This window comes from Roseovarius sp. MBR-51, assembly GCF_053628575.1.
This window is the reverse complement of the sequence record NZ_JBRJGQ010000003.1, coordinates 1-54377: the sequence shown is the minus strand read 5'-3', so window position 1 is coordinate 54377 and position 54377 is coordinate 1. Positions and strand designations below refer to the sequence as shown.

Annotated in this window: 60 protein-coding genes and 1 tRNA gene (1 of these 61 running past the window's edge); 27 read left to right on the top strand and 34 right to left on the bottom strand. The window is 60.2% G+C overall.

Features of this window, described 5'->3' with window-relative positions; genetic code table 11:
• Nucleotides 1-173: the 5' end (the start) of a pyridoxal phosphate-dependent aminotransferase gene (locus ACSSVY_RS04790; RefSeq protein ID WP_454268289.1), read on the bottom strand. The gene continues 1030 nt to the left of window position 1, outside the view; 173 of the gene's 1203 nt are visible here — the first part of the coding sequence; it begins with the start codon at nt 171-173; its stop codon lies off the left edge, out of view.
• Nucleotides 174-258: 85 nt separating this feature from the next.
• Between ACSSVY_RS04790 and ACSSVY_RS04785 the strand changes: the two genes are divergently transcribed.
• From ACSSVY_RS04785 to ACSSVY_RS04775, 3 genes are all read left to right on the top strand, one after another.
• Nucleotides 259-660: a helix-turn-helix domain-containing protein gene (locus ACSSVY_RS04785; RefSeq protein ID WP_454268288.1), complete on the top strand. Its 402-nt coding sequence runs from the start codon at nt 259-261 to the stop codon at nt 658-660.
• Nucleotides 653-949, top strand: a complete 297-nt coding sequence (locus ACSSVY_RS04780; protein WP_454268287.1) for an FAD assembly factor SdhE — start codon at nt 653-655, stop codon at nt 947-949. Before ACSSVY_RS04785 ends, ACSSVY_RS04780 begins: the two co-directional genes overlap by 8 nt.
• Nucleotides 950-1039: 90 nt before the next feature.
• Nucleotides 1040-1540: a MarR family winged helix-turn-helix transcriptional regulator gene (locus ACSSVY_RS04775; protein WP_040651518.1), complete on the top strand. Its 501-nt coding sequence runs from the start codon at nt 1040-1042 to the stop codon at nt 1538-1540.
• On the opposite strand, the gene ACSSVY_RS04770 is transcribed toward ACSSVY_RS04775, so the two are convergent.
• Entirely contained in the window at nt 1534-2259 is a 726-nt protein-coding gene (locus ACSSVY_RS04770) for a DUF1194 domain-containing protein (protein WP_454268286.1), read from the bottom strand. The two genes, ACSSVY_RS04775 and ACSSVY_RS04770, sit on opposite strands and share 7 nt — an antisense overlap.
• Entirely contained in the window at nt 2226-2654 is a 429-nt protein-coding gene (locus tag ACSSVY_RS04765; protein ID WP_454268589.1) for a VOC family protein, read from the bottom strand. Before ACSSVY_RS04765 ends, ACSSVY_RS04770 begins: the two co-directional genes overlap by 34 nt.
• Nucleotides 2655-3139: 485 nt before the next feature.
• Here ACSSVY_RS04765 and thyX point away from each other — a divergent pair, with 485 nt between their 5' ends.
• A complete protein-coding gene (gene thyX / locus ACSSVY_RS04760; protein WP_454268285.1) occupies nt 3140-4054 on the top strand; it encodes an FAD-dependent thymidylate synthase in 915 nt (304 codons plus the stop codon).
• Nucleotides 4055-4233: 179 nt separating this feature from the next.
• Here thyX and ACSSVY_RS04755 read toward each other — a convergent pair whose 3' ends face one another.
• Entirely contained in the window at nt 4234-4710 is a 477-nt protein-coding gene (locus ACSSVY_RS04755) for an REP-associated tyrosine transposase (RefSeq protein ID WP_454268284.1), read from the bottom strand.
• A gap of 120 nt (nt 4711-4830) precedes the next feature.
• Here ACSSVY_RS04755 and ACSSVY_RS04750 point away from each other — a divergent pair, with 120 nt between their 5' ends.
• Nucleotides 4831-5229, top strand: coding sequence for a DUF2177 family protein (locus tag ACSSVY_RS04750; protein ID WP_454268283.1), 399 nt, complete (start codon nt 4831-4833; stop codon nt 5227-5229).
• A 6-nt stretch (nt 5230-5235) separates the two neighbouring features.
• Here the strand turns inward: ACSSVY_RS04750 and ACSSVY_RS04745 are convergent, their stop codons facing one another.
• From ACSSVY_RS04745 to trpA, 3 genes are all read right to left on the bottom strand, one after another.
• Nucleotides 5236-6588, bottom strand: a complete 1353-nt coding sequence (locus tag ACSSVY_RS04745; protein WP_454268282.1) for a DNA-packaging protein — start codon at nt 6586-6588, stop codon at nt 5236-5238.
• The gene (locus ACSSVY_RS04740; RefSeq protein WP_454268281.1) at nt 6506-6856 is read right to left on the bottom strand and encodes a hypothetical protein; all 351 of its coding nucleotides are present in this window, start codon (nt 6854-6856) and stop codon (nt 6506-6508) included. The genes ACSSVY_RS04745 and ACSSVY_RS04740 overlap by 83 nt, the downstream gene beginning before the upstream one ends.
• Nucleotides 6857-7132: 276 nt before the next feature.
• Nucleotides 7133-7924, bottom strand: a complete 792-nt coding sequence (gene trpA / locus ACSSVY_RS04735; RefSeq protein WP_454268280.1) for a tryptophan synthase subunit alpha — start codon at nt 7922-7924, stop codon at nt 7133-7135.
• 126 nt (nt 7925-8050) lie between these two features.
• On the opposite strand from trpA, the gene ychF reads away from it, so the two are divergent.
• Nucleotides 8051-9148: a redox-regulated ATPase YchF gene (gene ychF, locus ACSSVY_RS04730; RefSeq protein WP_454268279.1), complete on the top strand. Its 1098-nt coding sequence runs from the start codon at nt 8051-8053 to the stop codon at nt 9146-9148.
• Between the two features lie 28 nt (nt 9149-9176).
• On the opposite strand, the gene mnmA is transcribed toward ychF, so the two are convergent.
• Entirely contained in the window at nt 9177-10328 is a 1152-nt protein-coding gene (gene mnmA / locus ACSSVY_RS04725) for a tRNA 2-thiouridine(34) synthase MnmA (protein ID WP_454268278.1), read from the bottom strand.
• A 122-nt stretch (nt 10329-10450) separates the two neighbouring features.
• Here mnmA and sciP point away from each other — a divergent pair, with 122 nt between their 5' ends.
• The 5 genes from sciP (at nt 10451) to ACSSVY_RS04700 (ending at nt 16072) form a co-directional block, all read left to right on the top strand.
• A complete protein-coding gene (gene sciP, locus ACSSVY_RS04720) occupies nt 10451-10723 on the top strand; it encodes a CtrA inhibitor SciP (RefSeq protein ID WP_454268277.1) in 273 nt (90 codons plus the stop codon).
• Nucleotides 10724-10823: 100 nt separating this feature from the next.
• Nucleotides 10824-11540, top strand: a complete 717-nt coding sequence (gene ctrA, locus ACSSVY_RS04715; RefSeq protein WP_454268276.1) for a response regulator transcription factor CtrA — start codon at nt 10824-10826, stop codon at nt 11538-11540.
• A gap of 104 nt (nt 11541-11644) precedes the next feature.
• Nucleotides 11645-13765 carry an NAD-dependent DNA ligase LigA gene (ligA, locus tag ACSSVY_RS04710; protein ID WP_454268275.1) on the top strand — a complete coding sequence of 707 codons (2121 nt, stop codon included), beginning with the start codon at nt 11645-11647 and terminating at the stop codon, nt 13763-13765.
• On the top strand, nt 13762-15852 hold the full coding sequence (recG, locus tag ACSSVY_RS04705) for an ATP-dependent DNA helicase RecG (protein WP_454268274.1): 2091 nt from the start codon (nt 13762-13764) through the stop codon (nt 15850-15852). Before ligA ends, recG begins: the two co-directional genes overlap by 4 nt.
• Nucleotides 15853-15949: 97 nt before the next feature.
• Entirely contained in the window at nt 15950-16072 is a 123-nt protein-coding gene (locus tag ACSSVY_RS04700; protein WP_009818525.1) for a hypothetical protein, read from the top strand.
• Nucleotides 16073-16280: 208 nt separating this feature from the next.
• On the opposite strand, the gene ACSSVY_RS04695 is transcribed toward ACSSVY_RS04700, so the two are convergent.
• The gene (locus tag ACSSVY_RS04695) at nt 16281-17501 is read right to left on the bottom strand and encodes a HAMP domain-containing protein (protein ID WP_454268273.1); all 1221 of its coding nucleotides are present in this window, start codon (nt 17499-17501) and stop codon (nt 16281-16283) included.
• A gap of 99 nt (nt 17502-17600) precedes the next feature.
• The gene (locus ACSSVY_RS04690) at nt 17601-18056 is read right to left on the bottom strand and encodes an iron-sulfur cluster assembly scaffold protein (RefSeq protein WP_040651524.1); all 456 of its coding nucleotides are present in this window, start codon (nt 18054-18056) and stop codon (nt 17601-17603) included.
• A gap of 67 nt (nt 18057-18123) precedes the next feature.
• On the opposite strand from ACSSVY_RS04690, the gene hisI reads away from it, so the two are divergent.
• Nucleotides 18124-18492: a phosphoribosyl-AMP cyclohydrolase gene (hisI, locus tag ACSSVY_RS04685; RefSeq protein ID WP_454268272.1), complete on the top strand. Its 369-nt coding sequence runs from the start codon at nt 18124-18126 to the stop codon at nt 18490-18492.
• A 22-nt stretch (nt 18493-18514) separates the two neighbouring features.
• On the opposite strand, the gene gluQRS is transcribed toward hisI, so the two are convergent.
• The 3 genes from gluQRS to ACSSVY_RS04670 are packed head-to-tail and all read right to left on the bottom strand — an operon-like array spanning nt 18515 to nt 21547.
• Nucleotides 18515-19348, bottom strand: coding sequence for a tRNA glutamyl-Q(34) synthetase GluQRS (gene gluQRS, locus ACSSVY_RS04680; RefSeq protein ID WP_454268271.1), 834 nt, complete (start codon nt 19346-19348; stop codon nt 18515-18517).
• Between the two features lie 12 nt (nt 19349-19360).
• A complete protein-coding gene (trmFO, locus tag ACSSVY_RS04675; protein WP_454268270.1) occupies nt 19361-20719 on the bottom strand; it encodes a methylenetetrahydrofolate--tRNA-(uracil(54)-C(5))-methyltransferase (FADH(2)-oxidizing) TrmFO in 1359 nt (452 codons plus the stop codon).
• Nucleotides 20720-20761: 42 nt separating this feature from the next.
• Entirely contained in the window at nt 20762-21547 is a 786-nt protein-coding gene (locus ACSSVY_RS04670; RefSeq protein WP_454268269.1) for an enoyl-CoA hydratase, read from the bottom strand.
• A gap of 57 nt (nt 21548-21604) precedes the next feature.
• Here ACSSVY_RS04670 and ACSSVY_RS04665 point away from each other — a divergent pair, with 57 nt between their 5' ends.
• The 3 genes from ACSSVY_RS04665 (at nt 21605) to rpsI (ending at nt 23227) form a co-directional block, all read left to right on the top strand.
• Nucleotides 21605-22024 (top strand): PaaI family thioesterase, encoded by a 420-nt coding sequence (locus tag ACSSVY_RS04665; RefSeq protein ID WP_454268268.1) that lies wholly within the window; start codon nt 21605-21607, stop codon nt 22022-22024.
• Between the two features lie 247 nt (nt 22025-22271).
• Complete coding sequence (rplM, locus tag ACSSVY_RS04660) at nt 22272-22736, top strand: 50S ribosomal protein L13 (protein ID WP_454268267.1); 465 nt, start codon at nt 22272-22274, stop codon at nt 22734-22736.
• A complete protein-coding gene (gene rpsI / locus ACSSVY_RS04655) occupies nt 22736-23227 on the top strand; it encodes a 30S ribosomal protein S9 (RefSeq protein WP_454268266.1) in 492 nt (163 codons plus the stop codon). The genes rplM and rpsI overlap by 1 nt, the downstream gene beginning before the upstream one ends.
• A gap of 63 nt (nt 23228-23290) precedes the next feature.
• Here the strand turns inward: rpsI and ACSSVY_RS04650 are convergent, their stop codons facing one another.
• The 10 genes from ACSSVY_RS04650 to ACSSVY_RS04605 all read right to left on the bottom strand — a co-directional run bounded on the left by ACSSVY_RS04650 (nt 23291) and on the right by ACSSVY_RS04605 (nt 33555).
• Entirely contained in the window at nt 23291-23668 is a 378-nt protein-coding gene (locus ACSSVY_RS04650) for a DUF2852 domain-containing protein (RefSeq protein WP_454268265.1), read from the bottom strand.
• Between the two features lie 90 nt (nt 23669-23758).
• Nucleotides 23759-24382: a TetR/AcrR family transcriptional regulator gene (locus tag ACSSVY_RS04645; protein WP_454268264.1), complete on the bottom strand. Its 624-nt coding sequence runs from the start codon at nt 24380-24382 to the stop codon at nt 23759-23761.
• Entirely contained in the window at nt 24375-25244 is an 870-nt protein-coding gene (gene ppk2 / locus ACSSVY_RS04640; RefSeq protein ID WP_454268263.1) for a polyphosphate kinase 2, read from the bottom strand. Before ppk2 ends, ACSSVY_RS04645 begins: the two co-directional genes overlap by 8 nt.
• A gap of 36 nt (nt 25245-25280) precedes the next feature.
• On the bottom strand, nt 25281-26249 hold the full coding sequence (locus ACSSVY_RS04635; RefSeq protein ID WP_454268262.1) for an alpha/beta fold hydrolase: 969 nt from the start codon (nt 26247-26249) through the stop codon (nt 25281-25283).
• On the bottom strand, nt 26233-27156 hold the full coding sequence (gene metA / locus ACSSVY_RS04630; protein WP_454268261.1) for a homoserine O-acetyltransferase MetA: 924 nt from the start codon (nt 27154-27156) through the stop codon (nt 26233-26235). The genes ACSSVY_RS04635 and metA overlap by 17 nt, the downstream gene beginning before the upstream one ends.
• 28 nt (nt 27157-27184) lie before the next feature.
• Nucleotides 27185-28057 carry an ATPase gene (locus ACSSVY_RS04625; protein WP_454268260.1) on the bottom strand — a complete coding sequence of 291 codons (873 nt, stop codon included), beginning with the start codon at nt 28055-28057 and terminating at the stop codon, nt 27185-27187.
• 112 nt (nt 28058-28169) lie between these two features.
• Entirely contained in the window at nt 28170-29288 is a 1119-nt protein-coding gene (locus ACSSVY_RS04620; RefSeq protein WP_454268259.1) for an OmpP1/FadL family transporter, read from the bottom strand.
• Between the two features lie 136 nt (nt 29289-29424).
• Nucleotides 29425-30318, bottom strand: coding sequence for a DMT family transporter (locus tag ACSSVY_RS04615; protein ID WP_454268258.1), 894 nt, complete (start codon nt 30316-30318; stop codon nt 29425-29427).
• Nucleotides 30319-30692: 374 nt separating this feature from the next.
• Nucleotides 30693-32264: a glutamine-hydrolyzing GMP synthase gene (gene guaA / locus ACSSVY_RS04610; RefSeq protein ID WP_454268257.1), complete on the bottom strand. Its 1572-nt coding sequence runs from the start codon at nt 32262-32264 to the stop codon at nt 30693-30695.
• A gap of 52 nt (nt 32265-32316) precedes the next feature.
• On the bottom strand, nt 32317-33555 hold the full coding sequence (locus ACSSVY_RS04605) for an OmpP1/FadL family transporter (protein WP_454268256.1): 1239 nt from the start codon (nt 33553-33555) through the stop codon (nt 32317-32319).
• Between the two features lie 341 nt (nt 33556-33896).
• On the opposite strand from ACSSVY_RS04605, the gene ACSSVY_RS04600 reads away from it, so the two are divergent.
• Nucleotides 33897-35444: a trimethylamine methyltransferase family protein gene (locus ACSSVY_RS04600; RefSeq protein ID WP_454268255.1), complete on the top strand. Its 1548-nt coding sequence runs from the start codon at nt 33897-33899 to the stop codon at nt 35442-35444.
• Between the two features lie 20 nt (nt 35445-35464).
• On the opposite strand, the gene ACSSVY_RS04595 is transcribed toward ACSSVY_RS04600, so the two are convergent.
• Entirely contained in the window at nt 35465-35803 is a 339-nt protein-coding gene (locus tag ACSSVY_RS04595) for a DUF6477 family protein (RefSeq protein ID WP_454268254.1), read from the bottom strand.
• A 275-nt stretch (nt 35804-36078) separates the two neighbouring features.
• Between ACSSVY_RS04595 and ACSSVY_RS04590 the strand changes: the two genes are divergently transcribed.
• The 3 genes from ACSSVY_RS04590 to lipA all read left to right on the top strand — a co-directional run bounded on the left by ACSSVY_RS04590 (nt 36079) and on the right by lipA (nt 39409).
• A complete protein-coding gene (locus ACSSVY_RS04590; protein ID WP_454268253.1) occupies nt 36079-37158 on the top strand; it encodes a DUF6456 domain-containing protein in 1080 nt (359 codons plus the stop codon).
• Nucleotides 37159-37338: 180 nt separating this feature from the next.
• Complete coding sequence (locus ACSSVY_RS04585) at nt 37339-38367, top strand: LysR substrate-binding domain-containing protein (protein ID WP_454268252.1); 1029 nt, start codon at nt 37339-37341, stop codon at nt 38365-38367.
• A gap of 97 nt (nt 38368-38464) precedes the next feature.
• Entirely contained in the window at nt 38465-39409 is a 945-nt protein-coding gene (gene lipA / locus ACSSVY_RS04580; protein WP_454268251.1) for a lipoyl synthase, read from the top strand.
• A gap of 182 nt (nt 39410-39591) precedes the next feature.
• Here lipA and ACSSVY_RS04575 read toward each other — a convergent pair whose 3' ends face one another.
• A complete protein-coding gene (locus tag ACSSVY_RS04575) occupies nt 39592-40161 on the bottom strand; it encodes a YcbK family protein (RefSeq protein WP_454268250.1) in 570 nt (189 codons plus the stop codon).
• A 326-nt stretch (nt 40162-40487) separates the two neighbouring features.
• Between ACSSVY_RS04575 and ACSSVY_RS04570 the strand changes: the two genes are divergently transcribed.
• The 3 genes from ACSSVY_RS04570 (at nt 40488) to ACSSVY_RS04560 (ending at nt 43976) form a co-directional block, all read left to right on the top strand.
• Nucleotides 40488-42113 (top strand): L,D-transpeptidase family protein, encoded by a 1626-nt coding sequence (locus tag ACSSVY_RS04570; RefSeq protein WP_454268249.1) that lies wholly within the window; start codon nt 40488-40490, stop codon nt 42111-42113.
• A 394-nt stretch (nt 42114-42507) separates the two neighbouring features.
• Nucleotides 42508-42768, top strand: a complete 261-nt coding sequence (locus ACSSVY_RS04565; protein ID WP_454268248.1) for an acyl carrier protein — start codon at nt 42508-42510, stop codon at nt 42766-42768.
• Nucleotides 42765-43976: a beta-ketoacyl-[acyl-carrier-protein] synthase family protein gene (locus ACSSVY_RS04560; protein WP_454268247.1), complete on the top strand. Its 1212-nt coding sequence runs from the start codon at nt 42765-42767 to the stop codon at nt 43974-43976. The genes ACSSVY_RS04565 and ACSSVY_RS04560 overlap by 4 nt, the downstream gene beginning before the upstream one ends.
• Before the next feature lie 61 nt (nt 43977-44037).
• Here the strand turns inward: ACSSVY_RS04560 and ACSSVY_RS04555 are convergent, their stop codons facing one another.
• Nucleotides 44038-44697 (bottom strand): invasion associated locus B family protein, encoded by a 660-nt coding sequence (locus ACSSVY_RS04555; protein ID WP_454268246.1) that lies wholly within the window; start codon nt 44695-44697, stop codon nt 44038-44040.
• Nucleotides 44698-45145: 448 nt separating this feature from the next.
• On the opposite strand from ACSSVY_RS04555, the gene ACSSVY_RS04550 reads away from it, so the two are divergent.
• Entirely contained in the window at nt 45146-46705 is a 1560-nt protein-coding gene (locus tag ACSSVY_RS04550) for a helicase HerA-like domain-containing protein (protein WP_454268245.1), read from the top strand.
• 12 nt (nt 46706-46717) lie between these two features.
• Here ACSSVY_RS04550 and ACSSVY_RS04545 read toward each other — a convergent pair whose 3' ends face one another.
• The gene (locus ACSSVY_RS04545; RefSeq protein ID WP_454268244.1) at nt 46718-47770 is read right to left on the bottom strand and encodes an ornithine cyclodeaminase; all 1053 of its coding nucleotides are present in this window, start codon (nt 47768-47770) and stop codon (nt 46718-46720) included.
• A gap of 10 nt (nt 47771-47780) precedes the next feature.
• Nucleotides 47781-48710: an arginase gene (gene rocF, locus ACSSVY_RS04540; RefSeq protein ID WP_454268243.1), complete on the bottom strand. Its 930-nt coding sequence runs from the start codon at nt 48708-48710 to the stop codon at nt 47781-47783.
• Nucleotides 48711-48827: 117 nt separating this feature from the next.
• On the opposite strand from rocF, the gene ACSSVY_RS04535 reads away from it, so the two are divergent.
• Complete coding sequence (locus ACSSVY_RS04535) at nt 48828-49256, top strand: Lrp/AsnC family transcriptional regulator (protein WP_454268242.1); 429 nt, start codon at nt 48828-48830, stop codon at nt 49254-49256.
• A gap of 7 nt (nt 49257-49263) precedes the next feature.
• Here the strand turns inward: ACSSVY_RS04535 and ACSSVY_RS04530 are convergent, their stop codons facing one another.
• Together ACSSVY_RS04530 and ACSSVY_RS04525 are read right to left on the bottom strand one after the other, a co-directional pair.
• The gene (locus tag ACSSVY_RS04530; RefSeq protein ID WP_454268241.1) at nt 49264-49728 is read right to left on the bottom strand and encodes a disulfide bond formation protein B; all 465 of its coding nucleotides are present in this window, start codon (nt 49726-49728) and stop codon (nt 49264-49266) included.
• A complete protein-coding gene (locus ACSSVY_RS04525; protein ID WP_454268240.1) occupies nt 49728-50306 on the bottom strand; it encodes a YqaA family protein in 579 nt (192 codons plus the stop codon). The genes ACSSVY_RS04530 and ACSSVY_RS04525 overlap by 1 nt, the downstream gene beginning before the upstream one ends.
• Before the next feature lie 143 nt (nt 50307-50449).
• On the opposite strand from ACSSVY_RS04525, the gene ACSSVY_RS04520 reads away from it, so the two are divergent.
• Nucleotides 50450-50535 (top strand) — tRNA-Leu (locus ACSSVY_RS04520).
• A gap of 92 nt (nt 50536-50627) precedes the next feature.
• Nucleotides 50628-51983, top strand: a complete 1356-nt coding sequence (locus tag ACSSVY_RS04515) for a tyrosine-type recombinase/integrase (protein WP_454268239.1) — start codon at nt 50628-50630, stop codon at nt 51981-51983.
• On the opposite strand, the gene ACSSVY_RS04510 is transcribed toward ACSSVY_RS04515, so the two are convergent.
• The gene (locus tag ACSSVY_RS04510) at nt 51980-52351 is read right to left on the bottom strand and encodes a DUF3102 domain-containing protein (RefSeq protein WP_454268238.1); all 372 of its coding nucleotides are present in this window, start codon (nt 52349-52351) and stop codon (nt 51980-51982) included. The two genes, ACSSVY_RS04515 and ACSSVY_RS04510, sit on opposite strands and share 4 nt — an antisense overlap.
• Nucleotides 52352-52365: 14 nt before the next feature.
• On the opposite strand from ACSSVY_RS04510, the gene ACSSVY_RS04505 reads away from it, so the two are divergent.
• Complete coding sequence (locus tag ACSSVY_RS04505; protein WP_454268237.1) at nt 52366-52710, top strand: BRO-N domain-containing protein; 345 nt, start codon at nt 52366-52368, stop codon at nt 52708-52710.
• Between the two features lie 30 nt (nt 52711-52740).
• Here ACSSVY_RS04505 and ACSSVY_RS04500 read toward each other — a convergent pair whose 3' ends face one another.
• The 3 genes from ACSSVY_RS04500 to ACSSVY_RS04490 form a co-directional block, all read right to left on the bottom strand.
• The gene (locus ACSSVY_RS04500) at nt 52741-53712 is read right to left on the bottom strand and encodes a hypothetical protein (RefSeq protein ID WP_454268236.1); all 972 of its coding nucleotides are present in this window, start codon (nt 53710-53712) and stop codon (nt 52741-52743) included.
• 46 nt (nt 53713-53758) lie between these two features.
• Nucleotides 53759-54160, bottom strand: coding sequence for a hypothetical protein (locus ACSSVY_RS04495; RefSeq protein WP_454268235.1), 402 nt, complete (start codon nt 54158-54160; stop codon nt 53759-53761).
• On the bottom strand, nt 54154-54377 hold a 224-nt coding region (locus ACSSVY_RS04490; protein ID WP_454268234.1), incomplete at its 5' end, for a hypothetical protein. The genes ACSSVY_RS04490 and ACSSVY_RS04495, both read right to left, overlap by 7 nt.

The window sequence follows — 54377 nt, the reverse complement described above, 5'->3', positions numbered from 1 at the left end:
TCGATGGCGCGGATACCTGCGGCGCGGATATGCGCGGGCGTGGCGAAATCCGGCTCTCCGGCCCCGAGGCCGATCACGTCGCGCCCGGCGGCCTTGAGTTCCTGCGCCTTGGTGGTCACGGCGATGGTGGGCGAGGGTTTGACGCGCGACAATGTCGCAGACAGACGGGACATGGCCGGCTCCGGTTTGAATTCACTCCGGGAATGTCTTAGGGTGCGCTCAGAGCTTGATCAAGCACGATCACTGGAAAGGAAGACAATGACCGCAGATAGCACCGACAGCTGGTTTGACCCCGACTCGACCACCTTTGGCGACCGTGTGACCGGCGCGCGCGAGCGCTCAGGCATGTCTCAGACGGATCTGGCAAAGCGCTTGGGCGTCAAGCTCAAGACGCTCAAAGCTTGGGAAAATGATCTTTCAGAGCCGCGTGCCAACAAGCTCTCGATGATGGCGGGCATGCTGAATGTCTCGCTTCTCTGGTTGCTCTCGGGTGAGGGCGAAGGCCCCGGAGGCCCCGAGATGGGAGAGTTGTCCAGCGATGTGATGGAAATGCTGACCGAAATTCGCGACATCCGCGCACAGATGACCCGATCAACCGACCGTTTGGGGCGTCTGGAAAAGACCCTGCGCGCCAAGCTGCGGGAAGAAGCCGGTGAGTGAGACCCCAGTTGAGGCACCGGGTGCGGTGGGCGAACCCCGCGCCCACCGTCTGAAACGCCTGCACATGCGCGCCATGCGCCGCGGGATCAAGGAAATGGACATCATCCTGAGCCGCTATGCCGAGGCGCGGCTCGAGGCGATGGAAGACAGTGCGCTCGACGGGTTCGACGCGCTCTTGTGCGAGAACGATCAGGATCTCTATCAATGGGTGACGGGTCAAACCCCGCCGCCCGCGCGCTTTGCGCCCTTGGTCGCGGATATCGCGACGCAGGCGAGTGCGCCAAAATAGGTCGCATTTTAGAGGAACCGAACCCGGTTTACCGAATGTTCGGGTTTACATCGGATGGTCTCCGGCGAGCAGTATCGCACGGAGACCGACATGAGCTATCTCAGCCCCCTGACCACAGGAGCCGTTCACAGCGCCTTTATCAGCAGCTACCTGGATGCCCTGTCGTTGGTGGAACGCCTGCACAGATTGCTCTTGGATGTGATCAAGGACGAGTTCGAGCGTGTCGGAGTGCTTGAGATCAACGCGGTTCAGGCCCTGTTGCTCTTCAACATCGGTGACCATGAGGTAACGGCCGGCGAGCTGAAGACGCGCGGTTATTATCAGGGCAGCAATGTGAGCTACAATCTCAAGAAACTGGTGGATATGGGCTATATGCATCACCAACGCTGCGAGGTGGATCGCCGGTCTGTCCGGGTGCGCCTCACGGAGAAGGGGCGCAGCGTCCGCGATGTGGTGGCAGACCTCTTTGCTCGCCATGCCGAGGGGTTGGAGGGGCGCGGCGTGCTCGGCCCTGACGGGATCGACCAGATCACCGCGTCGCTGCGCCGGGTCGAGCGCTACTGGGCCGATCAGATCCGCTATATCTATTGATGCCGCGTGCGGGGCAGGGGAAGCGCCCCCAGCATGATATCGTTGATCTCGCGGTAGAGCTTGCGTGACATGGCCACTTCGAAATCCTCAAACCCCTGCGCCAGTTCCAGAAACGCACCCGGACCGCGCAGGACTTCGCGGCGGTAATAGGCCATCACTTGCGGATCATGCCCGAGAATCACCAATCCATTGACGGTAATCCCCTCAAAGGGAAAATGCTTGTAGGCCAGGGTCGGGGCAAAGCCCTGATTGTTGATCCCATCGCCCGAGACATCAATCACCTGCCGGTCACAGGCGGGCGCGCGTGCCAATAGATGCGCGCCATACCCCAAGGCCGAGCCAAGCGCCGTTGGATAATCCGAGGTTGACCGTTCCATCCCCGCCAGACCCGCCACGACCTGCGTGATATCCGCATCAGAGCGTAGCAGCGTCCAGTCGAGATGCAGCTTTTCCTGAAACCGCCCGCTCCACTCGTAGACCGCCAGAGCGACATCGCCTGTGGCCCCGCCCAGGATTGCCGCGCGAATGTCCGGCGCATCCAACGCCGAGGCAAGTCCTATCCGTTGCAAGGCATATTCCGCCTCATCCACCGACGAAGACACATCGAGGGCGAGCACCAGCGCAAGGCGACAGGCCCCCTGCGCCGGAGCCGCCATTAGAGCGAACAAGACCGCTGCGGCCAACTTCACCAATGGCCGATATTCTCCATGCTGGTCCATGGCTCTGCCGGGGCCAGCGCGTCGCCCTCTTGCAAGAGCTCCACCGAGATATTGTCGGGGCTGCGCACAAAGGCCATGCGGCCATCGCGCGGCGGGCGGTTGATGGTCACGCCATTGTCCATCAGATGCTGGCACAGGTCGTAGATATTGCTGGTCGCATAGGCGAGATGGCCGAAATGTCGGCTATCCGAGGGCAGCCCCTCATCGCCATCCCAATTGTAGGTAAGCTCGACCGGGCAGTCCTCTTGTCCCTCGGGGGCCATGAACACCAGCGTGAAACGCCCGCCCTCATTGTCCCAGCGGCGGGTTTCCTTGAGTCCCAATAGGCCAAAGAACCGCTGTGTCGCCTCAAGGTCTTTGACCCGAACCATCGTGTGCAGGTATTTGATGCGCATGGTCATCCTCCGTGATTGCAATGCTCCGGAGGATAGTGGCCCGCGCGCCAGTGTCGAGGGCAATATCTTCGCATCTCCCCGGTGACAGGCCTGAGAATTCTGACCGGTTCGCCGGGTCGGTTCAACGCGGCGGTGCGCGTCGGATTTGCGGCACACGGCACCGCGTCCACACTGTCGCCCGCTCCCCCAAGGTTCCGCCGGTCGTCCCGCCGTCGTTTGGTCTTGCTCAAACGGGTTGGATGATCTGCCCCGCAGCCGCGCAAAAGGGCAGCGTCCCTCAGGCCTGCCACAGTCTTTCATGTTTATTCTTTGGATTGAATGCAGCCTCAGCCCATTGCATTCAAAAGTTATTCAGCGATTCAGCCTCGGATTGCAGAAGTTGACGCCGTGTTGCCCATCGGCAGCCACTCGATATTGGCTTTCCAGAGGGGCTATCCCCAAGATATAGTGATCTCCGACTCGTTCTTGTGAAGAAAGGCCCCGCCATGCCCCTCAGCCCCGACCAACAGGCCGAAATCGACGCCCAGCGCGGCCAGACCCAAACCACCCTGCGCGCCACTGCGCCGGGGATGGAACAGCACCTCTACACCGCCCATCCGGTGCTCGATCACGGCTTTGTCCGGGTCATCGACTATATGGGCGACGATGCCGCCATCGTGCAGGCCGCGCGCGTCAGCTACGGGGCCGGCACCAAACATGTGCAGAATGACGAGGGGCTCATTCGCTACCTCATGCGGCACTGGCATTCGACCCCGTTCGAGATGTGCGAGATCAAGCTGCATGTGAAGCTGCCGGTCTTTGTCGCGCGCCAGTGGATCCGCCACCGCACCGCCAACGTCAACGAATATTCCGCCCGCTATTCGATCCTCGACCGCGAGTTCTATATTCCCGCGCCCGACGCGCTCAACGCGCAATCGACCACCAACAATCAGGGGCGCGGCGTGGCGCTTGAGGGCGAAGAGGCGCAGCGCGTGTTGCGCCTGCTGACCGAGGACGCGATGCGCTGCTATGACCACTATGAGGATATGATTTCACAGGATGGCCAACAGGGTCTCGCCCGTGAACTCGCCCGCATGAACCTGCCCGCCAATATCTATACGCAATGGTATTGGAAGGTCGATCTGCACAACCTGCTGCATTTCCTGCGCCTGCGCGCCGACGCCCACGCCCAATACGAAATCCGCGTCTACGCCGACGAAATCTGCCGCCTCGTGGCCGATTGGGTGCCCTATGCCTACAAGGCCTTCGAGGATTACCGCATGGGAGGTGCCAACCTGTCCGCCACCGCGCTCGATTGCGTGCGCCGGATGCTGAAAGGCGAGACGGTCACGCAGGAAACCTCCGGCATGAGCAAGGGGGAGTGGCGGGAGTTTGAGGGGGTTTTGAACGACCCTGCATAGCGGGGGCAAAACGCTCCAGTGGAGTAGGGTGCGCATTCATGGCGCACCAATCCCCCAAACAAAACAAGCGCGCCGGTCCCTGTTGTCCCAACCGAAACAGATGATCGCCGTCGTCCCATCGGTGCGCCATAAATGCGCACCCTACGGCCAACGGGCGGGATGCGCCATGAATGCGCACGCTACGGCCAATCGACAGGGCTGTCGCGGTGGATTGACGAATAGGCCCAGTCCTCTGGTCGGTCCACCAACCCGTGTTTCACCGGGTTGATCCAGCAATACCGGATCGCCGCGCGCTTGTCCGCCTCGCTGCGCATGTGATGCTCCCAAAACCGCCGCTGCCACAGCCCATGCTCTCGCCGGGCCTCGTGGCTGGTGCGGCGTGGTGTATGCGGCAGGGCGCGAGAGAACCGCGCCTTGATCACGCTCCACCGGGTCGAGAAATCGTGGTCGCCCTCTGGCAGGGTCCAGACGCAATGCATATGATCGGGCAGCACAACCCAGGCCTCGATCGCAAAGGGCCGCTCTGCCTTGGTGCGCCGCACAGCCGTTCGCAACGCCGCGATTTCGCGCGTCAGCAGGTCTGATCGCCGGTTCGCCAGCACCACGGTAAAGAAAACGCAGGCCCCGGCGGCGTGAGGGCGCAGGTAATTGGACATGGGCAAATAACACCATGACAGTGTTAAAAAATCATTTCCGTTGTAGCGCACCGCACCCCAAATCCATCCAATCCCCGATGGCGTGCGTATCCCACACGACATCCCAAACTCGGCAGGCCTATGCAAACCCTCATCCTCTACCTTGTCACCGCCGCCGTCTTTCTCGGGCTTGATGCGATCATGCTCAAGACCGTGATGCGCCCGCTTTTCGCAAGCCATATCGGCGATATGCTGGCCAAGGAGCTGCGCCTTGCGCCCGCCGCGCTCTTTTATCTGGCCTATGTCGGCGGCGTGCTGTGGTTCGTCTCGCTCCCCGCCCTGCGCGAGGGCGCGCCGATGAACGCGCTCCTCGCCGGGGCAGCCTTGGGTGCGATGGCCTACGGCACCTATGAGTTCACCAATTACGCGACCTTGCGCGACTGGCACTGGCAGATGGTCGCGGTCGATGTGACATGGGGAACGGTTCTGACCGGCGTCTCTGCTTGGGTGGGTGTGATGGTCGCGCGCGCTTGGGGCTAGCCCCGCTCACACCCCCCTTATGCTGGGTCGGACCCATTTCGACGCCGGTTCCACGATCAGATCGGTGATCGCCCAGACCAGCGCATCGACGCGGTCGGGGCTGCCGCGCCCCTCGTAGCCGCGCGCGGTCATGGCGCACATCTGATCCTCCAGCGCACCAAGACCCCGCGCGTGATACACCCGGCCCTGTTCATAGAGTGCGGCCACCGGCTCGGCCCGCGCCAGCTTGCCCCGGCTGGCATGGACCTTGCGCAGCGGCACCAGCGGATCGACCTGCCGGATCACCTGTTCCACCAGATCGCCGCCCTGGTTGACCTCGGCCACCACCCGCTCTGCCCCCCAGAGCTCGCGCGCGCGGATCGCGGCGCGCGCCCAACGCGCCGGGCTCGCGGCGCTGACACTGGCATCCGCCAGCACCCAGACCCGCCAATCCTGCACCGGCCCGCGCGTGATCGCCCCCGCCACGATGATGCCGCACTCATCCGACCCGGCATGGCCCGTCACCGGCGGATCGACCGCCACCACCACCCGGTCGAACTCCGGCAGGCTGTCCACGCGTGCGGCCTCCAGCATCGCAGGCGTCCAGAGCGCATCTTCGGCCTCGTCGATCAAGAGCCCATCCAGTTCCTGCCGACCCAGCCGCGTGCCCGCATAGCGCGCCCGCACCTCGTCAAGGAAGCTCTCGGCCAAATAGGCGCGGTTCGCCTCGGTGGGGGCGCTCGTGACCACCGTCGAGGGCACCGCCACGATGTCCTTCAAGACGCCCACATTGCGCGGAGTTGTGGTCACGCAGACGCGTGGCGCCTCCCCCAGACGCAGCCCGAATTGCAGCATGTCCCAGGTTTCGCGCGCCCGTTTCCACTTGGCCAGCTCATCCACCCAGGCGCCATCGAATTGCGGCCCGCGCAGCGCCTCGGGGTCATGCGCCGAAAACGCCTGCGCCACCGCCCCATTGGGCCAGATCAGCCGCTTGCGCGTGGCTTGCCATTCCGGGCGGCGGTCGGGCGGCGAACAGGCCATGATGCCGCTCTCGCCAAACACCATCACCTCGCGCACTTGATCAATCGTCTCGCCCACCAACGCGATCCGCTTGCACTGCCCCTCGTCCAAGGGGCGCGGTCCCTCGACCTGCGCGCGCACCCATTCGGCCCCGGCGCGGGTCTTGCCCGCGCCGCGCCCGCCCATGATCACCCAGGTCCGCCAGTCGCCCTCGGGCGGCAGCTGATGCTCCAATGCCCAGAACTCGAACAGATAGGGCAGGGCCATCCGCTCCCCGTCACTCAGCGCATCGAGGAAGTCGTCCCTCACAGCTGGCCCTCTTGAGGCGATCCAGTCGGCACCCGATCTGATGCCGGGCATCGTCGAAATCGAGCGCGTATCCGTGGACAATGCCACGGTCTTCTCGTCTGCGTTTTTCAAGTTGTGCCTCCGCTTCTATGGCGATTTTCAGCCATTGCCGGATTTCGGCAGTGGCCTTGGTCGCATTTTTCAACTCATCCAGGTCTCCGGCCCTGATCCGCAGATAGATCTCTGCGAGGTCTTCGCGCATATCCGCCAATTGGCGCTCCAGCGCATCGATCGAGGTCGTCAGGCCCGTGGGCCCCACATCGGGGGTGATCAAAACCATGCGTGCTCTTGCCTCATGATTGGTGTGTTTCGGAAACCCCCTCCATCCTGCCGACACGAAAAAACGGCCGCCGGGGTTTCCCCCGGGGCCGCTTGCCCAATTCGTCCAGCATGTCACAACCTATAGATGAAAGCGTGCGCCGAGTCAAGCACGCGCGCCTCGAGATCGTCGGCTAAGCCTACGGTATATTTACCTTTTCTTAACTATGTGCCGCCGCGCGACCGGGTTTTTGTTGGCCCAAGTAGCCCCGCCGGAGGCGCTCGGTTACCTCTGCGTTCAGGCCCGATGCGCACCTTCGGCCAGCCCACGCACGAACGTCAGGACATCCTCCACGGATTTGCCCTTGGCAATCTCGCCCACTATAGCCGAGCCCACAACGCAGCCATCGGCCACACTGGCAATCGTCTGCGCAGTCTCGGGCGTGCGGATGCCAAAGCCCACGATCACCGGCAGATCGGTCTGCGCCTTGATCCGTGCCACTTCGGGGGCCACATCCGCCGCCTCAGCCGCCGCAGCCCCGGTGATGCCGGTGATCGAGACGTAATAGACAAAGCCGGATGTGTTCTCCAAAACCTTGGGCAGTCGCTTGTCATCGGTGGTGGGGGTGGCGAGGCGGATAAAGTTCATGCCCGCCTTGCTCGCCGGAATGCACAGCTCGTCATCCTCTTCGGGCGGCAGATCGACCACGATCAGCCCGTCGATCCCGGCGGCCTTGGCATCGACCAGAAACTTCTCCACGCCGCGATTGTAGATGGGGTTGTAATAGCCCATCAGCACGATGGGCGTGGTGTCATCGCCCTTGCGAAACTCGGTCGCCATCGCCAGCGTCTTTTCCAGCGTCATGCCCGCCGCCAGCGCCCGTTGCCCCGCCAGTTGGATTGTCGGCCCATCCGCCATCGGATCGGTAAAGGGCACGCCCAGTTCGATCACATCGACGCCCGCCTCCGGCAAGCCCTTCATCACTTTGAGCGAGTGATCGTAATCCGGATCGCCAGCCATGATGTAGGAAACGAAGGCCTTCTTTCCGGCGGCCTTCAGCTCAGCGAATTTGGCGTCGATGCGTGTCATGCGGCTCTGTCCTCTGAATGGGTCCGTGCGGGTTTGGCCCAAAGCGCGCGGGAAATCAATGCCCGGCTTGACCTTGGCCCGCGCAAACCCGTAGATGCGCGCAATTCACCGCATGGAGGGTCTGAGATGGGCTTTAAAATGGGAATCGTGGGGCTGCCCAATGTGGGCAAATCCACGCTCTTTAACGCGCTCACCCGCACGGCTGCCGCACAGGCCGCGAATTTCCCTTTTTGCACCATCGAGCCGAATGTTGGCGAAGTGGCGGTGCCCGATGCGCGGCTGGACAAATTGGCCGAGATCGCCGGATCAAAACAGATCATCCCAACCCGGATGACCTTTGTCGATATCGCAGGCCTCGTCAAAGGCGCGTCCAAAGGCGAGGGGTTGGGCAATCAGTTTCTCGCGAATATCCGCGAGACGGATGCCATCGCCCATGTGCTGCGCTGTTTTGAGGATGGCGATGTGACCCATGTCGAGGGGCGCGTCGATCCGGTGGCCGATGCCGATACGATTGAAACCGAACTGATGCTTGCCGATCTCGAGTCGGTCGAGAAACGCCGCGCCGGGCTGCAACGCAAGCTCAAGGGCGGTGACAAGGACGCAGCGCAGGCCGAGCGGCTGCTTGGTCTCGCGCAGGCCGCGCTTGAGGCGGGTCGCCCCGCACGCACCGTGTCTGTCGATGCCGAGGATGCTAAAGCCTGGAAAATGTTGCAACTGCTGACCGCCAAGCCAATCCTCTACGTCTGCAATGTCGATGAGGCGAATGCCGCCACCGGCAATGCCCATTCCGAGGCGGTGGCAAAGATGGCCGCCGAACAGGGCGCGGCCTCGGTCGTGATCTCTGCCCAGATCGAGGAGGAAATCTCCAAGCTGGAGCCGGAGGAAGCCGAGATGTTCCTCACCGAAATGGGGCTCGACGAGGCCGGTCTCGACCGGCTGATCCGTGCAGGCTATGGCCTCTTGCATCTGGAAACCTATTTCACCGTCGGCCCGAAAGAGGCCCGCGCCTGGACCATTCCCGCAGGCACCCCGGCGCCCAAGGCCGCAGGCGTGATCCACGGCGATTTTGAGCGCGGTTTCATCCGCGCCGAGACGATTGCCTATGACGATTTCGTGGGCTTGGGCGGCGAGCAAAAGGCCAAGGATGCGGGCAAAATGCGCTCTGAGGGTAAGAGCTACGTCGTCAAGGACGGCGACGTTCTACACTTCCTCTTCAACACCTGAGCGGGGCAGGGCGCGCCCTGCCTGCGGCTCATGCAGATGCGCCCCGCCAGATCCAGCCACCGCCCAGCACGCGGCTGCCGTCCGTCTCATAGAACACGCAGGCCTGACCGGGCGACACACCTTCTTCGGGGGTGAGCAATTCGACCGTCGCCTCGGTCGCTGAAATGGGCCGCAACACAGCCTCGCGCGGCGGGCGGGTTGAGCGCACCTTGACCGAGACATGCCATTCCGCCTGTGATGTCATCGGCACATCGCCCAGCCAGTTGATTTCGCGCAGCGGCACGGTGCGGGTCGACAGCATCTCTTTGGGCCCGACAATCACCCGGCGCGTGTCCACGTCAAGACGCACGACATAGAGCGGCTCTTCCAGCCCGCCGATGCCCAAGCCCCGGCGCTGACCGATGGTGTAGTGAATGACCCCGTCATGCGTCCCCAGAACCCGGCCATCGGCATGCACGATCTCTCCCGGTTCCGCGGCACCGGGGCGCAGTTTTTCGATCACGCTGGCATAATTGCCGTTGGGCACGAAACAGATGTCCTGACTGTCGGGCTTGTCCGCGACCTGAAGCCCGTATTGCGCGGCCAGTTCCCGCGTCGCCGCCTTGGACGGCAGATGTCCCAGCGGAAACCGCAGATAGTCGAGTTGCTCGGGCGTGGTGGAAAAGAGGAAATACGACTGATCGCGCGCCGAATCGCTTGCGCAATGCAATTCCGGCCCCTGTTCGCCCAATTTGCGCTGAATATAGTGTCCGGTCGCCATGCAATCGGCCTCCAGATCGCGGGCGGTTTCCAAGAGGTCCTTGAACTTGACCCGCTCATTGCAGCGGATGCACGGCACGGGCGTGGCCCCCGCCAGATAGCTGTCGGCGAATTCGTCGATCACCGCATCGCGAAAGATGTTCTCGTAATCCAGCACATAATGCGGAAACCCCATCTGTTCGGCCACGCGACGTGCGTCGTGAATATCCACCCCGGCACAGCAGGCGCCTTTCTTGGCCAGAGCGGCCCCATGATCATAAAGTTGCAGCGTGACGCCCACCACATCGTAGCCCTCAGAGGCCAGATGTGCCGCCACAACCGAGCTGTCGACGCCGCCTGACATCGCCACGACCACGCGGGTCTCGGCTGGGGGCTTGGGAAATCCAAGCGAATTCAGTGGTTTGTTTGTATCCAGTGCCATGGTGGCCTCCGCTCGGGTCTTTCAGAATATAGGAAAATCCTAAACACTCTCAAGACCCGGTTTCACGCCCCATTAAGCCTGAGATGGGCATTCTCACCCTATCAAGACAAAGGGTGAGCGTGATGTATCTCAAGAAAGTCGAAGGGCCAAGGGCCGTTAACCTGCCCGATGGCACCGTTCTCAGCCGGGCGGATTTGCCGCCCCCGAACACACGGCGATGGGTCGCCTCGCGCAAGCTCGCCGTGGTGCGCGGGGTCGCCTATGGGCTGATTGCGCGGCACGACGCACTCGAGACCTATGGGCTCAGTGACGAAGAGTTTGACTGCTGGATCGCTGCCGTCGCGCGGCATGGGGAGGGCGCGCTCAAAGTGACCTCTCTCAAGGTCTATCGGTAACCGTAAGTTGAGTTCGGCGGAGGTCATAACACTGGTAACGGGTAGTTAACCATTTTTGACCAGTGTGTCCGGTATCGAAGCAATTACCTTGGAGCCCCCAATGCGAGTACTTTTGGTCGAGGACGATCCGACAACCTCGAGAAGCATCGAACTGATGCTGACCCATGCCAATCTCAATGTCTATACCACCGATCTCGGGGAAGAGGGCATCGACCTGGCCAAACTTTACGATTACGATCTGATCCTGCTGGATCTTGGGCTGCCGGATATGAACGGGCATGAGGTGCTGCGCCAACTGCGGCTGGCACGGGTCGCCACGCCCATCCTCATCCTCTCCGGGGCCGGTGACACCGACAGCAAGATCAGGGGGTTCGGCTTTGGGGCCGATGATTACCTGACCAAGCCGTTTCACCGCGACGAATTGGTGGCACGCATCCATGCGATCATCCGCCGCTCCAAAGGTCATTCCCAATCGGTGATCCGCACTGGCATGGTCAATGTCAATCTCGACGCCAAGACGGTAGATGCGGGCGGCAAGGCGGTGCATCTGACCGGCAAGGAATACCAGATGCTCGAGCTTTTGTCGCTGCGCAAGGGCACGACCCTGACCAAGGAAATGTTCCTCAACCATCTCTACGGCGGCATGGACGAGCCGGAACTCAAGATTATCGACGTGTTCATTTGCAAACTGCGCAAGAAACTCTCTGAGGCCACCGATGGTGCCAATTACATCGAGACGGTCTGGGGGCGCGGCTATGTGCTGCGTGATCCCGAACTGGGCGAATTGGACGGGCGGTCTCTGGCGGTTGGTGCCTGAGGGCTGCGCGGCCTCTGGACGCTGGGCGGGTCGGGCAGTATCACTCTGGTCAGGTATGAGGTGGGCAAGGCGTTGCCGCCTCATCCCGGATCAGAGAGGGGCCGATGACCGACAGGATTGCCGTTGAGGATCTGACCGAAGACGAGGCGCGGACGGAATTGGCGCGCCTTGCAGCGCTCTTGGCTGAGGCCAATCGTGCCTATCACACCGAGGATGCGCCCGAGATCACGGATGCCGCCTATGACGCACTCAAGGCGCGCAACGCGGCCATTGAGGCACGGTTTCCTGCGCTCAAACGTGCGGACAGCGCTTCGGAACAGGTGGGGGCCGCGCCGTCGGATGGCTTTGCCAAGGTGGCGCATAGCCTCCGCATGCTCAGCCTTGGCAATGCCTTCGAGGCGGGCGATGTGGCCGAGTTCGACACCCGTATCCGCCGCTATCTGGGTCTGGCGGATGACGCACCACTGGCCTACACCGCCGAGCCCAAGATCGACGGGTTGAGCCTGAGCTTGCGATATGAGGACGGTAAACTGGTGCAGGCCGCGACGCGCGGCGATGGCGAGGTGGGCGAGAACGTGACCGCCAACGCCCGGACCATCTCCGATATCCCCGAGACCCTGACCGGCGCACCCGAGGTTCTCGAAGTGCGCGGCGAAGTCTACATGAGCCATGCCGACTTCACAGCGCTGAACGCGCGACAGGCCGCCAAATCCGACAAGGTCTTTGCCAATCCGCGCAATGCCGCCGCCGGATCATTGCGGCAATTGGATGCCACCATCACCGCGGCGCGGCCGCTCAGGTTCTTTGCCTATAGCTGGGGCGAGGTGAGCGCACCCTTGGCCGTGACGCAGATGGGCGCGATTGAACGGCTGGCGTCACTCGGGTTTCAGACCAATCCGCTGACGGTGCTCTGCGATGGGACAGAGGCGCTGCTGGCGCAGTATGCGCGGATCGAGCAGGCGCGCGCGACCTTGGGCTATGACATCGACGGTGTGGTCTACAAGGTCGATGATCTGGGCCTGCAAGCGCGGCTTGGCTTTCGCTCGACCACGCCACGTTGGGCGATTGCGCATAAATTCCCGGCTGAACTGGCCTGGACTCGTCTGGAAGCGATCGACATTCAGGTGGGGCGCACCGGGGCGCTGAGCCCCGTGGCGCGCCTCACGCCGGTCACGGTGGGTGGGGTCGTGGTCAGCAATGCCACGCTGCATAATGAGGATTACATCGCCGGGCGTGACAGCAAAGGCGAGGTCATCCGCGGCGGCAAGGACATTCGCGTGGGCGATTGGGTGCAGGTCTACCGCGCCGGCGACGTGATCCCCAAGGTGGCTGATGTGGACCTGACGAAGCGCGCAGAGGATGCCGTGCCGTTCGTCTTTCCCACCACATGCCCCGAATGTGGATCGGATGCGGTGCGCGAAGAGGGGGACGCCGTGCGCCGCTGTATGGGCGGCCTTATTTGCCCCGCGCAGGCGGTGGAAAAGCTCAAGCATTTCGTGTCCCGCGCAGCGTTTGACATCGAGGGGCTGGGGGCCAAGCAGGTGGAGCAATTCTACCGCGATGGCTGGATCAAGGAACCGGCGGATATCTTTACCCTGCAAGAGCGCTACGGCTCTGGCATGCAGCAGTTGAAGAACCGCGAGGGCTGGGGCGAAAAGAGCGCGAAGAACGTCTTTGAAGCAATTGAAGAAAAAAGAAAAATTCCGTTTGCTCGGTTGCTCTTTGCGCTTGGAATCCGGCATGTGGGCGAGCAGGCCAGCACCCTCATCGCGCGCAACTATGGCACTTGGGATGAGTTCATCGCGGCGATGGATGCGGCCAAGGATTTTGACGGGCCGGAATGGGAGCGCCTCTTGGGCATAGACGGGGTGGGCACGGTCATGGCGCGCGCCCTTGTCGGGGCCTTTGCCGAGCCGCATGAACGTGACAGCATTGACCGCCTGACTGCACATCTGACGGTCGAAGAGGCCGCGCGCCCTAGAACCGATGGCAGCCCGGTGGCGGGCAAAACCGTGGTCTTTACCGGCACGCTTGAGAAAATGACCCGCGCCGAGGCCAAGGCGCGGGCCGAAAGCCTCGGGGCCAAGGTTGCAGGCTCGGTCAGTGCCAAGACCGACCTCCTGGTGGCCGGTCCGGGGGCCGGGTCCAAGGCGAAGAAGGCCGAGGAACTGGGGATCGAGACGATTGACGAGGATGGCTGGCTCGCCCTCATCGGGGACGCATGAGCGGGCGGCCGGAAATCCTCTTTCCGCTCTTTGCCGGGCTGGAAACGCTGGAGGGGATCGGCCCCAAGACCGCGCAGACCCTTGCCGCGCTTGAGATCACGCGCCCGCGTGACCTGATCCTGACCCTACCGCATTCCGGTGTGGATCGCCGCCGCCGCGCCACGGTGCAGGGGGCTGACCTTCCCGGCATCGTCACGGTCGAGGTGACGGTCGGCCAGCACAAGCCGCCTTCGCGCAAGGGGGGGCCGTATCGCGTGGTGGTCGAGGATGCCGCGACCAGTTTTCACCTTATTTTCTTTCATGCCCGCGATGAATATCTGCGCAAGATGTTGCCCACCGGCGCGCGCCGTATCGTTTCGGGCAAGGCCGAGCTTTTTGATGGGATCGCACAGATGGTGCATCCCGATCATATGCTGCCCGTGGAGGACGCGGGCGAGATACCTGATTTCGAACCGGTCTATCCGCTGACCGCAGGAGTCACGCAGCGGGTGATGGCCAAGGGGGTGCAGTCGGCGCTGATGCGCCTGCCAGACCTCGCCGAATGGATTGATCCGGTGCAAAAGGCGCAAGCGGGCTGGCCCGATTGGTCGCACGCCATGCGCGCCGCCCATGGGCCGCAGACGCCCCAAGATCTGTCACCCGCCCATCCGGCGCGCGAACGTCTCGCCTATGACGAATTGATGGCGCATCAGATGACGCTGGCACTCGCGCGCTCAAAGCTGCGCCGCGCCAAGGGGCGCGCGACGGTTGGCACTGGGCGGTTGCAGGCCAAGGTCTTGGCGGCGCTGCCCTATGCGCTGACCGGCGCGCAGACGCGGGCGATTGCCGAGATTGCCGCCGATATGGCCGCCCCGCAGCGGATGAACCGGCTGCTTCAGGGCGATGTCGGCGCGGGCAAGACGCTGGTGGCGTTCAAGGCGCTCTTGATTGCGGTTGAGGCAGGCGGGCAGGGGGTGATGATGGCCCCCACCGAAATCCTCGCGCGGCAGCATTTGCAGGGGTTGCGACCCTTGGCCGAGAGTGCGGGCGTGGTGCTCGAAATCCTCACGGGTCGCGACAAGGGGGCCGAGCGCCGCGCCAAGCTGGCAGCCCTTGCGCGGGGCGATATTCAGATCCTCGTGGGCACCCATGCGGTGTTCCAAAAGGACGTCGAATTCGCCGATCTGCGTCTGGCGATTGTCGATGAGCAACACCGCTTTGGTGTGCGGCAGAGGCTGGAGCTGGGCAAGAAGGGCGCGCAGGCGGATGTGCTGGTGATGACCGCCACGCCGATCCCACGCTCTCTGGCCCTTGCGCAATATGGCGATATGGATGTCAGCGTGCTGGACGAAAAACCGCCCGGACGCCAGCCGATCAAGACCGCCCTGATCAGCATGGGGCGGATTGACGAGGTGGTGGATCACCTGCGCCGCGCCATTGCCGAGGGGCGGCAGGCCTATTGGGTCTGCCCCTTGGTCGAGGAAAGCGAGGTGGTGGACCTCAGCAGCGCCGAGGAGCGGTTCAAACGGTTGCGCGCAGCACTTGGTGAGGGGGTCGTGGGGCTTGTGCATGGCCAGATGCCACCCGAGGACAAGGATGCTGGTATGGCCGCCTTTCAACGTGGCGAGACAAGCGTGCTGGTGTCCACCACGGTGATTGAGGTGGGCGTGGATGTGCCCAATGCGTCGATCATGGTGATCGAGCGTGCCGAGAGCTTTGGGCTGGCGCAGTTGCATCAGTTGCGCGGACGTGTGGGGCGGGGGCAGGCGGCCTCGACCTGTCTCTTGATGTATCAGGCCCCGCTCAGCGAGGGCGGCGAGCGGCGGCTCACCACGATGCGCGACACCGAGGATGGGTTTCGGATCAGCGAGGTCGATCTCAAGATGCGCGGCGCGGGCGATCTCATCGGCACGGCGCAATCTGGGATGCCGCGGTTCCGCATCGCCGATCTCGAATCACAATCAGCGCTGATGGCGGTGGCGCAATCGGATGCCCGCAAGCTTTTGCATGACGATCCTGACCTCGTGTCTGACCGGGGGCGGGCGGCGCGGGTGCTGTTGTGGCTGATGGAACAGGATCAAGCGATCCGTTTGATTTCAGTGGGTTAGATATTTTGTTCACATTTGTTCTTAAAAAGTTCTTTACTTGGTTAAGGCAATATGAGAACAAAGTAGCAACACAGAGGTTTTCAGAAGGAGCCCCCAGATGTTGCACCAGATCAAGACGACTGCGACCCGTGCGCAGGATACGATTATCGGCGATGCGATTGGCGCGCTTGCGTTGATGGTCACGCTGGTCGGTGCGCTCTATCTGCCGGGTGTTCTCTGACCGTCCTTTGCGTTTTCTGCCTGAGTTTCTGCCTGCGGGTCCGTCCTTGACCTTGGCTGCATCCCCTCTGTCCCAACGTCGGGGATGCGCCACACCCACCTGTCCCAACCGGTTTTCGGGGTTTGCCTCATTCCTCCCGAAATATGTCCGGGGCCTGTGGCCCGCTCAACTCTGCCGCCGCCGCTCACCCGAGCGTGCGGCGGTTTTTTTACGCCACCGGCTCGGTGGCGGGGCGGAGGCGCTGCACCAGCACGGTGCCGGTCTGCACGATGCCCTTCATCCGCTCTTCCAGACGTATCATTTCGGACATGACATGGCGCAGATGTTCGCTCTCATCCCCCAAGGCGCCCAGATCGGCAAACAGCGCCTCGCTGCCCGCGATCTGAGCCTCGGCATTGGCAACCACGGCGCGCAGGTCCTCGACCAGTCCCGCCGCATCCTCTCCGCCGGTTTGATCACGCAAGTCCGCAACCGCTCGCCGTGCGGTATCAAACCACGCCTGTGACAGGCGCGGCTCCGATTTGGCGCTCACCATTGCGGCGCGCTCCAACCGCCGGATGCGCCCGGTGAGCGTATCAATCCGGTCCCGCAGGTCGCCTTGGATCGTGACAATATCGTCATTCACCTTGACCACCCGTTGCAGCACCTCGTCAAGCTCGCCCATCAACCGCGTGATTCGGTCGAGAAAGAGATTGAGATCACGCGCCAAAACGCCAAACTCATCGGCGCTGCGGATGTCGGCGCGATGGTTCAGCCCGCCATAGGCCCGCGCCAGATTGCTCACCACAGCCCGCAGACCCAAGAGCGGCTCCAACCGCGCGCGCAGAATGAGGAACAACAGCACCGAATGCAGCAGGATCTTGGCAAGCGCCAAAAGGCCGGTGAGGCGCATGTCCTCGACCCATTGCGCGAAATCCGTCGCCAGATCGCGCCGCACCGTCACTTCGCCCAGAACGTCGCCGACTGCCGCCTCAGTATGGCAGGCGAGGCAAAAGGGCTCTGCGGTGATGGGCAGGGTGGCGCTTGCATGGGCGGTGTCGGGCCAATCGCCGCGCGGCAGCCCCTCGGGCGTGAACTCGAACCCCTGTTCGATGGAGCGGATCGTGACCTCTGAGGGAATGATCGCGATGCGATAGCCCAGCCCGTCCCAATTGTCCTTGAGGATCGGATAGACCGTGCGCGCGGCCACCGGCCCGCCTTCGTTGCGCATGATCGAGCGGACGTTATCGGCCAGATCCTGCGCCACGTCGGCGGCATCAGAGGGACCATGCACACGGAATTTGTAATAGACCATCCCGGCCTTGAGCGCGAATTCCAACACCGTCACCATCAACAGGATGACAAAGAAATCGCGGATCATATGGATCAGGAAAGACTGATCAAATCGCCCGATCAACGGACTGTTCTGGTCGAGTTTCTGCCCTGTCATGGCGCTGTCCCCGGGGTTTATCCCGAGGAGTTAGAGCGTATTTTCCGAAAGGTAAGGGGCGGCCTGTTCACAAAGGATCGCTTTGGCGCGACGGGAGTGTCAGGCGCAGGAGGTTTGCGCGCGCACGGTCTCCATCGCCTCGACCACCGCTTCGAGCGTCAAAAGTATCGAGGCATGGCGATTCTTGTAATCCCGTGCAGGCCGCAGCACCTCGAGCCCGTCAAACGGCGCGGGCGGGGTCGGGCCGTCGGATTTCAACATGTCGCGCAGCGCGTCGCGTGCCGCCGTTACCTGAGCCAAATCGCAGCCGATGATCCCGCGCCCCACGACACTCGCCGCCGCCTGACCAAGCGCGCAGGCCTTGACCTCGGCGGCATAGTCGCTGATGCGCCCATCCTCGCAGCGAATATCCACGGTCACGGTCGAACCACAGAGCGGCGCGCGGCGCTTGACGCTGGCCTGCGCATCGGCAAGCCGCCCGTGATGCGGGATGTCGGAGGCCAGTTCCAGTATCCGCGCGGAATAGAGCTTGATCAGGTCGGTTTCGCCGCTCATGGCTTTCCCTTTCGTGTGTTGCCCCATAAATAAGCGCGTGACGCGCAGATGCAAAAGGAAATCCGCCATGCTCTTCGATCCGGCGACACTAAAGTATGACGCGAACGGGTTGATCCCCGCCATCGCCCAAGAGGCCGAGACCGGCGAAGTGCTGATGATGGCGTGGATGAACGCGGACGCCGTGGCGCGCACGCTGGAGACCGGGAGCGTGACCTATTGGAGCCGCTCACGGCAGGCGTTCTGGATCAAGGGCGAAACCTCGGGGCATGTGCAGGAGCTGGTCGAGATGCGCGTCGATTGTGACCGCGATTGCCTGTTGGTGCAGGTGCGCCAGAGTGGCCCCGCCTGTCACACCAACCGGCGCTCGTGTTTCTACACGGCGGTGCGGGAGGGGGATGAGATCGAGATCATGGCGCCTATGGCGGGCGCAGAATGAGTATTTCCGGAACGCTGAAAGGTTAAATCCCGACCATCGCGCGAATGTCGCTGGGGCTGGCCCCTTGGGCGCGGTAGGTGGCGATGGCGCGCGCGTCGTCGCGTTTGGCTAGACGTTTGCCCGCGTCATCGCGGATTAGCGCGTGGTGGTAATAGGCAGGCGTGGGCAGGCCCAGCAGGCGCTGCAAGAGCACATGGATTTGCGTGGCCTCTTGCAGGTCTTCACCCCGGATCACATGGGTAATGCCCTGATCGGCATCGTCCACCACCACCGAGAGATGATATGACGCGCCCATCTCGCGCCGCGCCAGCACCACGTCACCGACGGTGTGAGGCAGGTCATGCGGTGTCATGATTTGGTCTTTTTCACTGTAAGACAAAGGGTTATCAAGCGTTCTACATGCGCGCGCCATATCAAGGCGCAGGGCGCAATCCTCGGGCATCGGGCCCTGCGGCGGGGTCGCGGGACGGCAGGTGCCGGGATAGATCACGCCATCGGGCCCCAAGAGCGGCGCGCCCTCTTGCGGGGCAGATGCGGCGGCGCGAATATCGGCACGGCTGCAGGAGCATTGGTAGAGAAGGCCCTGATCCCAAAGCGATTTCAGCGCCGCACGATAGCGGGGTAGGCGGGAGGACTGGCGCAGCACGGGGCGGGGCCAATCGAGACCAAGCCACGCCAGATCGTCGAGAATCTGCGCCTCCCACTCCGGGCGACAGCGGGTCTGATCCAGATCGTCGATGCGCAGGAGAAAGGTTCCACCCTCGGCCTGCGCCCGATCATAGGCCAGTATCGCGGAATAGGCATGCCCCAGATGCAGCGGGCCGGTCGGCGAGGGGGCAAATCGCGTTATGAACATCTATACAATGGGTTATGAGGCAATGCTCATGTTCTGCGCGGCCAGCCATTCGCCCCAGGCCGCCTTGGCGCGGTCGGTATAGCCCTTGTAGCGATTCATGCGCCCACGCCGCCCGCCCTTGAACCCGTCGATCGGACGAAACAGGCCGAAATTCACGTTCATCGGTTGAAAGGTCTTGGCCTCCGCCCCGCCGGTGATGTGGTGGATGAGGGCGCCCATGGCGCTATCCTGCGGCACGGGGGGCAGGCTAAGCCCCAGAATTTCCGCCGCCGCCAAGCGGCCCCCCAAGAGGCCCATCGCGGCGGATTCGACATAGCCCTCCACCCCGGTGATCTGCCCGGCAAAGCGGATATGCGGGCGCGAGCGCATGCGCATTTGCGCATCAAGCAGCGTGGGGGAATTGAGAAATGTGTTGCGGTGAATGCCGCCAAGACGCGCGAACTGCGCGTTCTCAAGGCCGGGAATCATTTTGAAAACAGCAGTTTGCGCGCCATACTTCATCTTGGTCTGAAATCCCACGATATTGTAGAGCGTGCCAAGCGCGTTGTCGCGGCGCAGTTGCACCACGGCATGCGGCTTCACGTCCGGCGCATGTGGATTGGTCAGGCCAACGGGCTTCATCGGGCCATGGCGCAGCGTCTCGCGGCCACGTTCGGCCATAACCTCGATGGGCAGGCAGCCGTCGAAATAGCCGGCGGTTTCACCTTCATGGAATTCGGTTTTGTCAGCGGCCAGCAGCGCGTCGATGAACACCTCGTATTGGTCGCGGTCCATCGGGCAGTTGAGGTAGGCGGTGCGCTCTGCCTCGGTCTCGCCCTTGTCATAGCGCGACTGCATCCAGGCGCGCGACATGTCGATGCTCTCGTGATAGACAATCGGCGCGATGGCGTCGAAAAACGCCAGCGCTTCGGTGCCGGTCTCTGCGGCAATTGCGCGGCCCAGCCCCGCAGATGTCAGCGGGCCGGTTGCGATGATCCAATACCCACTCTCAGGAAGTTCCGTGATTTCATCATGTTGCACGGTGATCTTCGGGTGATCTAACAGTCGCGCCGTGACGGATTGGGCAAAGCGATCCCGGTCCACCGCCAACGCGCCACCGGCAGGCAGGCGGTTTTCATGGGCCATGGCCATGATAAGCCCATCCGCCGCGCGCATTTCCCAATGCAACAAACCCACCGCATTCTGTTCGTCATCATCCGAGCGAAAGGAGTTGGAGCAAACCATTTCCGCCAGATCGCCGGTGCGATGCGCAAAGGTTTTGACCTTGGGGCGCATTTCGTGGATGACCACGTCCACGCCCATATTGGCCGCCTGCCACGCCGCCTCTGATCCGGCCATGCCGCCGCCGATGATATGCAATACCTTGTCCATGGGCTGCGATCTAGGCCATTGCGGGGCGTTTGGAAAGGGGCGTCACTGATCCCAATTGGGCGTGCGTTTGTCGATGAAGGCGGCGATGCCTTCGGCGGTGTCGCGGTCGAGCATGTTCTCGACCATCACCGCGCCGGTATGGGCATAGGCGGCATCCAGTCCCATTTCCAACTGCTCATAGAACGCACGCTTGCCGATTCGCACGGCAGACCCCAGCTTTGTCGCGACAGTTTCAGCGAGGGCTGTGGTCTCAGACTCCAGATCCTCGGGCGGCACGGCGCGGTTTATCAACCCCAACTCCGCGGCGCGGGCGGTGTCGATAAAGGCCCCCGTCGTCAGCATCTCGAACGCCTGTTTGCGTGGGATATTGCGGCTGAGCGCCACCATCGGGGTGGAACAAAAGAGGCCGATATTGACACCATTCACCCCAAACCGCGTGCCATGGGCGGCCACGGCCATGTCGCAGCTTGCCACCAACTGGCAGCCCGCTGCCGTGGCGATGCCATGGGGCGCGGCAATGACCGGCTGGGGCAAGGAGCGAATTGCGGTCATAACTGCGGTGCAGCGCGCAAAGAGATCGGCGAAATAGGCGCGCCCCCCATCCTCTGCCTGCCGCCCGGCGGTCATTTCCTTGAGATCATGCCCGGCGCAAAACGCCTTGCCCGCGCCCATGATCACGACCACGCGGATGGTGCGATCCTGCGCCAGCCGGTCGAATTCGACCTGAAGCGCCGCCAGCATCGCATCCGAGAGCGCGTTGAGATTGCCGGGCGAATTCAGCGTGAGCCGCGCGATTGCACCCTCATCGATGCGGTCGAGAATTGTCATCTTGTACCCCTTGTGCCTTGGGGCCATTCTAGCCCGGAACAGGGCAGGGAGCAAAGCATGAGCGTCAAGATGACCGCTACGGAATTGATGGAGTTCCTCGATCGGGAATTTCCGCAAGTGACTGGCGACTTCGCGATCGACGAGGTGGGCGACATGCGCATCAGAACCCGCCTTCTGGTGGCGGATCGCCATTTGCGCCCCGGTGGCACGGTGTCGGGACCGTCGATCTTTGCCTTGGCGGATGTGTCGGTCTATCTGGCGATTTTGGCGATGATCGGGCCACAGGGGTTGGCGGTGACCACCAATTGCAGCGTTGATTTCATGCGCAAACCGGCGGCGGGCGTCGACCTTATCGCCGAGTGCCGCCTGCTGAAACTGGGCCGGGTTCTGGCAGTGGGAGAGGTTTTGATTTTTTCCGACGGTATGACAGTCCCCGTGGCACGCGCCAGCCTGACCTATTCGATCCCCCCGAACTGAGCCAGAGCCAGGGGGCTATCCGTCCCCCCCCGGACCCCCCGAGAGTATTTTGCGAAGGTGAGGGGTGAAATATGTTGGGGTAATATAATACCTATTTTTCAAGCCATTGTTTTTGAACATCTAATTTGAACATATGGCGGTTGACCTGCGCATCGAACCGATTATAACCCGCCCATCGCATCAGCGCTGTCCGAAGGGTGGCCGAAACTGATCAAGACCAAAGACCAAGCACAAGGTTCTGCCTGACATGAAAACATTCTCTGCTACCCCGGCAGATATCGACAAGAAATGGATCCTGATCGACGCCGAAGGCGTTGTTCTGGGCCGTCTCGCCTCGATCATCGCCATGCGCCTGCGCGGCAAGCACAAGGCCAGCTTTACCCCTCACATGGACATGGGTGACAACGTGATCGTCATCAATGCCGACAAGGTGCAGCTGACCGGCAACAAGCGCAACAAGCCCAATTACTGGCACACCGGCCATCCGGGCGGCATCAAATCCCGCACCACCGGCGAGATCCTCGAGGGTAAATACCCCGAGCGCGTCGTGATGCAGGCGGTCAAGCGTATGCTGCCGGGCAACACCCTTGCGCGCACGCAGATGACCAACCTGCGCGTCTATGCGGGCGGCGAACACCCCCACGAGGCCCAGAGCCCCGAGGTGCTGGACGTCAAATCCATGAACTCCAAGAACACGCGGGTGGCATACTGATGGCTGACGAAATCAAATCCCTCGAAGGTCTCGAAGCCGTCGCTGGCACCGTCAGCGCGGCCCCGATGGAGATCAAAGCCCCGCGTGAGCCGCAGCGCGATTCGCTCGGCCGCTCTTATGCGACCGGCAAGCGCAAGGACGCGGTCGCTCGCGTCTGGATCAAGCCCGGTTCGGGCAAGGTCGTGGTCAACGGCAAGCCGATGAAAGAGTATTTCGCGCGCCCCGTGCTTCAGATGATCCTCAAGCAGCCCTTCACCGTGTCGGGCACCGAAGGTCAGTTCGACGTGATGGCGACGGTCGCCGGTGGCGGCCTCTCGGGTCAGGCCGGTGCTGTCAAGCACGGCGTGTCCAAGGCGCTGCAGCTTTATGATCCCACCCTGCGTGGCGCACTCAAGGCCGCCGGGTTCCTGACCCGCGACAGCCGCGTCGTGGAACGCAAGAAATATGGCCGGGCCAAGGCGCGCAAGAGCTTCCAGTTCTCCAAGCGCTGATCGCTTTACGGATATCACAGTCAAAGGGCCGCCCAATGGGCGGCCCTTTCCTATGGAGGGGCGTCAGGCGGTGGCCTGATCAGGGCTGGGCTTGCGGCGTTCATCAATGAACTGGTCAAACTCCGCCTTGTCGCGGGCATCGCGCAGCCGCTGCAAAAACGCCTCGAATTGTTCCTGTTCCTCTTCCAAGCGGCGCAGCGTGTCGGCCTTATAGGCGTCAAAGGCGGCATTGCCGGTGCCCTTTGAGGCATGACGGCCCTGAAAACGCGAGAGTTTGCTGCGACAGGTCATACGGTTGCTCCAGATCATATAGCCCAAAATGGCTAGGCCGACGGGCCAGAAAACGATAAAGCCAAGGACCATGGCGATGATCCAGGCGGGTCTGCCTTGGCGGTCAAGCCAGGATTCGGCCTGTGCAGGCCAAGTGGCGATGGCGGACATGAGGTCTCCTTTGCGGTGTAAATGTTACTTACATTTACATAGGTAAGATCCAAAATCCCCCATGCAAGAGATATGCGCGGATTTTTTGAGTCAGACCTCGGTGTCGGGCGGAATCAGCCCCAGCCCCCGCAGATAGACGCCGATGCCGGATTCCAGCAGGTCTTCGGGCGGGTAGGGCGACCGTGCCCCCGGCGCGCCGCGCGCATATAGCTCAACCACCCCGTGGCTCATCGCCCAGACATGGGCGGCAAACATCGCTGCAGGGGGCCTGCGGTCGGGGGGCAAATGCGCCGAGAGTGCTGCGGCGGCACGAGTGAGAATCGCTTGGGCGCGCCCCGCCGCATCGGCCAGTTCCGGGTTGGAGTTTACCGAGAGGCCGGATTCGAACATCGCCACATAATGCCCCGCATTCGAGCGCGCAAACGCCAGATAGGCCCGCCCGGTGGCCATGAACGCCGCCAGCGGATTCGGACGCGCGTCATCAAACGCCGCCTCCATCCGCTCGACAAAGATTTCAAACCCCTGGCGCGCGGCCTCTGCAATCAGCGCCTCGCGGCCCGGAAAATGCCGGTAAGGGGCGGCGGTCGAAACCTCGGCCAGCTTGGCCGCCTCTGCCATGGTAAAGCCCTGCGGTCCCTTCTCGGCAATCAGCCGCAAGGTAGCGTCAACCAAGGCTTGCCGCAGATTGCCGTGATGATACCCCTGTTTACCCATTCCAGATTTCAGGCCCGCCGGTGATGGATGGATCACACTCCCCCACCGCGCGTACATCCTTGCGGGCATAGTCCAACCGGCTCAGAACGCTCCGGATGGCGCCCAGCCGCGCCCGCCGCTTGTCATCCGAACGCACCACGGTCCAGGGCGCATGGTCGCTATGGCTGCGGGTCAGGGTCTCGGCGATGGCGGCCGTGTAACTGTCCCATTTCTTGAGACCCTCGACGTCGATCCAGCTCAGTTTCCATTGCTTGAGCGGGTCTTGCTCGCGCGCGAGAAAGCGGCGGAGTTGTTCGGCGCGGCCAACGTTGAGCCAGATCTTGAAGAGATGGATGCCCTCATCGACGATCATCCGCTCGAAATCCGGCACCTGGGCAAAGAAAAGTTCGCGCTGCGCGTCGGTGCAAAAGCCAAAGACCTTTTCCACAACGGCGCGGTTATACCAACTCCGGTCGTAGAATACGATTTCGCCTCCGGCGGGCAGATGGTCGATATAGCGTTGGAAATACCACTGTGTCGCCTCGACATCCGAGGGTTTGCCGAGGGCCACGACGCGCGCGCCGCGCGGATTGAGATACTCGCGGAACCGTTTGATCGTGCTGCCCTTGCCCGCCGCATCGCGCCCCTCAAAGACGATGGCAATCCGCGCGCCGCTTTCCTTGGCCCAATGCTGGAGCTTGACCAGTTCGATTTGCAGCTTTGCGAGATCTTTCTCATAGGTCTTTTTCGACATTTCCTCGGAATAGGGGAAATCACCGCCCAGAATGTCATCCTTGTCGGCGCGGCGGATTTCCTTGCGGATTGGGTCCGGGGCTTCGGTCTCGAAAAAGGCGCTGATTGCGCCGTCAAAGGGCAGGTCCATGCGGCCTCTCGCTCCTGTTTTGGCCAGTATGGCCGCTCAATCGGCAGGGCGCAATCCGGCGCGCGCCGCCGCGCGGTCAATGGCGGCAATCACCGCCTCTGGATCGCTGTGATGCGGCATATGGCCGACGCCGGGAAGAACCGTCAGATTGGCCCCGTTGATCTGTGCCGCCAGCGGTTCAGAATGGATGGAAAGACCCACCGTCGTATCCGCGCTGCCATGCACGATCTCGACCGGCACCGCGATCTCGCCAAATCGGGGATGCAGTGCCTTGATCTCACCCAAGAGATTTGCGCGTTGCAGAGCGTTGGCACGCAGGGATTCGCGGCGCAACGTGAGACCCGCGCCGATATGATCGAGGTATCCTGCCGGCGGGTCTTGTGGCGTGAAAATCTCTTGCACGGCCTCTTCGACGCGGCTGTCGGGCACAAAGGCGCTCAGCAGCGGGATCGTCAGCGGCCCCAACACCGGATGCGACAGAACCCGGTAATAGGTTGATAGACCGCTGTCCCATGGCTTGGCAGCACCCGCCACATCCACCAACGCGGCAATATGATCAGGCCGCGTCACCCCCCAGGCAAGCGCCACCGCCCCGCCATAGCTATGCCCAAGCACGACAGGCCGCTCTGCCCCCAACAGCGCCGCCGCTTCTTGCAACAGCGCGGCTTGCTGCGTGATCGTCGCTCCGGTGCGATTGATCCGAGGCGTATAACCCAGCCCGGGGCGATCCATCACTATGACCCGGTAGCGCTGCGCCAGACTCGGCGCCAGATCAAAGGTCATGTCGCGGGTGCTTCCCGAAGCCCCGTGTATCAGCACCAGATCAGGGCCCTTGCCCATCACCACCGCATGCACACGGTGGCCTCTCACCTCGACAAACTGCCCCTCAGGGGGAAATGCCACCTCGGCCCGCGCCTCATGCGCCCGCGCACGCATCTGGCTCCAGCCCCAGACAGAAGCCAGAAAAAACAGAAAGAGGATCAGGGTTTTAAGAGCCAATGGCATTCATATCGAACGGAGTCGTCTGATAGATCTGGTTGATCCAGTTGCCATAGAGAAGATGCGCGTGACTGCGCCAACGGTTCTGCGGCGCACGCGCAGGATCGTCGCCGGGATAGTAGTTTCCCGGCACATTGATCGGCGTGCCTGCCGCAACATCCCGGTCATATTCCTGCTTGAGCGTGTCGCTGTCATACTCAAAATGGTTGAAGATATAGAGCGCGTTGCGCCGCTCATCCTCGACCAGACAGGGGCCAACCTCGTCACTATCCAAGAGGATTTTCAGCCCCGCGACCGCTTCGATCTCGTCCCTCTTCATCTCGGTCCACCGGCTGACCGGGATCACGCAATCGTCGGAAAACCCACGCAAATAGGGCGAGGCGGGGGCCATGTTGCGATGCCGGAAGCAGCCGAACGCCTTGGCAGGCAGCATATGTTTCCTGACACCATGGAAATGGTTGATCATCGCCATCCCGCCCCAGCAGACGCCAAAGGTCGAATGCACATGGCTTTGCGTCCACGCGAACACGCGCTCCAACTCTTCCCAATAGGTGACCGCGTCAAACTCCAGATGCTCGATCGGTGCGCCGGTGATGATCAACCCATCATATTTGTCCCCCGACACCACCACCTCCTCAAAAGGCCGGTAAAAGCTCTCCATGTGCTCGGCAGCGGTGTTCTTGGCCTGATGCTCGCTCATGCGGATCAGGTCAAACTCGATCTGCAACGGTGTCGCCCCGATGAGCCGGGCAAACTGGTTCTCGGTCTGGATCTTCTTTGGCATGAGATTGAGCAGGCCGATGCGCAGCGGCCGAATATCCTGCCGCGCCGCCTGATCCGGGTCCATCACCGACACCCCTTCGCGCGTCAGCACGGCATAGGCGGGCAGATTGGCGGGCATCTTGATGGGCATGGGGCAGGGGTTCCTTGACTGTCTGGCCTTAGATAGGCGTGGCGGCGCGGCGCTCAAGTGCGGTGGCAATCAGCGCCTCGAAATCCGGCGCAGTCTTGACCCCCGCCACCTCATTGGCACTGACGCTCACCCCCCATTTCACCATCGCCTCATAGCGTGGTTGCCGGTGCGCCAAAGCGCGCGCATAGGTCCAGCGGATAAAGCTATCTGGATTAACATCACCCTCTTCGCACTTGTTTTCGCGCAGATATTCCGCCCAGGCCGCATCAAGGAACGCGGGCTGGTACGCCATCGGCTTGGGGGCGCGATCAAAGCGGCGGATGAGCTCTGCCGTATGCGCCTCGGAACCTTCGATGTAGATCAAGAGGCACTGCGCCGACAGCTCTGTCAGGATCGGATCTTCGGGATTGTTGCCATCCACCCATTCACAGATCGACCCGCCCGTGTCGCAGATGAAATGCGGATAGCCATAGAGCGCACCCGCACGGCGGATGAAATACGCCGTATCCATCAGCGCGTGAATTTCGGCCTGCCGGAACTGCTCCTGCCGAATGCGGTATTCGGCGATCGGCAAGCCGCCCTTGGCCGGATTGCCCGGCTTGCCCAGATAGGTCGAGACCGGGGTGAGATTGTGAAAGGTGATGTTGGAGCCGATATAGATCGAATCCGAGAGCAGCAGATCACGCAGGAAGGGCACCTGCATCGCATGTGCCTTGGCGTTGTCGGCAATCAGCTCGCCCATGTAGCGGGTGCCAATGCGATAATCTATCGAATAGTGAAACCAGTCCCCGGCATCGCGCAGCATGTTCGACAGATGCGTCTTGCCCAGACCCGACATGCCATAAAACAGCACCCGTTTATGTGTGGCCTCGCGCCAGTCTTGTGCCGAACTATAGATCATCGCTGCTCCCTCTCGCGGGCTTGGTACAAAGCGCGCGGCGCGGGGTCAAATGCAATCATGCAAAAGCCCCGCCCGGATGAGGGGCGGGGCCTGATTTTGTAGCTTGGATCGATTAGAAGCGGAAGGCGACCTTGGTGCCAATCGCGATGGCATCGCTGTTCGAGAAGGCGGTCACGTTGGAATTCGCGTCGCCGATTTCGAAATACTTGATGCCAGCGGTGATTTCCCATGCTTCGGTTTCGTATGTGGCGGCCAGACCGTAGCTGAAATAGCCGTCCTTGCCCGAGAGGTTGCCCACAACGTCGCCCTCGTCCTTTTCATAGCCAAGGATGAGCGCGCCGCTCCAGTTTTCGGTGAACCGGCGACCGATACCCAACTCATAGGTCCAGATATCGCTCGGGCCGCTTGCGATGGGAACGTTGACCGGAACGCCCGTGGCCACCGAGAAGAAGTCACCCGGCTGCACGGCAAATTTCGACCATTCCCGCCATTTGACAGAGCCGAAGAGCAGCGTGTCTTTGGCAATGCCAGACTGCGCATGCAGGGTGAACGCCTGTGGGAGTTCCACTTTGAAACCTGCGCCGGTGTTGTCCTTGAAATCGTGCTCGGTCTTGGATTCGTAGGTCAGGGCAACGCGCAGGGCGATGTCCGGGATTTCATAGGCGGCACCAAGCAGGTAACCCACCTGAAAATCCTTGCTCACGCTCAGCGTATAGGGTGAGTTGGGGGCGGGAACCGCGCTGCCAAGGGTGGCGGGAGAGATCACGGTGAGGTTCCCCGAGAGACCGACATAACGCAGGCCACCATAGATGCTGAAACGCTCGGTTGCCTTGTATTTTGCAAGGGCCGTGAAGGCAACGGAACTGACTTCGGCGTTCGACCCACCAAAGAACGATCCGCCCAACGCGGCGGGCAGAGCGCCATAATCGACCGAGGCGCCAACCGGCTCGTCGATGACGAAGGCCAGCGCTACACGGTCATTCAACTCGTGTTTGTAGCCACCTGCAAAAGACTGATAGCGCTCTTGAATATTGCCGGTTGCCGGGGTCGGCACGCCCGGACGCGGAGTGCCGGAAACAGACGGATCAACCGTCGCTGCCGAGAACTCAAGATAATTCTTGCCCTTCTCGAACAGGATCATCGACGGATCGCCGCGGCGCTCTATCTCTCCACCAAAGGCTGTGGATGCTGTTGCGGTGATCAATGTCGCCGCGAGCCAAGTTGTCTTCATGTGTCCCTCCTCCAGAGTTATTGGCGTCACATTACCGTTACGCTGAAACCGGTCAATCTTTGACGCGGCGTCACGGATTGCGACGGCGACACGGGTTGCGCTGTGGACACACCCTAAAGGTGAAAAAAGAGCAAATTCAGGCGCTTTTGCGCGTTTCGCGCCATATATTCAGGTAATTCGCGCCAAAGATCACCATCGCGCCCAGGATCACAAATGCGTCAACAGGTTCAGCATACACCAAAAGACCGATGATTGCGATCACGGGCAGTCGCAAAAAATCTACCGGCGTGATCAAAGTAGCGGGCGCGAGGGACAAAGCCGTGGTCAAACAGAAATGTGCAAGCAGCCCCGCACATCCAATCAGAATCAGCCAAGGGGCAGAGGTCAGCGACGGCAGCGCTATGTCGCCATCCACCCCGGCGCAGAGGACACCGAGGATGATCTGAACCAATGTCATCCAGAACAGGATACAGGTCAGGCTCTCTGTCCGGGTGAGCCGCTTGGTCATCAGGATCGACCCGGCAAAGCCGATGGCCGCCGCCGCAGCCGCCAGAGTGCCCAGACTGAATGTCTCAGGACTTGGCCGTGCCACGATCAAAATACCAATGAACCCGATCACCGCCGCAAGGGCGCGGGTCCGCGTCAGCCGCTCACCCAGAATCAGGGGCGACAGGACCAGCACCCAAAGCGGCGCGGTGAACTCCAGGGCAAAGACCTGCGCGAGCGGAATGACCGTGATCGCATAGAACCAGAGGTTCTGTCCGGCGAAATGGCACAGATTGCGAATCAGATGCGTGCCGGGACTGCGCGTGGTGATTGTGGCGGCGTGGCCTGTCAGTCGCGCCAAGATGATGACGATGACAAAACCCACGATGCTGCGGTACATCATGATCTCGAACGTATCGAGCTCAAAGCTGACCGCCCGTCCCGCAACTGCCATCGACGAAAACGACACCACCGCGCCCAGCATCCAAAGCCCCGCACGAAGTACTACGCCCGGATCACGGGGCGGGGTGACACCAGTCCCCATTCAGCCGCGCCGCCGCTGTTGTGATCGTGCCGCCGCCAACTCGTGCCCATGGGCCCTGTGACTTGCGCGATGAATGCCGTGGCAAACAGGGTGACGCAGATCGTGCGTGCCACCCATCCTGTGCCGCCGACCAGGCTCTGTTCGAATCACAGACGGTCTTTGCGCGTCGTCCGGTTGATCCATCTCTGCCCCCATTGACCCTATTTCATAGCCAGCGTGGCAGGCTTGGTCTCGTGTCAGTCCACCGCTGCATTCGAGCGATGCCCCTGTGTACAATTCAAGCCCGAAAATGCACATCCTGTACACAGTCAGCACTCGATCTCAGGCGAACCTGCAAAAGACGTCGCCGGGTCAGCGTTTGCGCCCGAAAGCGGTCATTCCCACTCGATCGTTCCCGGTGGTTTGGAGGTGATGTCATAGGTCACTCGGTTTATGCCTTTGACTTCATTGATAATTCGCGTGGCGGTTTCGCCAAGAAACTCATGGGTAAAGGGATAGTAATCCGCCGTCATCCCATCGACGCTCGTCACGGCGCGGAGCGCACAGGCAAAATCATAGGTTCGCCCATCGCCCATCACACCCACCGTCCGCACCGGCAAAATGGCCACAAACGCCTGCCAGATCGCATCATATAGTCCATGTTTGCGGATTTGATCTATATATACCGCATCCGCCTTGCGCAGGATCTCCAGCTTTTCGCGGGTAATCTCCCCCGGACAGCGGATCGCAAGCCCCGGACCGGGGAACGGATGACGCCCAATGAAACTCTCCGGCAGCCCCAACTCACGCCCCAAGGCACGCACTTCGTCCTTGAACAACTCGCGCAACGGCTCGACCAGCTTGAGCCCCATCTTCTCCGGCAAGCCGCCAACATTGTGGTGGGATTTGATCGTCACCGAGGGACCACCCGAGAAGGAAACGCTCTCGATCACATCCGGATAGAGCGTGCCCTGAGCCAAGAACTCAGCCCCTTCAATTTCATTGGCGTGTTTCTGGAACACGTCAATGAACAGACGTCCGATTATTTTTCTCTTTGTTTCCGGGTCACTTACGCCATCAAGATCACCTAGAAAAAGGTCTGATTCATCCGCGTGAATGAGGGGGATATTGTAATTGTCCCGGAACATCGTCACGACGTCTTGCGCCTCGTTCAACCGCAAGAGCCCGTGATCGACAAAGACGCAGGTGAGCTGATCGCCAATCGCCTCATGGATCAAAACAGCGGCCACGGAGCTATCAACCCCGCCCGAAAGCCCGCAGATCACCTGTTTGTCGCCGACCTGCGCACGGATCTTGGCAATCGCCTCTTCCCGGTACGCGCCCATGGTCCAATCGCCTGCAAAACCTGCGAGCTTGATGAAATTCTCATAGAGCCGCGCCCCATTGGGCGTGTGATGTACCTCAGGATGAAACTGCACCGCATAAAACCGCCGCGAGCGGTCGGCCGTGATCGCAAACGGCGCTCCCGGCGAGGTGCCGAGAACTTCAAATCCTGGAGCGATTTCAGAGACATGGTCGCCGTGGCTCATCCAAACCTGCTCGCGACCGGAGTCATCCGCGAACCAGCCGTTGACGAAGTCACTCTCGATCCGGGCACCGGTCACATAGGCACGGCCAAACTCGGCTGTGGCGTGTTCTCCCGCCTCAACCTTGCCGCCAAGATCCTGCATCATCACTTGTTGCCCATAGCAGATACCAAGGATCGGCACACCCAGATCATAGACGGCCTGAGGCGGCCTTGGGCTGCCCTCGCGCATCACGCTGTCGGGCCCCCCCGAAAAGATGATCGCCCGCGGCGCCATCTCTTGCAGAAAGGCGTTCGTCACCTTTTGATACGGGTGAATTTCGCAATAGACATTCAGCTCACGCAGGCGACGCGCAATCAACTGCGTCACTTGGCTGCCAAAGTCGATGATCAGGAGGCGGTCATGGGATATCTGGCTCATGTTCTGCCTAGTAATTGGCGTCCCGCCCCTGCGCAAGAGAAAGCAGCGCGCCTTACCAGCGATAGCTGATGCCGGTTGCGATCTCGTGCTGGCGCATGCGAATTTTCACCGGTTGCGCCACACCTGTAAGTGCCGGGTTGGCCCCGGAGAAACTATTGGAGAACGCATGGGTGTAGGAAAAGGTAACGGCCCAACGCTCGTTGATCCGATAGGTGCCGCCCGCCGAGAGATGCCATTGCGGCGTGGCGGGGGCGATGGTGTTAATCACCACGTCCCCATCGTTCTTGATGAATTCGGTCGAATAGCTGACCCCGGTGCGCAGCGTCAGCTTGTCCGACTTGCGCCAGATGGCGGCCAAGCGCCAGACATCGACATCGTCCCAGCCAAAGCCCACGCCGTTGGGTGCGCCCAGCGGCCCGTTCGGAGGCGCGCTCGGGTTGGAGATGGATTTTACATCGCCATAGAAAATGTGCTGATATTCGCCTGTGATCGTCCATTGCGGCGCTGAGGCGGGTGTATAGGCCGCGCCAAGGGTCAGCATAGCGGGCACGTCAAATTCACCCCCTGCAAAGAGGCCCTGGTATCGGCTGAACTTGGACATCTGGATTTCGTTGCGATAGGCCGCGCCAAAGGACCATTGCGGGTTGACCTCGTAGAGCAGACCGAGGTTCACGCCGAACCCGGTGGACCAGTCATGGCCCCGGTTGGTGACTTCGCCGGGGCTGATCGAGAGGCCGGAGAAGGCCTGTAGCCCCTGCGCCTTGAACCTTTGCACCGCAAGAATGGGCGAGACGCCGAGGCTCAGACGGTCATTCACCTTGCGGGCATAGTTCAAGGTGATGAAGGCCGGTTCGAGATTGACCCCGAGGGGGGCGGACCCTGCGCCGAGACCGGCAAAGAAATCGGTGTCGAATTCGGTGCTCATGCCGCCATTGCCAAAGACAAAGGCACCAAGAGACGAGCGGTCATCCAGTTTCCAGTTGGCACCGCCGCAGGGGATGAAGAAGACATCATTCTGGCTCTTGTGTGTGCCGGGGGTCAGCGGGCCGCCGGGGGCGATCTCCACGTCACGGTTGGGGGCAAAGGTGGTGAGGCAAAACCCGGCCTGATTGCCCACCTTGACCCCCGTGGCCGGGTTCTGCGCCATGCCCAGAACGCCTGTGGGCACCGCAACGCCCGCACCGGCCATGCCCTTGGACTGACCGCCATAGCCATTGGCGAAATAGCCATTGGTAGCCGTGGCGGGACTGGCGAGTACAGCAACACCCATCAGGGCGCACACCTTGGCCATGAGGCCAAAACGCTGTTTGCTCTTTGTATCCCTCCCAATGCAGTGCGGTTCGCCCGCATCTGTCGGTTTGACTTTTGTTTTTCCAGAGCCATTCAGGTTGGTCGAAAGATGTGGATCACACTCAAACATGATGATTTATGAATGTAATTTGTCATTCACTTTTTTGTGTTCCGAAAACGCCACTCTTTGAGGGCGGAATTGATCTGCGGAATGTGTCGCTTTTTCCCCGCAATCGCCGGAATCTTCGCCTGATACGCCCCGGCAAAGAGGTATGACGGGCCGAGACCTGCCGCGTGGCGGGCGCATTGGCTATCGCAATTGACCATAAAAAGGGTGCATCCATGTCAGAAGCAGCAGTTAGCAGCAGACGGTCCCGGGGTGGCGGTGGTGCCGCACGTCGCGCCGAACGCACCGCCGTCAGCGTTGAAACCGCGCGTTATATCGAACGCAACATCCCCAATTACGAAGTTCTGACCGAAGAGGCGCTCGAGATCATCGAAGCCAACGCCGAGATTGTTCTTGAAGAAATTGGGGTGAATTTCGTTCAGAATCCGGCGGCACTTGAGCGGTGGCGCAATGCGGGTGCGGACGTTCAGGGTGAACGGGTGCGCATCCCGCGCGGCCTTGCGCGGCAACTCTGCGCTACGGCCCCGTCGCGGATCATTCAACATGCCCGCAATCCCGAACGTACGGTGGAAATCGGGGGCAAGTCCCTCGTTTTGGCTCCGGTCTATGGCCCTCCCTTCGTGCGCGACATGGAAGGCGGGCGCCGCTATGCAACGATGGAGGATTTCCGCAAATTCGTGAAGCTGGGCTATATGTCGAAATGGCTGCACCATTCTGGTGGCACAGTGTGTGAGCCGACCGACATTCCGGTGAACAAGCGCCATCTCGACATGCTGCTGGCGCATATGACCCTGTCGGACAAGCCCTTCATGGGGTCGGTGACAGAACCAAGCCGCGCGCAGGACAGTGTGGATATGTGCAACATCCTCTTTGGAGAGGAGTTCGTGCAGAACAACACCGTTATGACTTCGCTCATCAACGTCAACTCGCCGATGACGTTTGACGATGTGATGATGGGCTCGCTGGAGATCTATGCCGCCAACAATCAGGCCTGCATCCTGTCGCCCTTTATCGTGGGCGGGGCCATGGCACCGGTTTCGGTGGCGGGCACGCTGACGCAAGTGTTGGCCGAGGTTCTGGCGGGCATCGCCTATAGCCAGCTCGTGCGCCCCGGTGCGCCGATGATCTTTGGCGCGTTTGTCACCTCGATCGACATGAACTCGGGCGCGCCGACTTTTGGCACACCGGAGGCCGCGCATATCACATATGGCGCGGGGCAATTGGCGCGGCGTCTGGGGTTGCCGTTCCGATCCTCTGGGTCGTTCAACGGTTCGAAGCTGCCGGATGCGCAAGCCGCATATGAGACGGCGAACAGCCTCAACGTGGGCCTCTTGGCCGGTGTCAATTTCATGCTGCATTCCTGCGGCTGGCTCGAAGGCGGGCTTGTGTCCTCCTTTGAAAAATTTGTCATGGACGCCGATCAGTTGGGCACATTGCACCATCTGGCGCGCGGCGTGCAGATGGACGAAGAGGCACAAGCCATGGACGCAATCCGCGAAGTGGGTCCGGGGGGGCATTACCTCGGCTGCGCACACACGCAGGCGAATTTCAAATCCGCCTTCTGGCGGTCTGACCTGTTCGACTACAAGCCTTTCGAGACATGGGCGGATGAGGGCGAGCGCGATACGATGGTTCTGGCCAACGCGCGGGTCAAGAAGATGCTGGCTGACTATCAACAGCCTGAACTTGATCCGAGCATCGCCGAGGCGCTTGCGGCTTATGTCGCGAAACGTAAGGCAGAGATGCCTGACGCCTTCAGCTAAGGCGGTCGCTCTTGAAGACGTCAAGGCGCGTCGCAATTCGATTGCGGCGCGTACTTGTTTGACAGGTCAACCAGCATGGGTGCTGTGCAGATCAACTGTGCCTCACCCATCATGGCGATCAAAATGTCGACATGCTGCACGGGTGAATATCCCGTCGCATGGGCTTTCCGATAGTGTTCCAACCGCGCTTCGGTTTCGATCAGATGGGCAAGCGCCTGTGAACTGCGCGGCAGGACACCGTTGCCGATATGCCGGCCTAGATGTGTCTCACGCCGGTAGGTCGAGAGACCGATCCGCGCTGCGCGGATTAATAGGGGTGGACGGCGTAATGTTCTGAGTGTTCCAAGGACATCTTGCATGAGGGCCTCCTGTTATCGTGCGATTCCTTAGTTGCATGGGTCGGAGGCCCGTTGCGTCCAAGCTCGATACGCCGCACGCAGGTCATTGGATTTGTTTACGATTTGTCAACGAAGGTTGCATTTCTGGAAACGATTAACGAACCGGTAATCTTTGCACGCCTAAGTTGTGGATAACTCTGTGGGTAAGTTGCTTGGCCGCTATCCGGTGCCGTATGGCCTAATTCTGGGGGACGACGATGCGCGAGGGTTATGCATTCAAATGCAATTTGCAGGAGATGCCGAGTTGGGTACCCGAAGCCGCGCTGCACTATTTGGTCCACACTGAAACAGGTACGCCCATTCGGGCGTTGGCGCGGCGGGCAGGGCGGCATGCCTCGACCGTCATGCGCCAGATACGTGCCTATGAAACACGGCGCGACGATCTGCTGGTTGACGAGGCGCTGAGGCGGCTTGGTCAACGCGTAATCCACGACAGGACGCCCGGTTCTCCCCTCAAGGAGGCCACGATGACATCCCAAACCATCCCGATGCCCTACGATACGCAAGAATTGACAGAACTACGTCTGAAATCAGAGGCTCGGCGTGTTCTGCGCCGCCTCTGTGAGACGGATGCGCTCTTGGCGGTGTCGGCCGAGATGGACAAGGCGGTCGTGGTCCGTGACGCAGGTAGTGATCAGCCGTCACGAACGGCCGTGGTTGAACGCGAAGTGGCCGAGGCCATGGCACTCAAAGGATGGATTTCCTGCGATAGACCGGGCCGGATCTCGCGCTATCATGTGACCGCCATGGGACGTAGTGCGTTGAGCCTTATGCTGGCAGAAGCTGAGAACCAAGCGAGTGGCCTTGGTGATGGAACCATCGCACTTGTAGCTCACAGAATTTCGCAGGCGTATTCAGAGGATTCGGGACGACGGGTCCGCTACGGCATTGTGGATTCGCCGCTGGTCGCCTTGGCGCGTCGCCGGGACAGGGACGGGAGCCGCTTTCTGTCCCCAGATTTGGTACGCGCTGGCGAGCGTCTGCGAGAGGATTTCGAATTGGCTCAGATGGTGCCCCGTGTCACGCAAAATTGGGATGTTTTCCTCAGCCACGTCGATCAGTCAGACCGTTCCCATTTTCTGGGAGGATATGGGGCAGACGCCGCGCGTGCGCGTGTTATGTCGGCCTTGCGCGAGTTGGGTCCGGGACTGGGTGATGTGGTGCTGCGGTGTTGCTGCTACATGGAAGGATTGGAGCGTGCAGAAAAGAGAATGGGTTGGTCAGCACGTTCAGGAAAGATCGTGCTTCGCATCGCTCTGCAAAGGCTTAGGCGGCATTACGAGGGGTTGGGTGATGCCGGTGGCATGATCGGTTAAAGGATTCAAGCGTGCCGGGTACATCGGGCGGAGCCTGCTGGTTCACGTTTGGGGCTTTGAGGCCCGCCCGTTCCCTGCAGGCGGTCATGATCAAACAAAGAGTTTGTATCTGGCCGCCTGCGTACCCTTAAATTGATAATTCATCCTTGCAGAATTGGCCGACAGCTATAGCTTTACACTATGAATATAACGCTGCGGCAGCTCGGTTACTTTAAGGCGCTCGCGGAGCAGCGTAATTTTGGTCGTGCGGCTGAGGTGGTCAATATCTCTCAACCTGCACTCTCGGTTCAGATCAAGGAGTTGGAGAGCACCTTGGGTCAGAAGCTCGTGGAACGGCGCGCGCGCGATGTTGTTCTGACCCCGTTTGGCCGTTTGATCCTCGCGCACGCTATCCGGGTTCTTGACGAGATCCAGGGGTTGACCGAGGCCGCCCGTTGGCAAGGAGGCTTGGCAGGGCGGCTTTCGTTGGGAATCATCCCCACAATTGCGCCGTATATCCTTCCTGGTGTGCTTGAGGCGTTGCGCAGTCGCGACATCTCGCTGGATGTCCAAGTGCGCGAAGCGAAAACCGATCAGTTGATTGCGGATATCCAAAGCGGACAGTTGGATGCCGCGATCATGGCTAGGCCCGTGGCATCCGAAGGGTTGAGTGAACGGCTGCTTTTCGAAGACCGGTTTCTTTTGGCGGGAACGGCGGTGCGGCTCTCGGCCTTGGGGCAGGGGGTAGATGCGCTGCGACCCACGTCGTTGGCTCACAGTCCGCTTTTGCTTCTTGAAGATGGTCATTGCCTGACCGATCAGGCGCTTGAAGTTTGTGGGCGCGGTCGCGGGCATGCCCAAATTGACATGGGTGCCTCGTCGCTAGGCACCTTGTCGCGACTGGTGGCCGCAGGATTTGGGCTGACGCTCATGCCCGAGATTGCCGCAGCGACCGAAGTGCGCGCGGCCCCAGGGATATATTTGCGCCGATTTACCCCGCCCGAACCTGCACGCCAGATTGTTCTCGTCCGTCGCCATAGCACTCATGACGAGGTCTGGTTTGAGAAACTGGCCGAGGTATTACAGGCTGTAGGGCAGAGCATGATAAGTCATGCGCGCGTCGATCAGCCGGAAAGGTCGGATATGTCAGATACACGGCCTGCGCCAGAAACAGCGCAGGCCGACATTACAGGGACACTCACTAAGCGCGATGGTCACTCGTTACCTTGATGACAGACGCCAAAATGCGGCGTTGCTTGACTGGCACTCTCCATCGCTATGACCTATACTAGACAAGCGTTACCAAACCATTCGCGGGGAAAAAAACGTGCGCGATCTCAAACTGCCCGACCAACGTCATCCTGAAAAGGCGCATCGCCCCGATAATGCTCAGCCGCGCAAGCCAGATTGGATACGGGTCAAGGCGCCGACGAGTAAAGCCTATTTCGAAACCCACCGGATCATGCGCGAGCACAAGCTGGTGACTGTATGCGAAGAGGCAGGATGCCCCAATGCTGGCGAGTGTTGGAGCCAAGGGCATGCGACCATGATGATTATGGGTGAGATTTGCACCCGCGGCTGCACCTTCTGCAATGTGGCCACCGGAAAACCACAGACGCTTGACGCATTTGAGCCGGGACGGGTGGCCGACGCTGTTTCAAAGCTGGGCCTCAAACATGTCGTCATAACAAGTGTCGATCGTGACGACCTCGAAGATGGTGGAGCAGAGCATTTCGCACAAACGATCCGGGCAATTCGCCACCGGGCGCCCGGCACCACTATTGAAATTCTAACACCCGATTTTTTGCATTGTGCTGACAGTGTTCTGGAAACTGTGGTTGCAGCCAAGCCGGATGTGTTCAATCACAATCTGGAAACCGTGCCCGGCCTTTATCTTACGGTTCGTCCCGGTGCGCGCTATTTTCACTCGCTACGCCTGTTGCAAAGGGTCAAGGAAATGGACCCCACAATGTTCACCAAGTCCGGCATCATGGTGGGTCTCGGAGAGGATCGGCAGTCTGTGCATCAGGTGATGGACGATATGCGTGCCGCCGAGATTGATTTCTTGACCATTGGTCAATATCTGCAACCGACACCCAAGCATCACGCGGTGGACCGCTTTGTGCATCCTGATGAGTTCGCAGCCTATGAAAAGGCCGCTTATGGGAAAGGGTTTCTCATGGTATCCGCCTCGCCGCTGACGAGGTCGAGCTATCATGCGGGTGACGATTTTGCCCGTTTGCAGGTTGCGCGAAACTCTAAATTCGCCTGAGAGGGTATTTATGTGATGTCGAAGCGCATTTTTTATCTTTGATGAAAGGCTGGCGCTGTGGCCTGAGCAGCACTTTGGGAATATTCACTGCGTCAACAGTAAAGCCACGTGCGTTTCTTTCGCCTGTATTATGCGCCAATCTAATGGATAGCCTTTCAGGACGCTCTATCTCTGATCGGTATTCAGCGACCCCAGGTGCGTACGGGACCACAATCCATATGCACAAAATTGCTACCGGAATAGCGTCCGACTCCGCCACCTCCGCAGGCAACGCCTGCGCGATAGATTTGGCTGACTGAGCGGCTTCCAAGTCGAAGGTCGGCGGCCTCGCCAACCATATGGAGAGAATTCTTCGCAACCCCCCCGGAACGGCTTCGCAACATGGCATTGGTTTGAGCGCTGCGATACCCGCTTAACAAGGTATAGGGTTCGGTCGCGTCTAACAGATTGTGGCTGGCCGCCATTATGTCGATCGTGCGAATGTCAATGTTTCGCACTTGATTTGTCCGCCAATCACGCATGAAGAGTGAAATTTCTCGCACCGCTTCCTTGAGATAATCGCCCTCGATCCAATAAATCGTATCGAGTCGCTCACCGGTTCTTGGAGATACCAGACGGATGCGGCGAATATCACCCGCCCCGCGAAGGAACCCTGCAGCATTTGAGAACGTTGGTGCTGCTGCAACCGCCGTAGCGGCAAAAGCCATCAACACGCCACGACGCGAGATGCCAGTTGAACTGAATTTTGTCATATTTTCAATCGCCTGTCCCGTAGCCTACCTGTGGTCGCTGTCCCGCGACCTTTTCGTATCATCCCCAGATGTGGGAGTTTATTGCACACTGGGAATCAATGACCAAGACCTGTTTTCACCGTTCAAAGAACCTTCAAGTTATTTCGGCGGGTTTTCGCGCATTATTTTTCCCCTGTGACTACAATGCGCAAACCCCGCTGTATTTTCGCCGCAGTCGCGCGGTTGTTGTCAACGGTGACATGGATTCCTTAGTAAAAAATTGAGAGCGGCATGATTTCCGGATTATAGTTAAGAGTGAACGAAATCCGCGACCTAGGGGTAGAACTATGAATTTGGCGCTCAGCCGCTGGCGTGATGGACATTTGGTCGGGATCGCCTTTGTTGCATTTATGATAGTCTTCCTGTTGAGTGCATCTACCGTGCCAGCCGCGGCTCAGGTAACCGCTTTTCGACAGGCTGTGGCAGAAGCGGCATCCGAAGACCGCGACCTCGCTGCCTTCTATCAGAGCACTGAGTATCGCTCCGTTTGGATCGGCGAGGGCGAAGAAGATCGCACCCGCAGGCAGGCTCTCGTTCGGGCGCTGTCGCAGGCGGAGGTTCACGGATTGCCCGCAGTGCGCTACGACCTTGCCGGGTTGATGACGATGATGGCAGAGGCACGGTCGTTGCGGGATCTAGGCGCTGTCGAGGTCGCATTGAGCCGGACTTACCTGCAATATGCAAGGGACGTTCAGTCTGGTGTGCTGATACCGTCCCGCGTCGACAGCGATATTAAACGAGACATCGTCTATCGCGACGCCTCCGCGCTGATGTCGCAGATCGTGTCGGGAGATGCTTTCAAGGTTATGCGGAGTTTTCCGCCGCATAGCAACGAATACGCGCGTTTGCTCAAGGAAAAGCTACGACTTGAACGATTGATCGCCCAAGGAGGATGGGGGGTGCCCGTACCCGCTGAAACGCTTCGTCCAGGAGACACCGGGCAATCCGTCGTTGCTCTGCGCAACCGTTTGATTGCGATGGGATATGTCACCCGCAGTGCATCACAGACCTACGACGCTCGTCTCCAACAGGCTGTGCAGGCATTTCAGACAGATCACGGGCTTGACGCAGATGGCGTGGCAGGGGGCTCCACCATGGCTGCTTTGAATACACCTGCGTCTGAACGTCTAAAATCCGTGATTGTCGCGATGGAGCGGGAGCGGTGGTTGACAGAAGATCGTGGGACGCGGCACATTCTTGTGAATCTCACAGACTTCAGCGCGCGCATCCTAGACAACGATCAGGTTACATTCGCGACTCGTGCGGTGATCGGTAAGAACGACGCTGGCCGACGCAGCCCGGAGTTCTCGGACGAGATGGAGCATATGGTGGTCAATCCGACTTGGCATGTTCCCTACTCGATTGCAGTCAATGAGTACCTTCCACAGATGCAACGCAATCCCGGAGCGGCATCACATCTCAAGCTGTATAATCGGAACGGTCGCGAGGTAAGCCGGGGGGCTGTCAATTTTGGCGCATACAATGCGCGTAATTTTCCCTTTGCCATCAAGCAACCGCCATCTGAGCGAAACGCGCTTGGATTGGTAAAATTCATGTTTCCAAACAAATACAATATCTATCTGCACGATACGCCGCAGAAGGCATTGTTCGATCTCGAAAAGCGCGATTTCAGCCATGGCTGCATCCGTTTGCATCAACCTTTCGATTTTGCGTATGCGCTCTTGGCCAAGCAGGAAAGTGACCCTCAAGCTTATTTCCAGTCGGTGCTTAACACGCGGCGTGAAACATATGTCCAACTTGAGCAGCACGTGCCTGTTCATATCATTTATCGGACGGCGTTCACTCAGGCGCAGGGTCGGCCACAGTATCGTGGTGACGTTTATGGGCGAGATGGTCGGATTTGGGACGCGCTTCAAAAAGCAGGGGTTTTGCTGGAGGCAGTTCAGGGCTAGTTAGCCTTTGATCGCAAGGGGCTCCACATGCTCTAGAACGATGACGAGAGTGTTGTGAGCGCGGCCCTTTTCGGCGTGTCTTTGGTGTTCCCAGAAGTAAGCAACTTGGAAACACAGTTGGCCTCGTAGACGAAATCGGGTTCAGTGGGGGTGTCTTTGTTGTTGTCCGTTTGATCGCCGATAGTTCGGGCATCCAGAGGCGCTGTGTTCCGATGGTTCGCGCCGTGATGTTCGACGTGCGATAATGATGACCATGATTGTCGAGCGTTTCAGGGGTTATGTTTGACTGATAATATTGCTCGACAGTGTCACCGATCATAAAAAACGGTTACAAAGCCGACGCACAACTCCGACAACCGGCCCGATATAGGGCGACAGAATGAGAGACCTTGCCATGAGCAGCATTCAGGACCGTGTCATAGCAATTATCGCCGAACAGGCTGTGCTGGAACCTGCGGATGTGACCCTCGACAGCACGCCTGAAGATCTGGGGATTGATAGCCTTGGGTTGGTCGAGAGTATTTTTGCAATTGAAGAGGCGTTCGATATCTCCGTTCCCTTTAATGCGAACAATCCCTCGGAGAGTGATTTTGACATTTCCTCTGTCCGCACGATCATCGCGGGTATCGAGCGACTGGTCGCGGAGCAATCGTGAAACGGGTTGTGATTACCGGCGCGGGCACGATCAACGCGCTTGGTGCAAATGTTGCAAGCACGCTCGAGGCGATGCGAGAAGGGCGCTGTGGTATTTCTGATCTTGAGTTTCAGGATGTGGAGCGGCTTTCGATCCGTATCGGAGGGCAGGTCAAAAATTACGATCCAGAGGCACAATTCAATCGCCAGCAATTGGCTCTCTTTGACCGTTTCACCCAGTTCACGCTGATAGCCGCACGTCAGGCGATGGCACAGGCCGGATTAGAGTTCTCGGGAGAATTGGCAGCAAAGGCCGGGGTCATTCTTGGCAATTCGGGTGGAGGCATGACCACACTCGATGAAAATTACCGCTCTGTTTATGAAGAGGGCAAGAACCGGGTGCATCCCTTTGTGGTGCCCAAATTGATGAATAACGCCGCCGCATCGCATCTGTCGATGGAGTTCAACCTCAAGGGTCCGACATTTACCGTCTCCACCGCTTGCGCCTCTTCCAATCATGCGATGGCGCAGGCGTTTCAGATGGTGCATGGCGGCATCACGCCCGTGATGATTACCGGCGGCTCCGAGTCGATGCTCTGCTTTGGCGGGGTCAAAGCGTGGGAAGGGTTGCGTGTGATGTCGCGCGACGCCTGCCGCCCGTTCTCGGCCAATCGAAATGGCATGGTGCAGGGCGAGGGGGCTGCGATTTTTGTCTTTGAAGAGTTGGAGCATGCACGCAAACGTGGCGCGCAAATCCTCGCTGAAGTGGCCGGTTTTGCAATGACTTCGGATGCAACCGATATCGTCATGCCCTCCAAGCAGGGCGCTGCGCGCGCGATAACTGGTGCGCTCAACGATGCGAGGGTCAACCGTGAAGAGGTCGGGTATATCAACGCACATGGAACTGGCACGGCGGCCAATGACAAGACCGAATGTGCTGCCGTTGCGGATGTCTTTGGCCATCATGCGGATCGGCTGATGATTTCGTCTACCAAATCCATGCATGCCCACCTGATAGGCGGCACCGGTGCCGTAGAGCTGTTGGCGTGTATCATGGCGCTGCGCGACGGGATCATTGCGCCTACTATTGGTTATGAAGAGCCGGACCCTGAATGCGCACTTGATGTGGTGCCTAACGTGGCGCGAGAAGCGCGGGTTGACGTCGCATTGAGCAACGCCTTCGCTTTTGGAGGTCTCAATGCTGTGCTGGCGCTGAAGCGGTTCAATTGAACCAATCCAAGCAAAACGCCGCCCAAACGGGCGGCGTTTTCTTAAGCACTATTAACTTACATCAATTCTGGAGCACGGATGCCTCGTCAAATGCAGCGGTAAAGCCTTTCAGCGAAGCTTCGATACGGACCTTTTGATCCGGAGCCTGTGCCGGAACGATTTCGATGGTGACCTTGACGCCGCGTTTCATCGCATTGATGTCTTCTTGTGTCAGGCCAATACGTGCGAAACATCCTGCCATCGTGCAAAATGAATAGGCATAACTCTTGGCATTGCCTCCATCAACAGACAGCTTGATCTCCTCAGTCAGCAAAGTGCCCAGTGGTGCAGCAATAGTTGCCCCTGCGACAACGGGTGCACCCTCAGGTAATTTGTAAATGCTGAATTCTGCGACTGGATTGCCACCGCTCTCTTTCAACAACTGATACATCTGGCACAGGTCTTCTTGTCCCTCTGCGCCAGTTCGGAAGCATTTTAACTGCCAGTCATCGTGGGTGGCTTTGATATAAGCGGGGTCCTCTTGTACCGGGCGTCCAGTGTCGAGTCCAACACCAGAGGTATCGTTTTCCGCTTGGGCTGCGTCTGCCTCGGGAGCGGGTGTTGCCCCAGGTTCTGCCGCCGCCTCGGGTGCGGGAGCGGGTTGTGTCGCCTCTTGTGCGCTGAGGGCACTCCCCATCGCCAGAAACGCCATAATCGAAAGGCTGGTCAGAAGTTTAGGCATCGTTTCCCCATCTAGCTCTGAATCTCTGCTGTGCTCTAGCATGGCGCGCAGAAAGTGTCAGGATCAAAACGGAAAAATCACGACATGGCCAGCAGGTTTATGCCAGCACAAGGATGCCTGATCAGATAGAAGTGCGAGCGGAAAGCGCGTTGCCTTATCGGCTAGCAGCAAAAAGAAAGAGGCCTTTCGGCCTCTTCCTACGTTTCTCCCCGTCGGACTGGCCGACTTAGTTATTGAACAGGACGCTAGGACAGATGCGATCACCCGTCAACAGGGAAGGTCGTAAAAATGCGAAAAAAGGCCGCACCCGTAAGGCGCGGCCAGTCTGACAGGAAGGAAGTCACCCGCAACCAGAGGACAATTGGCTCCGGGCATGAATTCAGACTGGCATGGAAGGGTTAATTAAGTATGGTCAGCCCGTGATCCTTTCTGGACAGGGGGTGTGAAGGTGCAGACTTCAATATTCGTGGGCGGCGGTGGCGCGGAATATGCCGAGCCTCAGGAACTCTTACTGAAGTACGGCAATCGACATGGGCTTGTCGCGGGGGCCACGGGCACTGGCAAGACGGTGACGCTGCAAGTTTTGGCCGAAGGGTTCTCGGATGCGGGCGTGCCGGTGATCCTATCGGACATCAAGGGCGATGTGTCGGGCATGGCGGTGGCGGGCAGCCCGGACACCAAATTGCACGGGCCGTTCATGGAACGCGCGCAGAAAATCGGCTTTGACGGGTTTCGCTATGATGCCTTCCCGGTGATCTTCTGGGACCTTTTCGGCGAGCAGGGGCATCCGGTGCGCACCACGCTGTCCGAAATGGGGCCGCTCTTGCTGTCGCGGTTGATGGGCCTCTCGGACGCGCAAGAGGGCGTGCTCAACATCGCGTTTCGCGTGGCCGACGAAGAGGGGCTGCCGCTTCTTGACCTCAAGGACCTGCAGGCGCTGCTGACATGGGTGGGCCAGAACAGCGCCGATCTGTCGCTGCGCTATGGCAATGTCGGGGTGTCCTCGGTCGGGGCAATTCAGCGCGCGCTCTTGGTGCTGGAAAATCAGGGGGGGGCGCATTTCTTTGGCGAGCCTGCTCTGGCGCTTGAAGACCTGATGCGCGTGACCCCGGAGGGGCGTGGCTATGTCAATATACTCGCTGCGGATCGGCTGATCAATTCGCCCCGCCTCTACGCGACATTCCTGCTCTGGCTCTTGAGCGAGTTATTCGAGACACTGCCCGAGGTGGGCGATGTAGAGAAGCCAAAGCTCGTGTTTTTCTTTGACGAGGCACATCTGCTGTTTGAAGACGCACCGAAGGCACTTGTGGACAAGGTCGAGCAGGTGGCGCGGCTCATTCGGTCCAAGGGGGTGGGCGTTTATTTCATCACCCAGAACCCCGATGACGTGCCCGAGGATATTCTTGGCCAGCTTGGCAACCGGTTTCAGCACGCGCTGCGCGCCTTTACTGCGCGGGATCAAAAGGCATTGAGTCGCGCCGCCGAGACCTATCGGCCCAATCCGCGCTTTGACACGGTCGAGGCGATCCGGGATGTGGGCGTGGGCGAGGCCGTGACCTCGATGCTGCAAAACAAAGGCGTGCCGGGCGTGGTCGAACGCACGCTCATTCGCCCGCCGGCGACACAGCTTGGGCCTTGCGATGCTGCCACGCGCCGCGCGGTGATCGCGGGATCACCCGTGGCGGGCAAATACGAGGTAGCGATTGATCGCCAGTCCGCCCATGAGATATTGGCGGCACGGGCCGAGGCCGCAGCGCAAGAGGCAGAAGAGGCCGAGGCGAAGATTGCCGCAGAGGCCGCCGCCGAAGAGGCAGAGGCCGCGCGCGAGCGCGAGTTCAAGGCCGCGCGGCGCTATTCCCCCGGTGCCTCGACCGGTCAGAGCCGCCGCGTGCGCGAACCCGACAGTCTCGGGGGGGCGCTTGCCTCGGCGGTGATGAAGGAATTGACCGGCACCACGGGACGCCGCATCGTGCGGGGCATCCTCGGCGGGCTCTTCAAGGGGCGCTGAGGGCGCGCCCTCTCAGGGTTTGGCCGCGCGTTGCAGCATGCCAAAGAGGTCGCGGGGATCGTCCGGGTCTGCCAGAAGGTCGAGTTCCAGGAAGAGCTCGGTTCCCGCGATATGGTCGCGCACATAGCGTAGGGCTGAGAAATCCTCGATGGCAAAGCCCACGCTGTCAAAAAGCGTGATCTCATCGGCGCTGCTGCGCCCCTTGGCGGTCCCGTTGATCACCTGCCACATCTCGGTCACGGGGTGGTCCAGGGCAAGCTGCTGGATTTCGCCCTCGATCCGGGTCTGTTCGGGATATTCGACATAGATGGTCGAGCGGCGCAGCACGCCGGGGGCCAGTTCCGTCTTGCCCGGACAGTCGCCGCCGATGGCGTTGATATGCACACCCGCCCCCACCATGTTGTCGGTCAGGATCGTGGCATATTGCTTGTCCGCCGTGCAGGTGGTGATGATCTGCGCGCCTTCCATGCTTTGCTCGGGGGTAGAGCAACTGACCACCTCTAGCCCGAGACCGCGCAGGTTGCGGGCGGCCTTGGCGGTGGCGGCGGGGTCGATGTCATAAAGGCGCACGGATTTGAGGCCGCAGATTGCCTTCATTGCCAGCGTCTGGAACTCGGACTGTGCACCATTGCCGATCATCGCCATGATCTCGGCCCCCTTGGGGGCCAGATACTTGGCCACCATTGCCGAGGTGGCCGCCGTGCGCAGCGCCGTGAGCACGGTCATCTCGGACAAGAGCACCGGATAGCCGTTGCCCACATTGGCCAAGAGGCCAAAGGCGGTGACGGTTTGCAACCCCTCACGGGTATTCTTGGGGTGGCCGTTCACATATTTGAAGCCGTAAACCTCGCCATCCGAGGTGGGCATGAGCTCGATCACGCCTTCTTCGGAATGGCTGGCGATGCGGGGGGTCTTGTCGAACAGTTCCCACCGGCGGAAATCGGCCTCGATATAGTCGGCCAGACCGCGCAGCATCGGCTCGATCCCGATGTGATGCACCAGCTTCATCATGTTGTCGACAGAGACAAAAGGCACCAGAGCCTTGTGGGAGGGGGAAAGCGTCATCCTTGGGTCCTTAGCTATAGGCCTGGGTCGGGCGGTCAAAGACGCGGCGACCAAAGGCCGAGGCCGCGAGGTCAACCATCACCTGCGCCGTGCGCCCGCGTTCATCGAGAAAGGGGTTGAGTTCCACCAGATCGAGCGAGGTCAGGAGCCCGCTGTCGCAGATCATCTCCATCGTCAGATGCGCCTCGCGGATCGTTACGCCGCCCGGCACCGTGGTGCCCACGGCGGGGGCAAAGACCGGGTCGATGAAATCGACATCAAGGCTGACATGCAGCGCGCCACCCACGCTCGCCACGCGGTCAAGAAACGCGGCAAGCGGGCGGGAAATACCCTCTTCGTCGATCACCCGCATGTCGTGGTAGCGGATGCGGCTGGCCTGAAGCGCCTCGCGTTCTGCCCGGTCCACGGAGCGCAGACCGAGAATGCAGATGTTTTCCTCGGGCACCGGATGGGCCACCGGGGGAAAGCCGTGAAACCCGGCGCGACCCGTGACATAACCAAGCGGCGTGCCGTGCAAATTGCCCGAAGCGGTGGTTTGCGGCGTATGAAAATCGCTATGGGCATCAAGCCAGAGCACGAATTGCGGGCGCCCCGTGGCGGCGGCATGATTGGCCACACCTGCCACAGACCCGAGCGAGAGGCTGTGATCACCACCCAGAAAAATCGGCAGCCCCTCGTGCATCGCGTCCTCGGCCGTTTGCATCAAGATTGACGTCCAGCCGGCCGTTTCCGCAGGTGCATGCACATGCAGGGGCAGGGCGGGATCGACCGTAGCCGGGGCAGGGCAGAGATTGCCAAGGTCGCGCAAGCTATGCCCGAGATCACCAAGCGCCTCGGCCAGCCCTGCGGTGCGATAGGCATCGGGACCCATCAGGCAGCCGCGCCGGTCCTTGCCGCTATCCACCGGGGCACCGATCAGAAGTATGGTTTGAGAAGTCATGGAATAGTCTCCAAACTACGCTGACTTTTAGTGTGCTGCCGAATTGAGTTGAACTGAAGGGTGATATTTGCACAAATAGGGGATATTTTGTACAAAGTGGACCCAGATAGTTTCGAAATGGATGATACTGATCACAAATTGATTTCTATATTGCGTCACGATGCACGCGCCTCGCTGTCGGATCTGGCAATTGATCTCGGGATATCACGCACCACGGTGCGGGCGCGCATCGAGCGGTTACGTGCTGGCGGTGAAATTGTCGGGTTCTCGGTCGTGTTGAGGGGCGATGCTGGTCGCGATCCGGTACGTGGCCTCATGATGTTGGGGATCGAGGGGCGCGGTACGGATCGGATCATTCGTCAGCTCAACGGTTTGAGTGCAGTACGCGCAACCCATACAACGAATGGTAGATGGGATGTGATCGTCGAGATTGGCACAGCGACACTTGAGGAATTGGACAAGATTCTCGCGCAAATCCGACGGTTCGACGGGATTGCGCAATCCGAGACCAGCCTGTTGCTCAATACATGGAAATCAGGGGGCTGACGACGATTCAGCGCACGCGAAATGCCATAAGCCAAACCGCCGCAAGCCCGAGTGACGCCAGCATGTTCCAGCTTGCCATCGAGAGGCCAAACATCTCCCACGGAACCTCGTCGCAGCGCACAAGTGGTGCCGACATGATTTGATCGAACAGGTCGTCAGTGCTGATGCCGCTCGCGCCAGACGACGAGCAACTGGTTGGCCCCTGCCACCAGCCGCGCTCGACGCCGGTGTGATAACCGCCGATTGCGGCGGTTGTGAGGGCTGCGGCAGCGCCACCAACTGCCATAAACCGCGGCAGAGCGACGAGTGCCAATACCCCAAAGCCGATTGCGATCCCATGGGGCCATCGCTGCCAGATGCAGAGTTTGCAAGGTGCCATCCCACCAAGATGCTGAAACCCGAGCGCGCCCAGCATGAGCGCGAGGGAACCTCCGGCAGCTATTAGTATGAGGCGTTTTTGAGAAAGGAGCATCACAGGAACCTCGTTGCGTAGAACCCGCCAAAGAGCAAAACCACAAAGACGATGGTCATCAATCCTAGGCGTCGTTCGATGAAATCCCGTATCGGAGCGCCATATTTCCATAGAAGCGCTGCGACCAAACAGAATCGGATACCGCGCGCTAGTATAGAGGTGGCGATGAACACCCCAAGTGGCATACCGGTCCAGCCTGACATGATGGTGATCACCTTGTAGGGAAAGGGAGTGACCCCGGCCGTCAGCACGGCCCAAAAGCCAAAATCGTTAAACCGCTCACTGAAGGCCGTCATAGCGTCACCTTTCCCCAAAGCATCAAGAATGGGTTGACCGATTTCCTGAAAGGCGAACGCTCCGATGGCGTATCCCAAGAGACCACCTAGAACTGAAGATACGAGTGCGACCGCCGCAATAAGCCATGCCCGATTGGGGCGGGCCAGGATCATTGGGATCATGAGCACATCGGGTGGGATCGGAAATACCGAGCTTTCAACAAAGGAAACTGCGGCCAACGCCCATATTGCATGCCGGTGTTCGGCCATGCGGATCGTCCAGTCATAGAGAGCACGGATCATTTTGGATCTCTTTGTTGATCTATCGCGACACATCATGCCCACATGCCGGGGTCAAGGGCAGAGAGGATTAAGCCACAGATTCCGGCGAAAATGCTGTTTCGCCACTGGACGAGGCCTGCGGGCTTCGCTAATTACCACAGCGGGCCCAAGTGGCGGAACGGTAGACGCAGCGGATTCAAAATCCGCCGCCTTTACGGGTGTGTGGGTTCGAATCCCACCTTGGGCACCACCTTGGCCTCTTGATGGCCCTGTTTTTCAAGTATATCAGGCACTTCGCTCCCATCCCGAGACACAAATCGGGACACTTATGGGACACATGCGATGGTGATGATGATGAAACTCAAGTACGTGGATGAACTGCCGGGGGGTCGCAAGCGATTCCGTAAGCGTTGGCCTCATGCCGTTTTTCAGGTTCTTGGCGAGAAGTACTTTCAGGTACCCATGAAGGCGCGTGAGGGTGCTGCCCTAGTGGCCGAGCAGGAATCGCTCTTGGCCGAGTATGAGAAGATTGTTGCCAAGGCTAAGCGCAAGGCTGCGGGGCGGGGGCAGCTATCACCGCTTGAGCATTGGAGGGAAGCAACTGCCGAGGCCAAGGCCATGGTGGCAGCGATCAAGGGTAGCCTTGAAGAGGATGAACGGCGGGAAATCTTGGCTGATGATCTCCACCAGCGTGGGGCTGACCCGATCTTGGTCAAGGCGGTGATGCAGCCTGAGGCCGAGGAACCTCCCGTGACAATGCTCGACGCCAAGAAGATGTACTTCGCCGAACGTGTCGAGGGCGAGAAGGGCAGGTACAAGCGGGACCAGCTTGAGCGGGTGTGTAGTCGCGTCGAGAAAGCGCTCGGCCCCCTTAGCAAACTCCCCTTGGTGGACCTAAAACAGGAACATAAGCGAAAACTGCGGGACTCCCTTTTAGCGGAGACCAAAGCCGATGGGTCCCCTCTGTCCACCTCTTCTCTCGAACGTGAGCATAAGACTCTGGTGGCGATGGTCTCTCTAGCAATCACGGAGTTTGATCTTGAGGGCAAGGCGTCGAACCCGTTTAAAGGCATGGATTTGACCCGTAGGGATGCACCACCAGTGCCTGACGGGTCCGTGCGCGAGTCTCTCCCTGATGATGTAATCAGGGCTATGAGGGCGCGCGTTAGGGACAACGCCAAGGAACCCGCTCTGGCCCTGATTTGGCGTCTCTTGGAGGGTACCGGGTGCAGGGTGGCCGAAGTGGTAGGCCTTCGCGTCGAAGACGTCGATATAGACCACACCTATCCCCACCTTCGCATCCGCTGGCATGAGGGGCGCAGGGTCAAGACCAAGGTGTCTATCCGTGACGTTCCCCTCGTGGGTGACGCTCTGGAAGCCGCCAAGGAGGCCCTCAAGCTGGCAGAGAGGGAGACCATGCTATTCCCTAAGTATGATCACACAGGCGGCCCTGAGGCTGTCTCTCAGGCTCTCATGAAACACCTTCGGGTGATCACGAAGGACAAGCGGCATGTGCTGCATTCCCTGCGCCACAATATGAAGGATTGGTTCTTGCTGGCCAAGGTGCCAGAGCGGGATGAACACCGCATCCTAGGGCACTCTCAGGGGGGCATTGGGGATAGCGTCTATGGGGGCAGTGAGGCGCGGTTGAAGGCCACCCATGAGTCAATGGAGAGGGCAATGGAGGAGGCACCTTAGAGGGAGCGGGGGGTGGTAACCGGGTCATCCCTCAGTGCCCGCAGACGTTCCACCTTGCGGAGATCGTCGAGGGTGGCCGCTCGGTGGACCGGCTTGGGTTCCGGCTTGGGTTTCCCGAGGGCGAGGACGTCTGCGATACTGTCGCACTGTTTGAAATCGGACATGCGTGTCCGTTTTGCCTCGGCTACCAGCATGTAGCGGCGGGCGTGTCGATCAGTGAACGCGCAGTTCGCCGCGACCCACGGCATGAACTCCCCATGGGGTTTCTCTGCTTTCACCGCCATCAGCATGTCTCCGATCTCGGCAGCGATGTCCTTGGCGGTGCGCCCGAGGCGCATCACTTCGCGGTGCCTGTCGTTGATCGACATGGCAAGCCGCAACTGTGTCCACCTTCAACTTCCGTGGCTTCGACCTCCGCTGCGTCGAGATAGACGGGCAGCCGTGGTTCGCGGCTAAGGACATCTGCAACGCAGTCCTCCTCCCCAATGTCTCAATGGCCCTCATGAACATCAATCCGATTGACGTTCAAGATTATCGCCTCCGCGAAACCAAAGGTGGGCGGCCCAACAAGATGGTCTCCGAGAGTGGCCTCTACAAGATCATCATGCGCAGCGACAAGGCCGAGGCCAAGGCGTTCCAAGATTGGGTGACCCGCGACGTCCTGCCTGCCATCCGCAAGGACGGAGGCTACATCATGGGCGAGGAGAAGGTTGCCCCCTCAGGCTGACCATTGGGGCCAATCTAAGGGGGCTGTTGGTCACCGCGAGAAGGTGATGATCTTCTGCCGCACGGCCACCTGAAATGGCACCTCTGCGCCACCGTTCAGGACCACCAAAAGACCGCCCCGGCCATCGGGCTTGTGACCATAGCCTGCCGTCTCCAAGGCGTCCATCACGTCGTCGGCCATGTAGCGGTCTGCCCGCTCTAGAAAGGCGTCTGCCACGGTGTCTAGACCCTTGGTGCTGTTGCTCATGGCAAGATCACGGGCACCCTTGGCTAGTGCTTGGTAGTGCTGCGGGTGGTCCTTCACGAAGGCCTCAAAGGCATCCTCGTCGGTGACCCCGAGGGCCTCCATGTGGCTAGTCGCTGCATCATAGAATGCGACGTGGGCGGTGTTGAGCATTTCGGCAACCTGATGGGGTTCGAGACCAGCTTGGGAAGCCATAGTGGCGAGGTGCTGGGCAGAGACCTCGCCCCGATTGATGATCTCATCCATGGCCCTGATCGTGGCCCCCGGCTGAAAGCTCTGAACAATGTCGGTCATGATCTTCTCGCCTTCGTCTCCGATGGTGAACGGTGCGGGGGTAGACCCCTTGTCATCGTTGCCGTCGTCACCGTTGCCACTTCCCCCCGCTGCCTTTGCTGCTGCCATCGGGGTCTCCGAATAGCTGCCATCAGGGTTTCGCTGAAGGTAGCCGAGAGAGACCGCGACCTCTACTCGGGTGGCCATGCCGCCGGGAAGCGTGACTCGGTCCTTGCCGGTCAGAGAGCGGTTGTGAATGAGGCCCCCGCCTTCGGTACGGGCCGAGGCCAAGATACCATCCGATGCGTTGACCCCTTGGTCTGCCTGATATTCGCGGCTGCTGTTATCCACGATGGTGGATTGACCATCCCGATAGGTGATTTCCATGTGTGCCGAGGTTTCGACCTTGGGGCCTCGGGGCATGTCTGCGGGCACAAGGTTGCTGGTGCTTTCGGCTTTGCCGGATGCGGTGTACCAATCGCTCATGATGTATTCCTGTCTTGGTTCTGGTGGAGTGTGAGTTGAACTGCCGTTAGGCGTGTGACGCTTGGCTGGAGGAGGATGCTGCGCGGGTATCGTTTCCCGTCTTGAAGTCATCGGAGGCCAGAACAGCTTCCAGACCAGCGGCCATGAGGGCTGCGACGACCTCTGCCCTAGAGATTTCCTTGCCGGTGTTCTTGAGGTGCAACTTCTGGAGAACCCCCACCACGGCGATCTGGTCAATGCGAAGGCTGATGTTGATCCATGCCGACTTGTTCTGACCCCGGCGAGAGCGCGCGATATTGGCGTGGGTCTCCTCGGCTGCCATCATGTCGAGTATGGGCAGGAACCATAGGGCCTTCTGGCGAAGGAGGCGGGACCAGTAGTGGCGGCGGCGCTCTCCGAGCTTCGAGGCGTCAGTCTTGGTCGGGCGGATGTAGAGAGATTTCAGCATTGGGGTTTCCTTTGCAGGTGTTTGGGTTGCCGCGCTGGGTTGGGCAAAAAGGCTGTTTTGAGCGGCGTCGGGATGAATGCGAGGGTGTCCCCCCGGTAGACCTTGAGAAGGCCGTTAAATGCTGTGAACGGCGGAGCAATACTCGGCCACGGTAGCGACGGCATAGTGTTGTCGCGGGCGGCGTAAAAGTCGTCCACTTTTGCCCTTTCGGATTTCG

Bases quoted from the DNA above. Each gene is read 5' to 3' on its own strand.
- ACSSVY_RS04785 (WP_454268288.1), top strand. From the start codon at position 259: ATGACCGCAGATAGCACCGACAGCTGGTTTGACCCCGACTCGACCACC.
- ACSSVY_RS04775 (WP_040651518.1), top strand. From the start codon at position 1,040: ATGAGCTATCTCAGCCCCCTGACCACAGGAGCCGTTCACAGCGCCTTT.
- ACSSVY_RS04770 (WP_454268286.1), bottom strand. From the start codon at position 2,259: ATGGACCAGCATGGAGAATATCGGCCATTGGTGAAGTTGGCCGCAGCG.
- ACSSVY_RS04765 (WP_454268589.1), bottom strand. From the start codon at position 2,654: ATGCGCATCAAATACCTGCACACGATGGTTCGGGTCAAAGACCTTGAG.
- thyX (WP_454268285.1), top strand. From the start codon at position 3,140: ATGCCCCTCAGCCCCGACCAACAGGCCGAAATCGACGCCCAGCGCGGC.
- ACSSVY_RS04755 (WP_454268284.1), bottom strand. From the start codon at position 4,710: ATGTCCAATTACCTGCGCCCTCACGCCGCCGGGGCCTGCGTTTTCTTT.
- ACSSVY_RS04750 (WP_454268283.1), top strand. From the start codon at position 4,831: ATGCAAACCCTCATCCTCTACCTTGTCACCGCCGCCGTCTTTCTCGGG.
- ACSSVY_RS04745 (WP_454268282.1), bottom strand. From the start codon at position 6,588: ATGCCCGGCATCAGATCGGGTGCCGACTGGATCGCCTCAAGAGGGCCA.
- ACSSVY_RS04740 (WP_454268281.1), bottom strand. From the start codon at position 6,856: ATGGTTTTGATCACCCCCGATGTGGGGCCCACGGGCCTGACGACCTCG.
- trpA (WP_454268280.1), bottom strand. From the start codon at position 7,924: ATGACACGCATCGACGCCAAATTCGCTGAGCTGAAGGCCGCCGGAAAG.
- ychF (WP_454268279.1), top strand. From the start codon at position 8,051: ATGGGCTTTAAAATGGGAATCGTGGGGCTGCCCAATGTGGGCAAATCC.
- mnmA (WP_454268278.1), bottom strand. From the start codon at position 10,328: ATGGCACTGGATACAAACAAACCACTGAATTCGCTTGGATTTCCCAAG.
- sciP (WP_454268277.1), top strand. From the start codon at position 10,451: ATGTATCTCAAGAAAGTCGAAGGGCCAAGGGCCGTTAACCTGCCCGAT.
- ctrA (WP_454268276.1), top strand. From the start codon at position 10,824: ATGCGAGTACTTTTGGTCGAGGACGATCCGACAACCTCGAGAAGCATC.
- ligA (WP_454268275.1), top strand. From the start codon at position 11,645: ATGACCGACAGGATTGCCGTTGAGGATCTGACCGAAGACGAGGCGCGG.
- recG (WP_454268274.1), top strand. From the start codon at position 13,762: ATGAGCGGGCGGCCGGAAATCCTCTTTCCGCTCTTTGCCGGGCTGGAA.
- ACSSVY_RS04700 (WP_009818525.1), top strand. From the start codon at position 15,950: ATGTTGCACCAGATCAAGACGACTGCGACCCGTGCGCAGGATACGATT.
- ACSSVY_RS04695 (WP_454268273.1), bottom strand. From the start codon at position 17,501: ATGACAGGGCAGAAACTCGACCAGAACAGTCCGTTGATCGGGCGATTT.
- ACSSVY_RS04690 (WP_040651524.1), bottom strand. From the start codon at position 18,056: ATGAGCGGCGAAACCGACCTGATCAAGCTCTATTCCGCGCGGATACTG.
- hisI (WP_454268272.1), top strand. From the start codon at position 18,124: ATGCTCTTCGATCCGGCGACACTAAAGTATGACGCGAACGGGTTGATC.
- gluQRS (WP_454268271.1), bottom strand. From the start codon at position 19,348: ATGTTCATAACGCGATTTGCCCCCTCGCCGACCGGCCCGCTGCATCTG.
- trmFO (WP_454268270.1), bottom strand. From the start codon at position 20,719: ATGGACAAGGTATTGCATATCATCGGCGGCGGCATGGCCGGATCAGAG.
- ACSSVY_RS04670 (WP_454268269.1), bottom strand. From the start codon at position 21,547: ATGACAATTCTCGACCGCATCGATGAGGGTGCAATCGCGCGGCTCACG.
- ACSSVY_RS04665 (WP_454268268.1), top strand. From the start codon at position 21,605: ATGAGCGTCAAGATGACCGCTACGGAATTGATGGAGTTCCTCGATCGG.
- rplM (WP_454268267.1), top strand. From the start codon at position 22,272: ATGAAAACATTCTCTGCTACCCCGGCAGATATCGACAAGAAATGGATC.
- rpsI (WP_454268266.1), top strand. From the start codon at position 22,736: ATGGCTGACGAAATCAAATCCCTCGAAGGTCTCGAAGCCGTCGCTGGC.
- ACSSVY_RS04650 (WP_454268265.1), bottom strand. From the start codon at position 23,668: ATGTCCGCCATCGCCACTTGGCCTGCACAGGCCGAATCCTGGCTTGAC.
- ACSSVY_RS04645 (WP_454268264.1), bottom strand. From the start codon at position 24,382: ATGGGTAAACAGGGGTATCATCACGGCAATCTGCGGCAAGCCTTGGTT.
- ppk2 (WP_454268263.1), bottom strand. From the start codon at position 25,244: ATGGACCTGCCCTTTGACGGCGCAATCAGCGCCTTTTTCGAGACCGAA.
- ACSSVY_RS04635 (WP_454268262.1), bottom strand. From the start codon at position 26,249: ATGCCATTGGCTCTTAAAACCCTGATCCTCTTTCTGTTTTTTCTGGCT.
- metA (WP_454268261.1), bottom strand. From the start codon at position 27,156: ATGCCCATCAAGATGCCCGCCAATCTGCCCGCCTATGCCGTGCTGACG.
- ACSSVY_RS04625 (WP_454268260.1), bottom strand. From the start codon at position 28,057: ATGATCTATAGTTCGGCACAAGACTGGCGCGAGGCCACACATAAACGG.
- ACSSVY_RS04620 (WP_454268259.1), bottom strand. From the start codon at position 29,288: ATGAAGACAACTTGGCTCGCGGCGACATTGATCACCGCAACAGCATCC.
- ACSSVY_RS04615 (WP_454268258.1), bottom strand. From the start codon at position 30,318: ATGGGGACTGGTGTCACCCCGCCCCGTGATCCGGGCGTAGTACTTCGT.
- guaA (WP_454268257.1), bottom strand. From the start codon at position 32,264: ATGAGCCAGATATCCCATGACCGCCTCCTGATCATCGACTTTGGCAGC.
- ACSSVY_RS04605 (WP_454268256.1), bottom strand. From the start codon at position 33,555: ATGGCCAAGGTGTGCGCCCTGATGGGTGTTGCTGTACTCGCCAGTCCC.
- ACSSVY_RS04600 (WP_454268255.1), top strand. From the start codon at position 33,897: ATGTCAGAAGCAGCAGTTAGCAGCAGACGGTCCCGGGGTGGCGGTGGT.
- ACSSVY_RS04595 (WP_454268254.1), bottom strand. From the start codon at position 35,803: ATGCAAGATGTCCTTGGAACACTCAGAACATTACGCCGTCCACCCCTA.
- ACSSVY_RS04590 (WP_454268253.1), top strand. From the start codon at position 36,079: ATGCCGAGTTGGGTACCCGAAGCCGCGCTGCACTATTTGGTCCACACT.
- ACSSVY_RS04585 (WP_454268252.1), top strand. From the start codon at position 37,339: ATGAATATAACGCTGCGGCAGCTCGGTTACTTTAAGGCGCTCGCGGAG.
- ACSSVY_RS04575 (WP_454268250.1), bottom strand. From the start codon at position 40,161: ATGACAAAATTCAGTTCAACTGGCATCTCGCGTCGTGGCGTGTTGATG.
- ACSSVY_RS04570 (WP_454268249.1), top strand. From the start codon at position 40,488: ATGAATTTGGCGCTCAGCCGCTGGCGTGATGGACATTTGGTCGGGATC.
- ACSSVY_RS04565 (WP_454268248.1), top strand. From the start codon at position 42,508: ATGAGCAGCATTCAGGACCGTGTCATAGCAATTATCGCCGAACAGGCT.
- ACSSVY_RS04555 (WP_454268246.1), bottom strand. From the start codon at position 44,697: ATGCCTAAACTTCTGACCAGCCTTTCGATTATGGCGTTTCTGGCGATG.
- ACSSVY_RS04545 (WP_454268244.1), bottom strand. From the start codon at position 47,770: ATGACGCTTTCCCCCTCCCACAAGGCTCTGGTGCCTTTTGTCTCTGTC.
- rocF (WP_454268243.1), bottom strand. From the start codon at position 48,710: ATGACTTCTCAAACCATACTTCTGATCGGTGCCCCGGTGGATAGCGGC.
- ACSSVY_RS04535 (WP_454268242.1), top strand. From the start codon at position 48,828: ATGGATGATACTGATCACAAATTGATTTCTATATTGCGTCACGATGCA.
- ACSSVY_RS04530 (WP_454268241.1), bottom strand. From the start codon at position 49,728: ATGCTCCTTTCTCAAAAACGCCTCATACTAATAGCTGCCGGAGGTTCC.
- ACSSVY_RS04525 (WP_454268240.1), bottom strand. From the start codon at position 50,306: ATGATCCGTGCTCTCTATGACTGGACGATCCGCATGGCCGAACACCGG.
- ACSSVY_RS04515 (WP_454268239.1), top strand. From the start codon at position 50,628: ATGGTGATGATGATGAAACTCAAGTACGTGGATGAACTGCCGGGGGGT.
- ACSSVY_RS04510 (WP_454268238.1), bottom strand. From the start codon at position 52,351: ATGTCGATCAACGACAGGCACCGCGAAGTGATGCGCCTCGGGCGCACC.
- ACSSVY_RS04500 (WP_454268236.1), bottom strand. From the start codon at position 53,712: ATGAGCGATTGGTACACCGCATCCGGCAAAGCCGAAAGCACCAGCAAC.
- ACSSVY_RS04495 (WP_454268235.1), bottom strand. From the start codon at position 54,160: ATGCTGAAATCTCTCTACATCCGCCCGACCAAGACTGACGCCTCGAAG.